The sequence below is a fragment of the Shewanella sp. POL2 genome, from assembly GCF_000282755.1.
Lineage (GTDB): Bacteria > Pseudomonadota > Gammaproteobacteria > Enterobacterales > Shewanellaceae > Shewanella > Shewanella xiamenensis.
The window spans coordinates 1-53611 of the sequence record NZ_AKZL01000032.1 but is presented as its reverse complement, the minus strand read 5'-3'; the positions used below and the strand labels follow the sequence as shown (position 1 = coordinate 53611).

49 protein-coding genes, 3 tRNA genes and 1 other RNA gene are annotated in these 53611 nt (G+C 45.0%); 36 read left to right on the top strand and 17 right to left on the bottom strand.

Going from position 1 to position 53611, the window contains the following annotated elements; genetic code table 11:
- Positions 1-40: 40 nt before the first annotated feature.
- The gene (gene folD / locus SHEWPOL2_RS10705; protein WP_037428154.1) at positions 41-895 is read right to left on the bottom strand and encodes a bifunctional methylenetetrahydrofolate dehydrogenase/methenyltetrahydrofolate cyclohydrolase FolD; all 855 of its coding nucleotides are present in this window, start codon (positions 893-895) and stop codon (positions 41-43) included.
- Positions 896-1246: 351 nt separating this feature from the next.
- On the opposite strand from folD, the gene SHEWPOL2_RS10700 reads away from it, so the two are divergent.
- The 9 genes from SHEWPOL2_RS10700 (at position 1247) to ppiD (ending at position 10340) form a co-directional block, all read left to right on the top strand.
- Positions 1247-1323, top strand: a tRNA-Pro gene (locus SHEWPOL2_RS10700).
- A 99-nt stretch (positions 1324-1422) separates the two neighbouring features.
- Positions 1423-1499: transfer RNA gene (locus SHEWPOL2_RS10695), tRNA-Arg, on the top strand.
- Between the two features lie 9 nt (positions 1500-1508).
- Positions 1509-1584 (top strand) — tRNA-His (locus tag SHEWPOL2_RS10690).
- A gap of 260 nt (positions 1585-1844) precedes the next feature.
- Complete coding sequence (gene tig, locus SHEWPOL2_RS10685) at positions 1845-3149, top strand: trigger factor (protein ID WP_037428152.1); 1305 nt, start codon at positions 1845-1847, stop codon at positions 3147-3149.
- Positions 3150-3238: 89 nt separating this feature from the next.
- Positions 3239-3847: an ATP-dependent Clp endopeptidase proteolytic subunit ClpP gene (clpP, locus tag SHEWPOL2_RS10680; protein ID WP_037417193.1), complete on the top strand. Its 609-nt coding sequence runs from the start codon at positions 3239-3241 to the stop codon at positions 3845-3847.
- A 99-nt stretch (positions 3848-3946) separates the two neighbouring features.
- A complete protein-coding gene (clpX, locus tag SHEWPOL2_RS10675) occupies positions 3947-5227 on the top strand; it encodes an ATP-dependent protease ATP-binding subunit ClpX (RefSeq protein WP_037417195.1) in 1281 nt (426 codons plus the stop codon).
- Between the two features lie 132 nt (positions 5228-5359).
- Complete coding sequence (gene lon, locus SHEWPOL2_RS10670) at positions 5360-7717, top strand: endopeptidase La (RefSeq protein WP_037428151.1); 2358 nt, start codon at positions 5360-5362, stop codon at positions 7715-7717.
- Between the two features lie 243 nt (positions 7718-7960).
- Positions 7961-8248, top strand: coding sequence for a nucleoid-associated protein HU-beta (gene hupB / locus SHEWPOL2_RS10665; protein WP_255211589.1), 288 nt, complete (start codon positions 7961-7963; stop codon positions 8246-8248).
- A gap of 226 nt (positions 8249-8474) precedes the next feature.
- On the top strand, positions 8475-10340 hold the full coding sequence (ppiD, locus tag SHEWPOL2_RS10660; protein ID WP_037428149.1) for a peptidylprolyl isomerase: 1866 nt from the start codon (positions 8475-8477) through the stop codon (positions 10338-10340).
- 151 nt (positions 10341-10491) lie between these two features.
- On the opposite strand, the gene SHEWPOL2_RS10655 is transcribed toward ppiD, so the two are convergent.
- From SHEWPOL2_RS10655 to pspF, 8 genes are all read right to left on the bottom strand, one after another.
- Positions 10492-10704, bottom strand: a complete 213-nt coding sequence (locus SHEWPOL2_RS10655; RefSeq protein ID WP_037428147.1) for a molybdopterin-binding protein — start codon at positions 10702-10704, stop codon at positions 10492-10494.
- 117 nt (positions 10705-10821) lie between these two features.
- On the bottom strand, positions 10822-12024 hold the full coding sequence (fabV, locus tag SHEWPOL2_RS10650) for an enoyl-ACP reductase FabV (protein WP_037428157.1): 1203 nt from the start codon (positions 12022-12024) through the stop codon (positions 10822-10824).
- 105 nt (positions 12025-12129) lie between these two features.
- Complete coding sequence (locus SHEWPOL2_RS10645; RefSeq protein ID WP_037417209.1) at positions 12130-12915, bottom strand: ATP-binding cassette domain-containing protein; 786 nt, start codon at positions 12913-12915, stop codon at positions 12130-12132.
- On the bottom strand, positions 12896-13903 hold the full coding sequence (locus SHEWPOL2_RS10640; protein ID WP_037417214.1) for an oligopeptide/dipeptide ABC transporter ATP-binding protein: 1008 nt from the start codon (positions 13901-13903) through the stop codon (positions 12896-12898). Before SHEWPOL2_RS10640 ends, SHEWPOL2_RS10645 begins: the two co-directional genes overlap by 20 nt.
- Positions 13904-13906: 3 nt before the next feature.
- A complete protein-coding gene (locus SHEWPOL2_RS10635) occupies positions 13907-14797 on the bottom strand; it encodes an ABC transporter permease subunit (RefSeq protein WP_037417217.1) in 891 nt (296 codons plus the stop codon).
- Positions 14784-15815: an ABC transporter permease subunit gene (locus SHEWPOL2_RS10630; RefSeq protein WP_037417220.1), complete on the bottom strand. Its 1032-nt coding sequence runs from the start codon at positions 15813-15815 to the stop codon at positions 14784-14786. The genes SHEWPOL2_RS10635 and SHEWPOL2_RS10630 overlap by 14 nt, the downstream gene beginning before the upstream one ends.
- The gene (locus tag SHEWPOL2_RS10625) at positions 15815-17440 is read right to left on the bottom strand and encodes an ABC transporter substrate-binding protein (RefSeq protein WP_037417223.1); all 1626 of its coding nucleotides are present in this window, start codon (positions 17438-17440) and stop codon (positions 15815-15817) included. The genes SHEWPOL2_RS10630 and SHEWPOL2_RS10625 overlap by 1 nt, the downstream gene beginning before the upstream one ends.
- A gap of 69 nt (positions 17441-17509) precedes the next feature.
- Positions 17510-18601 carry a phage shock protein operon transcriptional activator gene (gene pspF / locus SHEWPOL2_RS10620; protein WP_037428146.1) on the bottom strand — a complete coding sequence of 364 codons (1092 nt, stop codon included), beginning with the start codon at positions 18599-18601 and terminating at the stop codon, positions 17510-17512.
- A gap of 177 nt (positions 18602-18778) precedes the next feature.
- On the opposite strand from pspF, the gene pspA reads away from it, so the two are divergent.
- From pspA to ffs, 8 genes are all read left to right on the top strand, one after another.
- Positions 18779-19462, top strand: coding sequence for a phage shock protein PspA (pspA, locus tag SHEWPOL2_RS10615; RefSeq protein ID WP_011071928.1), 684 nt, complete (start codon positions 18779-18781; stop codon positions 19460-19462).
- 17 nt (positions 19463-19479) lie between these two features.
- Positions 19480-19719, top strand: a complete 240-nt coding sequence (gene pspB / locus SHEWPOL2_RS10610; RefSeq protein WP_086024023.1) for an envelope stress response membrane protein PspB — start codon at positions 19480-19482, stop codon at positions 19717-19719.
- Positions 19706-20092 carry an envelope stress response membrane protein PspC gene (pspC, locus tag SHEWPOL2_RS10605; RefSeq protein WP_037428145.1) on the top strand — a complete coding sequence of 129 codons (387 nt, stop codon included), beginning with the start codon at positions 19706-19708 and terminating at the stop codon, positions 20090-20092. Before pspB ends, pspC begins: the two co-directional genes overlap by 14 nt.
- 115 nt (positions 20093-20207) lie before the next feature.
- A complete protein-coding gene (locus tag SHEWPOL2_RS10600; protein ID WP_037428144.1) occupies positions 20208-21665 on the top strand; it encodes a YcjX family protein in 1458 nt (485 codons plus the stop codon).
- Positions 21662-22858 carry a TIGR01620 family protein gene (locus tag SHEWPOL2_RS10595; RefSeq protein ID WP_037428143.1) on the top strand — a complete coding sequence of 399 codons (1197 nt, stop codon included), beginning with the start codon at positions 21662-21664 and terminating at the stop codon, positions 22856-22858. The genes SHEWPOL2_RS10600 and SHEWPOL2_RS10595 overlap by 4 nt, the downstream gene beginning before the upstream one ends.
- Before the next feature lie 314 nt (positions 22859-23172).
- Positions 23173-24366, top strand: a complete 1194-nt coding sequence (gene megL / locus SHEWPOL2_RS10590) for a methionine gamma-lyase (RefSeq protein WP_037428142.1) — start codon at positions 23173-23175, stop codon at positions 24364-24366.
- A gap of 214 nt (positions 24367-24580) precedes the next feature.
- Positions 24581-24946, top strand: a complete 366-nt coding sequence (locus SHEWPOL2_RS10585) for a helix-hairpin-helix domain-containing protein (RefSeq protein ID WP_037428141.1) — start codon at positions 24581-24583, stop codon at positions 24944-24946.
- A 234-nt stretch (positions 24947-25180) separates the two neighbouring features.
- An RNA gene (ffs, locus tag SHEWPOL2_RS22480) (signal recognition particle sRNA small type) lies at positions 25181-25278 on the top strand.
- 151 nt (positions 25279-25429) lie between these two features.
- On the opposite strand, the gene SHEWPOL2_RS10580 is transcribed toward ffs, so the two are convergent.
- Genes SHEWPOL2_RS10580 through dinG form a run of 6 tightly spaced genes read right to left on the bottom strand, consistent with a single transcriptional unit; the run spans position 25430 to position 30875 of the window.
- Positions 25430-25717 carry a late competence development ComFB family protein gene (locus SHEWPOL2_RS10580; protein WP_037417243.1) on the bottom strand — a complete coding sequence of 96 codons (288 nt, stop codon included), beginning with the start codon at positions 25715-25717 and terminating at the stop codon, positions 25430-25432.
- 33 nt (positions 25718-25750) lie between these two features.
- A complete protein-coding gene (locus SHEWPOL2_RS10575; RefSeq protein WP_086024022.1) occupies positions 25751-26653 on the bottom strand; it encodes a histone deacetylase in 903 nt (300 codons plus the stop codon).
- A 5-nt stretch (positions 26654-26658) separates the two neighbouring features.
- Complete coding sequence (locus tag SHEWPOL2_RS10570; protein WP_037428139.1) at positions 26659-27351, bottom strand: DUF2057 domain-containing protein; 693 nt, start codon at positions 27349-27351, stop codon at positions 26659-26661.
- Positions 27352-27360: 9 nt separating this feature from the next.
- Entirely contained in the window at positions 27361-28029 is a 669-nt protein-coding gene (locus SHEWPOL2_RS10565) for a primosomal replication protein (protein ID WP_170919380.1), read from the bottom strand.
- Positions 28020-28793, bottom strand: coding sequence for a TSUP family transporter (locus SHEWPOL2_RS10560; protein WP_037428138.1), 774 nt, complete (start codon positions 28791-28793; stop codon positions 28020-28022). Before SHEWPOL2_RS10560 ends, SHEWPOL2_RS10565 begins: the two co-directional genes overlap by 10 nt.
- Positions 28794-28802: 9 nt before the next feature.
- On the bottom strand, positions 28803-30875 hold the full coding sequence (gene dinG / locus SHEWPOL2_RS10555) for an ATP-dependent DNA helicase DinG (protein ID WP_037428137.1): 2073 nt from the start codon (positions 30873-30875) through the stop codon (positions 28803-28805).
- 140 nt (positions 30876-31015) lie between these two features.
- Between dinG and SHEWPOL2_RS10550 the strand changes: the two genes are divergently transcribed.
- The 9 genes from SHEWPOL2_RS10550 to SHEWPOL2_RS10510 all read left to right on the top strand — a co-directional run bounded on the left by SHEWPOL2_RS10550 (position 31016) and on the right by SHEWPOL2_RS10510 (position 43457).
- Positions 31016-33445 (top strand): DNA polymerase II, encoded by a 2430-nt coding sequence (locus SHEWPOL2_RS10550; RefSeq protein ID WP_050991350.1) that lies wholly within the window; start codon positions 31016-31018, stop codon positions 33443-33445.
- Positions 33446-33666: 221 nt separating this feature from the next.
- Positions 33667-34875 carry a porin gene (locus tag SHEWPOL2_RS10545; RefSeq protein WP_037428136.1) on the top strand — a complete coding sequence of 403 codons (1209 nt, stop codon included), beginning with the start codon at positions 33667-33669 and terminating at the stop codon, positions 34873-34875.
- A 280-nt stretch (positions 34876-35155) separates the two neighbouring features.
- On the top strand, positions 35156-37987 hold the full coding sequence (locus tag SHEWPOL2_RS10540) for a TonB-dependent receptor (protein WP_037428134.1): 2832 nt from the start codon (positions 35156-35158) through the stop codon (positions 37985-37987).
- Between the two features lie 512 nt (positions 37988-38499).
- Positions 38500-39282, top strand: coding sequence for a DUF3450 domain-containing protein (locus SHEWPOL2_RS10535; protein ID WP_037417266.1), 783 nt, complete (start codon positions 38500-38502; stop codon positions 39280-39282).
- Entirely contained in the window at positions 39282-40637 is a 1356-nt protein-coding gene (locus SHEWPOL2_RS10530) for a MotA/TolQ/ExbB proton channel family protein (protein ID WP_037428132.1), read from the top strand. Before SHEWPOL2_RS10535 ends, SHEWPOL2_RS10530 begins: the two co-directional genes overlap by 1 nt.
- A complete protein-coding gene (locus tag SHEWPOL2_RS10525; protein ID WP_080612365.1) occupies positions 40637-41164 on the top strand; it encodes a MotA/TolQ/ExbB proton channel family protein in 528 nt (175 codons plus the stop codon). The genes SHEWPOL2_RS10530 and SHEWPOL2_RS10525 overlap by 1 nt, the downstream gene beginning before the upstream one ends.
- 13 nt (positions 41165-41177) lie before the next feature.
- The gene (locus SHEWPOL2_RS10520; protein WP_037428129.1) at positions 41178-41582 is read left to right on the top strand and encodes a biopolymer transporter ExbD; all 405 of its coding nucleotides are present in this window, start codon (positions 41178-41180) and stop codon (positions 41580-41582) included.
- 1 nt (position 41583) lies between these two features.
- On the top strand, positions 41584-42207 hold the full coding sequence (locus SHEWPOL2_RS10515; RefSeq protein ID WP_037417276.1) for an energy transducer TonB: 624 nt from the start codon (positions 41584-41586) through the stop codon (positions 42205-42207).
- Positions 42208-42209: 2 nt separating this feature from the next.
- A complete protein-coding gene (locus SHEWPOL2_RS10510; protein ID WP_037428127.1) occupies positions 42210-43457 on the top strand; it encodes a tetratricopeptide repeat protein in 1248 nt (415 codons plus the stop codon).
- A 51-nt stretch (positions 43458-43508) separates the two neighbouring features.
- Here SHEWPOL2_RS10510 and SHEWPOL2_RS10505 read toward each other — a convergent pair whose 3' ends face one another.
- Positions 43509-44018, bottom strand: a complete 510-nt coding sequence (locus SHEWPOL2_RS10505; protein ID WP_037428125.1) for a diguanylate cyclase — start codon at positions 44016-44018, stop codon at positions 43509-43511.
- Positions 44019-44098: 80 nt separating this feature from the next.
- Here SHEWPOL2_RS10505 and SHEWPOL2_RS10500 point away from each other — a divergent pair, with 80 nt between their 5' ends.
- The 6 genes from SHEWPOL2_RS10500 (at position 44099) to SHEWPOL2_RS10475 (ending at position 48290) form a co-directional block, all read left to right on the top strand.
- On the top strand, positions 44099-45928 hold the full coding sequence (locus SHEWPOL2_RS10500) for a DUF885 domain-containing protein (protein ID WP_037428123.1): 1830 nt from the start codon (positions 44099-44101) through the stop codon (positions 45926-45928).
- A 180-nt stretch (positions 45929-46108) separates the two neighbouring features.
- Entirely contained in the window at positions 46109-46387 is a 279-nt protein-coding gene (locus tag SHEWPOL2_RS10495; RefSeq protein ID WP_011623210.1) for a peptidylprolyl isomerase, read from the top strand.
- A gap of 74 nt (positions 46388-46461) precedes the next feature.
- Entirely contained in the window at positions 46462-46998 is a 537-nt protein-coding gene (locus SHEWPOL2_RS10490; RefSeq protein WP_037428121.1) for a GNAT family protein, read from the top strand.
- 70 nt (positions 46999-47068) lie between these two features.
- The gene (locus tag SHEWPOL2_RS10485; protein WP_037417290.1) at positions 47069-47299 is read left to right on the top strand and encodes an RNA-binding S4 domain-containing protein; all 231 of its coding nucleotides are present in this window, start codon (positions 47069-47071) and stop codon (positions 47297-47299) included.
- A gap of 22 nt (positions 47300-47321) precedes the next feature.
- On the top strand, positions 47322-47708 hold the full coding sequence (locus SHEWPOL2_RS10480) for a ribonuclease E inhibitor RraB (protein WP_037417296.1): 387 nt from the start codon (positions 47322-47324) through the stop codon (positions 47706-47708).
- Between the two features lie 195 nt (positions 47709-47903).
- Positions 47904-48290 carry a hypothetical protein gene (locus SHEWPOL2_RS10475; protein WP_037428119.1) on the top strand — a complete coding sequence of 129 codons (387 nt, stop codon included), beginning with the start codon at positions 47904-47906 and terminating at the stop codon, positions 48288-48290.
- Positions 48291-48384: 94 nt separating this feature from the next.
- On the opposite strand, the gene SHEWPOL2_RS10470 is transcribed toward SHEWPOL2_RS10475, so the two are convergent.
- Positions 48385-49209, bottom strand: coding sequence for a transporter substrate-binding domain-containing protein (locus tag SHEWPOL2_RS10470; protein WP_037428116.1), 825 nt, complete (start codon positions 49207-49209; stop codon positions 48385-48387).
- A 132-nt stretch (positions 49210-49341) separates the two neighbouring features.
- Here SHEWPOL2_RS10470 and SHEWPOL2_RS10465 point away from each other — a divergent pair, with 132 nt between their 5' ends.
- The 4 genes from SHEWPOL2_RS10465 to SHEWPOL2_RS10450 all read left to right on the top strand — a co-directional run.
- Complete coding sequence (locus SHEWPOL2_RS10465) at positions 49342-50397, top strand: DUF2157 domain-containing protein (RefSeq protein ID WP_037428115.1); 1056 nt, start codon at positions 49342-49344, stop codon at positions 50395-50397.
- A complete protein-coding gene (locus SHEWPOL2_RS10460) occupies positions 50390-51514 on the top strand; it encodes a DUF4401 domain-containing protein (RefSeq protein WP_037428113.1) in 1125 nt (374 codons plus the stop codon). The genes SHEWPOL2_RS10465 and SHEWPOL2_RS10460 overlap by 8 nt, the downstream gene beginning before the upstream one ends.
- Positions 51514-52029 carry a GDYXXLXY domain-containing protein gene (locus tag SHEWPOL2_RS10455; protein WP_037417311.1) on the top strand — a complete coding sequence of 172 codons (516 nt, stop codon included), beginning with the start codon at positions 51514-51516 and terminating at the stop codon, positions 52027-52029. Before SHEWPOL2_RS10460 ends, SHEWPOL2_RS10455 begins: the two co-directional genes overlap by 1 nt.
- A 236-nt stretch (positions 52030-52265) precedes the next feature.
- Positions 52266-53611: lamin tail domain-containing protein (locus SHEWPOL2_RS10450; protein WP_037428111.1), on the top strand; the 1346-nt coding region annotated here is incomplete at its 3' end.

The window sequence follows — 53611 nt, the reverse complement described above, 5'->3', positions numbered from 1 at the left end:
TGCATTATGCAGGTTTTTTTATGCTTGCCGAACCTAGAACCTAGTCGTGATATTGCTCGGCGGCATACAAGGTGTTTTCTAAAAGACTGGCTATGGTCATTGGTCCCACACCGCCTGGTACAGGTGTGATAAAGCTAGCATTTTGCGCAGCAACATCATATTGTACGTCGCCCACTAAGGTGCCGTTTTCTAAGCGGTTAATACCCACATCGATAACGATAGCGCCGGGTTTGATCCATTCACCGGGGATAAAGCCAGGTTTACCCACGGCAACCACCACTAAATCGGCTTGGCGAATTTTTTGTTCGAGGTTTTTAGTAAAACGATGGCAAGTTGTGGTGGTGCAGCCTGCAAGCAGTAGCTCGAGTGTCATTGGTCGGCCGACAATGTTCGAGGCACCAACGACAACCGCATCTAAGCCATAGGTATCGACGCCAGTGGATTTAATGAGTGTCATAATGCCCATCGGCGTGCAAGAGCGTAATACGGGAATACGCTGTGCTAAACGGCCAACGTTATAGGGGTGGAAACCATCGACATCTTTATCGGGGCGAATGCGCTCGATCACTTTAGAGTCTTCGATATGGGCCGGTAATGGTAACTGCACTAATATCCCATCAATGTTAGGGTCATCGTTGAGTTGATCAATCAAGGCTAAGAGTTCAGCTTCGCTGCAGCTGGTATCGAGATCGTAGGAGCGAGAAATAAATCCCACTTCTTCACAGGCTTTACGTTTACTACCAACATAAACCTGAGAGGCGGGGTCTGCTCCCACGAGAATCACGGCTAAACCTGGTACGCGTTGTCCAGCCTCTTTACGGGCGGTAACTTTTTCGCGCAGTTGAGTGCGGATGGATTGAGCAATCGCCTTGCCGTCGATTATTTGGGCTGTCATGGGTGTAGGATATCCTTTATATTGGCGATGGTTAAAACGGTAGTTAACACAGAGATTGGCAATCGCGGCTATTTTAACAGGGCGTAGCGGGTGTGTCATGGCAAATGCCGTCGTGAAATGGATAAAAAAAAGCGTATTCGACTGATAATTCAGCATCTAGCATGAACGGTTAAAAAAATCGTTGACGGGTGCAAAGTGAGGGGCTAAGATGCGCTCCGTTCTCGAGCAGATGTGTTGATTTGCTTTGAAGACTTTTTTGGTGATTAGCACAGTACTGTAATAAATCCAGATTTTGGATGAGAGCAGAACAGAGGAAACCCTCTGAGTTAATGCCAAATATAGTAAGACCTTCGGTGATTAGCGCAGTCCGGTAGCGCATCTGGTTTGGGACCAGAGGGTCAGAGGTTCGAATCCTCTATCACCGACCACTTTAATTGTTATTTGCTCGCGTGTTTACATGAGCGAGTAGCATGGATAGCCAAATGCTATCCAACGCCGGTTAGGATGCAGAGTAATCTGTAGACCATGCGCCCGTAGCTCAGTTGGATAGAGCACCCGCCTTCTAAGCGGGTGGTCGCAGGTTCGAATCCTGCCGGGCGTACCAGTTTCAGTGGTGATTGTAGCTCAGTTGGTAGAGTCCCGGATTGTGATTCCGGTTGTCGTGGGTTCGAGCCCCATCAGTCACCCCATTTTTAGTACTTTGAGTACAAAATAAAAAAGCGACCTCTGGTCGCTTTTTTTATACCCTAGATTCGGCCGTTGAGGCTCGACTCTGCACAAAACGGTGGCTATAATGTCGCGTCTTGATAGATATCAACTAACAGCGACCTGTGCCAAAAGCCAGTAGTGGTGGGCATTGTAGTCAAATTTAATGATCAAGAAACGAATACCTGAATAGTTGAAGATTCGACTATTACAAAGGACGTTAGACAAATTTCGAGGTAAAACAATGCAAGTTTCTGTTGAAGCAACCCAAGGCCTAGAGCGTCGCCTGACCATTTCTGTTCCTGCTGAACAAATTGAAAAACTGGTTAAAGACAGTTTACAACGTGAAGCTAAGCGTGCTCGTATCCCAGGTTTCCGTCCTGGCAAAGTGCCTGTTACTGTAATCAACAAACGTTATGGCGCAGCTATTCGTCAAGACATCACTGGTGAAGTGATGCAACGTAACTTTATCGAAGCGATCATCGCTGAGAAATTAAACCCAGCAGGTGCACCAACTTTCGTTCCAGGTGCAACTGACGGTGAAAAATTCGAATTCGTAGCAACTTTCGAAATCTACCCAGAAGTTGAGCTGAAAGGTTTAGATGCAATTGAAGTAGAGCAACCAAAAGCCTCTGTAACCGATGCAGATGTAGACAGCATGATCGAAACTTTACGTAAGCAACACGCGACTTTCGCCGCTGTTGAGCGTGAAGCAGCTGACGGCGACAAAGTGAAAATGAACTTTGTGGGTTCAGTTGACGGTGTTGAATTCGAAGGTGGTAAAGCTGAAGATTTCGAACTGCAATTAGGTAGTAACCGTATGATCCCAGGTTTTGAAGCGGGTATCTTAGGTCACAAAGCCGGTGAAGAGTTCGTTATCGACGTGACTTTCCCTGAAGAATATCACGCTGAAAACTTAAAAGGTAAAGCAGCTAAGTTTGCTATCACCTTAACTGAAGTATTAGCGGCTAACTTACCTGAAGTAAACGATGAGTTTGCAGCATTATTCGGTATCAGCGAAGGTGGTTTAGAAGCCCTTAAAGCTGAAATCCGTAAGAACATGAACCGTGAGCTTGAGCAAGCGTTAAAAGCTAATGTGAAAGAGCAAGTGATCGCAGGTTTATTAGCTAACAACAACATCGAACTGCCAAAATCATTGATCGATGGCGAAGTTAACGTATTGCGTCAACAAGCGATGCAACGTTTCGGCGGTCAAACGGCGAACATGCCTGAACTGCCAGCTGAATTATTCACTGAGCAAGCAGCTCGTCGCGTGAAAATCGGTCTGTTATTAGGCGAAGTGATCAAAACTAACGAGCTGAAAGCGGAAGATGAGCGTGTACAAGGCTTAATCGCTTCTATGGCTTCTGCTTATGAAGATCCAAGTGAAGTGATTGCGTATTACAACAGCAATAAAGAGCTGATGCAAAACATGCGCAACGTTGCGCTTGAAGAGCAAGCTGTTGAAGCTCTGCTTAAAACAGCCAAAGTGACCGAAAAAGAAGTCGCTTTTGAAGAATTTATGAACAAGGCTACAGGTCGCGCATAAGCTAAGCTTGACTTGATTGGCAGTTCGCCATTTATAATGGCTCGTATGAGGCTCCTCATGCGAGCCATTTTTATTTAGGGAAATGAATAATGCATAATGCGTCAGACATACAAAGTGCTTTAGTGCCTATGGTGATCGAACAGACTGCTAAGGGTGAACGCTCATTCGACATTTATTCTCGTCTGTTAAAAGAGCGGATTATCTTTTTAGTGGGTCAAGTTGAAGAGCATATGGCGAATCTGATTGTGGCGCAGTTGCTATTCCTCGAATCAGAAAGCCCAGATAAAGATATCTTTTTATATATCAACTCACCCGGTGGATCAGTCACCGCGGGCATGGCGATTTACGATACCATGCAATTTATTAAGCCTAATGTGAGTACGGTGTGTATTGGTCAAGCGGCCAGTATGGGTGCGTTTTTATTAGCTGGCGGTGAAAAGGGCAAGCGTTTCTGCTTACCTAATTCTCGTGTGATGATCCACCAACCACTGGGTGGATTCCAAGGTCAGGCTTCTGATATCGCTATTCATGCCCAAGAAATCTTAGGCATCAAGCATAAACTGAACCTGATGCTGTCAGAGCATACGGGCCAGCCACTCGAAGTAATTGAGCGTGATACTGATCGTGATAACTTCATGAGCGCTACTCAAGCTGTGGAATATGGTTTAGTTGACGCAGTGATGACTAAACGCAGCTGATTTTTACTTTTGACTGGGCTATGCTCTGTAAAGCAACGCTGAGTTTAAAGTGAACAAGTTTAAGATAAGCAGTAGAGCAGACTGCAAATGAGGTAATTAATGGGCGACAACAAAAATAATGGTGACAGCGGTAAATTGCTGTACTGCTCTTTTTGCGGTAAGAGCCAGCATGAAGTCAGAAAACTGATTGCAGGCCCATCAGTATATGTATGCGACGAATGTGTCGAGTTATGTAATGACATTATTCGTGAAGAGATTAAAGAAATCTCCCCCAAGCGTGATAATGATAAATTACCCACGCCACATGAGTTGCGTGCACATTTAGATGATTATGTCATTGGGCAGGACAGAGCTAAAAAAGTCCTTTCTGTTGCGGTATACAATCACTATAAACGTCTGAGAAATTCATCCCCTAAAGATGGGGTGGAATTGGGCAAGAGTAACATTCTGCTGATTGGTCCAACGGGCAGCGGTAAAACACTGCTGGCCGAAACGCTCGCGCGCTCATTGAATGTCCCATTTACTATGGCAGACGCTACCACCTTAACTGAAGCCGGTTATGTGGGTGAAGACGTTGAAAACATCATTCAAAAGCTGCTGCAAAAGTGCGATTACGACGTTGAGAAAGCGCAGCGTGGTATCGTGTATATCGACGAAATCGACAAAATCAGCCGTAAATCGGATAACCCCTCGATTACCCGTGACGTATCGGGTGAAGGCGTGCAGCAAGCACTGCTGAAACTTATCGAAGGTACGGTTGCCGCGGTTCCGCCTCAAGGTGGACGTAAGCATCCACAGCAAGAGTTTTTACAGGTAGATACCTCTAAGATCCTCTTTATTTGTGGTGGTGCATTTGCGGGTCTTGAAAAGGTGATTGAACAACGTGCTCATGTTGGTTCGGGTATCGGTTTTGGTGCGCAAGTTAAAGGCGAAAAAGATAAAGCAACGATATCTGAAACCCTGTCTCAAGTTGAGCCAGGCGATTTAGTTAAATACGGCTTGATCCCCGAGTTTATCGGCCGTCTACCTGTCGTTGCTACACTAACTGAATTGGATGAAGATGCATTAGTGCAAATTCTGTCTGAGCCTAAAAATGCCTTAACTAAGCAGTACAACGCACTGTTTGAGATGGAAGGTGTCGAATTAGAGTTTCGCGAAGATGCACTTAAAGCGATTGCCCATAAAGCCATGTCACGTAAAACAGGTGCCCGTGGTTTACGCTCCATCGTAGAAGGTATCTTACTTGATACTATGTATGATATCCCATCGATAGAAGGTGTAGTGAAAGCGGTTGTCGATGAGTCAGTGGTTAATGGTGAGTCTGCACCGATTCTGATTTATGAGCGCAATGAAGCACAGGCGGCTTCTGGCGAACAATAATTGTACAGATAGCTAATAAACTGAAAATCAAGGAGTCCAATGGGCTCCTTTTTTCGTATTGACCATTGAAAGGGCCTAAACCGCCCCAATATACTCCTTAACAAATCCCTTTTATTTAAACGGAATCGAACTATGACCTTAGAGCGTGAAGCGCATATCGAACTCCCCGTGCTGCCACTGAGAGATGTGGTGGTCTATCCCCATATGGTAATTCCGTTGTTCGTTGGCCGAGAAAAATCGATTCGTTGTCTCGAAACGGCAATGGCCCAGGATAAGCAAATTATTTTAGTTGCTCAGCGTGATGCTGAGTTAGATGAGCCGACCAAGGACGATATCTTTGACGTTGGTACCGTGGCATCTATTCTGCAACTGCTGAAACTACCAGACGGTACAGTCAAGGTGCTGGTCGAAGGTGGTCGCCGCGCCCGTATTACGCGTTATACCCAAGAAGCAGATTTCTTTGTGGCTAAGGCTGAATATCTCGAATCTGAGCCTTTAGAAGACAAAGAAGAGGAAGTCTTGGTTCGTAGCGCGATTGGCCAATTTGAAGGCTATATCAAGCTCAACAAGAAGATCCCGCCAGAGGTTTTAACCTCGCTTTCAGGTATCGATGAAGCGGCACGCCTTGCAGACACGATGGCGGCTCACATGCCGCTTAAGCTTGAGGACAAACAATCTGTCCTTGAGATGACCAATATTGGCGAACGTCTTGAATATTTAATGGCGATGATGGAGTCGGAAATTGACCTGTTACAGGTTGAAAAACGCATCCGCACCCGCGTTAAAAAGCAGATGGAAAAGAGCCAACGTGAGTACTATCTGAACGAGCAAATGAAAGCCATCCAAAAAGAATTGGGTGACTTAGACGAAGGCCATGACGAATTTGAAGTCTTAAATCGTAAGATTGAAGAAGCCAATATGCCAAGCGATGCCAAAGAAAAGGCGGTCGCTGAACTGAACAAATTACGTATGATGTCGCCGATGTCTGCCGAAGCGACCGTGGTTCGTAGCTATGTGGATTGGATGACGTCTGTGCCTTGGAGTCAACGCTCTAAAATCAAACGTGATTTAGCGAAAGCCCAAGAGGTATTGGATACTGACCACTATGGTTTGGAAAAGGTCAAAGACCGTATTCTGGAATACTTGGCGGTGCAGAGCCGTGTGCGTCAACTGAAAGGGCCAATCCTGTGTTTAGTTGGACCACCAGGTGTGGGTAAAACCTCACTCGGTCAATCGATTGCCAAGGCGACGGGTCGTAAGTATGTGCGTGTTGCCTTAGGCGGCGTGCGTGATGAAGCGGAAATTCGCGGACATCGCCGCACCTACATTGGCTCTATGCCAGGTAAAATCATCCAAAAAATGGCCAAAGTGGGCGTGAAAAACCCCTTATTCCTGCTGGATGAAATCGACAAAATGAGTTCGGACATGCGTGGCGACCCAGCATCAGCACTATTAGAGGTGCTCGATCCTGAACAAAACGCGACTTTTAACGACCATTACCTCGAAGTCGACTACGACTTATCCGATGTAATGTTCGTGGCGACCTCGAATTCGATGAATATTCCGGGGCCACTTTTAGATCGTATGGAAGTGATCCGTCTGTCGGGTTATACCGAAGATGAAAAACTCAATATCGCTAAGCAGCATTTATTGACGAAACAAATCGAGCGTAACGGCCTTAAAGCGAATGAAATTCATATCGAAGACAGTGCGATAGTCGGCATCATCCGCTACTACACCCGTGAAGCGGGTGTGCGGGCGCTAGAACGTGAGTTGTCTAAGATTTGCCGTAAGGTCGTGAAAATGATCCTGCTGGATAAATCCATCAAGTCAGTTACAGTCACCGCGGATAATCTCAAGTCTTTCCTCGGTGTGCAGCGTTTTGACTATGGCAAGGCGGAATCGAACAACCAAATCGGTCAAGTCACAGGGTTGGCTTGGACTGAAGTGGGTGGTGATTTGCTCACCATTGAAGCGACTTCAGTGCCCGGCAAAGGCAAGTTGACTTACACAGGCTCACTTGGCGATGTGATGCAAGAGTCGATTCAAGCGGCGATGACAGTTGTTCGCGCCCGTGCGGAACAATTGGGTATCAATGGCGACTTTTATGAGAAGCGTGATATCCATGTGCACGTACCAGAAGGAGCAACGCCGAAGGATGGTCCATCCGCAGGTGCTGCAATGTGTACTGCGCTTGTTTCCAGCCTCACTGGAAACCCTGTGCGCGCCGATGTGGCCATGACGGGTGAAATTACCTTACGCGGTGAAGTGTTACCTATCGGTGGTTTAAAAGAAAAACTGCTGGCAGCACATCGCGGTGGCATTAAATTGGTGCTTATTCCAAAAGAAAATGAGCGCGATCTGGAAGAAATTCCTGCCAATGTCATTGCCGATTTAGAAATTCGCCCTGTGCGTTGGGTCGACGAAGTGTTAAAACTGGCGCTAGAAAGACCCGTTGAAGGCTTCGAAGTGGTTAAAAACTTGGCATAACGCAAGAAAATGCGCTATGACGTTAAAAAAAATGAAAAAAGGGGCTTAACAAAGCGCAGACCTGTGGTAGCCTAGGTCAGTGGAGAGCCAGCTGCTCCAAGCCCTTGGGGCAACTGGCTTTGAGCTGTATCTAGTTTTATTTCTTTGGTTTTCGAACTCAGCTTGAACTTTGAATTCAAGCTTGTTATAAAAGCCTCCGCAGACCGCTCTAGAGACGGATTTGGTTGCGGCGCAAAAAAATTCATTCAAGGGGATGACATGAACAAATCTGAACTAATCGAGAAAATCGCTTCTGGTGCTGACATTTCTAAAGCCGCTGCCGGCCGTGCACTGGATTCTTTTATCGCAGCTGTGACTGAAGGTTTGAAAGAAGGCGATAAAATTTCTCTTGTTGGTTTTGGTACTTTTGAAGTGCGTGAGCGCGCTGAACGCACTGGCCGCAACCCACAAACGGGTGAAGAAATCAAAATCGCAGCAGCAAAGATCCCAGCTTTTAAAGCGGGTAAAGCTCTGAAAGACGCTGTCAATTAATTTTTGATATCGCAGCCTTTGTAAGGCGTTCGTAATGATAAGCACTGTTTAAACAGTGCTTTTTACGAATTGAAAGTAATGGATTTTGAAGGTCAATTTCTACCATTACTCGGGGTTTTAGCACTTACCAGTGGTAGCGTCTGAATAATCCCTATTAATTACAGAAAGGCGCATCTCAAGCTGATGCGCCTTTTTATTTTGTTAATCGCAACGAGCGAGATATCTGATGTTAGAAAAGATCCGCGATGGTTCGCAAGGCGTGATTGCTAAAGGCATTCTCGTACTTGTGATTTTATCTTTTGCATTTGCAGGGGTGAGTAGCTATTTGGGCTCAACTTCCGATGTACCTGCCGCAGAAGTCAACGGTGACAAGATCACTAAAGCCGAGTTAGAACAAGCCTACCAGAGCGAACGCGCTCGTATGGAACAACAACTGGGCGAAATGTTTGCTGCCCTATCTGCGGACGAAAGATACCTAGAAAGCATTAAGCAGAGCGTTCTCGAGCGTCTAGTGGCAGACAAACTGATCGATCAAGCTGCCGCTGCGATGGGATTACGTGTTTCTGACGAACAAATTATTGCAGCGATTAAATCTGAACCCGCTTTCCAAACTGACGGTAAATTTGATAACGACCGTTATCAGGCTATTTTGCGTCAGTTAGGTTATCAGCCACAAACCTTTAGAAGCATGATGCGTGTCGATATGACTCGTCGTCAGTTAACAGCGGCGTTAGTGGGCACTGAATTTGTATTACCCGGTGAAGCTAAACAATTAGCTGAGCTGCAAGGCCAAACTCGCGACATTCGTTATTTAGTGGTGGACTCTGCGCCATACCTTGCCAATGCCTCTGTGACAGACGAGCAAGTAAAAAACTACTATGACGCCAACCAGGGCCAGTTTATGAGCCCAGAGAAGGTGAGTTTAGAATATGTTGAGTTAAACGCGGCTGATTTTGCCAAAGACAGCAAAGTGACCGAAGAAGAAGCTCAGGCTTACTACGATGAGCATAAGACGCAATATGTGTCTAACGAGAAACGTTTAGCCGCGCACATTCTGATTGCTCCAGGTAGCGATGAAGCCGCAGCGAAAGCCAAGGCTGAAGATTTAGCCAAGCAGTTAGATAACGGTGCTGATTTTGCTGAGTTAGCCAAAGCCAATTCTGAAGATACCTTAAGTGCAGAGCAGGGCGGTAAATTAGACTGGTTTGAGCCCGGTGTGATGGACCCCTCATTCGATGCTGCGCTTTTTGCTCTGCAAAAAGGTCAACACTCAGCAGTCGTCAAAACAGATTTTGGTTTCCACATCATCAAACTGTTAGACGTTCAGCCTGGTACCACAGTGCCCTTTGCCGACGTTAAAACTAAGATTATTGCTCAGTTACAAGAGAAAAAAGCGGTAGATCAATTCTATAGCTTGCAGAGCAAACTGGCTGATACCAGTTATGAAGTACCTGATACCTTAGCCGAAACCGCAAAAGTGGTGGGTGTTGAGATTAAGACAACGCCGCTATTTTCACGTGATGATGTGCCAGCGGCATTGAACAAGCCTGATGTAGTAAAAGCAGCATTTTCAGACTCAGTGATGCGCCAAGGGCTAAATAGTGAAGTGATTGAGCTTGAACCGAATCACGTAGTGGTTATTCGCATGAAAGAACATCACGATGCGGGCACTATGCCATTAGCCGAAGTGAAGGCCGACATCGCAGAGCGTTTAAAGCAAGATCAAGCGAACGCAGCAGCACGTGCTAAAGCAGAAGAGTTAATGGCGCAAGTGAAAGCGGGCGCTGCGGATGTGAGCTTAATCGCTAAGGCTAAATTGGGGCGTGGTGCACAGGATTTAGACGCGGCCATTGTGACAAAAACCTTCCAAATGCCAACGCCGAGTGCTGCACCTGTGGTTGATACTGTCGCTTTAGCAAATGGCTATGCTGTGATTGCACTGGACAAAGTGAACGCGGCTGAGTCTGTTAGTGATGAGTTAGTCAATGCACTAAAACAACGCCTGAATGCACAATACAGCGAAGCGGATTACCGCGGTCTGATCGAGTCACTGAAAGCGAATGCAAAAATTCATTACCCTGTAGAAGGTTAATGGTGATAAGGGATAACTCAGTCTATCCCTTATGTTCGCAAAGCAAATATAAAGTGTTTTGCTAATCAAATAGAAAAGGCCAAGTGTTTACTTGGCCTTTTTGTTTGTCTTGAACCGCGTTATCAAATGTTCTGGGCGCTATATTAGCCGCTTAATCATCCACGCCAATCATCACGCTGCTGGCTTTAATGAGTGCGTAAGCCGAATCACCCACCTTCAAGTTTAAACGCTCACAGGAGGCTTTCGTCACGACGGAGGTTAACACTACGCCCGGTGCCAGTTCGATAGTGACTTCGTTGTTTACAGAGCCAATTTCGATAGCGGTAATAGTGCCATTTAGGGTATTCCGTGCACTGATCTTCATTCTTTATCCTTATTTAGTGTTGAATGGTCATGCTAGTTTAGCCTATCGTACGGCATTTGAGGCAAATAAAAACGCCACCCGAGGGTGGCGTTTAAAAGCAAGCTGTAATCGTGACGATTACAGCTCGATCACATCGAACTCAACGTACGGATTCACATCAGCGTCGTAGTCGATGCCTTCAATACCAAAGCCGAAAAGTTTAATAAACTCGGCTTTATATTCTTGATAATCGGTCAGCTCTGATAGATTTTCAGTGGTCACTTGTGGCCACAGATCACGGCAATGCTGCTGGATATCTTCGCGCAGTTCCCAATCGTCTAAACGCAGACGGTTGTCGCTGTCGGTCTCAGGTTTTGCACCATCGGCACGGAACAGACGCTCACTGAACATTCGATAGATTTGCTCCATACAGCCTTCGTGCAGGCCTTCTTGGCGCATCTTCTTAAACACCATTGCAATATACAGTGGCATCACTGGGATGGCTGAGCTGGCTTGAGTGACAACGCTTTTGAGCACGGCAACGTTGGCGCTACCGCCTGTCACTGAGAGCTTATCGTTTAAGGCTTTTGCAGCACGGTCTAAATCCATTTTGGCTTTACCTAATGCGCCATGCCAGTAGATTGGCCAAGTTAACTCTGTACCGATATAGCTATAGGCAACGGTCTTGCAGTTGTCGCTCAATACGCCAGCCTCGGCGAGCGCGTTAATCCACAATTCCCAATCTTGGCCGCCCATCACTGTTACTGTATCGGCAATTTCTTGCTCTGTTGCGGGCTCAACTGTCGCTTCAATAATGCAGTCTTTATTTGTATCAACGGCTGTTGCAGTGTAAGTCTCACCAATTGGTTTGAGCGCTGAGCGCACCAGCTCACCAGAGTCAGGCAGTTTGCGCACAGGTGATGCTAATGAATACACCACCATATCCACTTGACCTAAATCTTGCTTGATTAGCTCAATGACTTTTTGTTTAGCTTCATGGCTAAAGGCATCGCAGTTGATGCTCTTAGAGTACAAACCTTCAGCTTTGGCAAACTTGTCGAAAGCGGCAGAGTTGTACCAGCCAGCAGTACCTGGCTTAGCTTCTGTACCTGGTTTTTCGAAGAACACACCAATAGTTGCTGCATCGCTACCAAAGGCGGCGGCAATGCGTGAAGACAGGCCATAACCACTTGATGAACCAACAACGAGGACTTTTTTAGGCCCGTTGGCGATTTTGCCCTTCGCTTTGGTTAAGGCAATTTGTTCTTGAACGTTAGCTTCGCAACCAACGGGATGAGTAGTGGTACAAATGAATCCACGAATTTTGGGTTTGATAATCATGTTTAAGCTTCTTCTATCAAAATGACCAATAGGATAAATACTTCGGCGATTAAATGGCATCTATTTTTAGCCAATTTGCCTGAATATTTAAGTGGTTGGAGCAGTTTAACGCTTATGAACAAACAGGCTCTGCTCCTGAATAAGCCTTTGGGTATATTCGTGCTGCGGTGAATTAAATATCTGTTCTGTGGGAGCTTTCTCAACCATAACGCCTTTATGAAGAACCATAATTTTATCGCTAACATGGCGAATAATATTGAGGTTATGGGACACAAAAATATATGACAATCCTAAGTCTTTTTGCAATTTCAGTAGCAAATTGAGGATTTGCGAGCGTACGGACAGATCTAAAGCGGTTAACGCTTCATCGGCGATAATGATTTTGGGGTTGAGCATTAGCGCCCGCGCCACGGCAACCCGCTGTTTTTGGCCTTCAGAAATCATATGCGGATAAAAGTCAGAATGTTCAGGTAATAAACCGACTTTCCTTAATGTCTCAATTACTTGAGAATTACGCTCTTTGGCAGATAGCTGAGTGTTAAAGCGCAATGGTTCATCGAGTAACTGACCAATGGTGAGCCTTGGGTTGAGCGAGGTATTAGGATCTTGAAAAATCATCCGAATAAGGCGGCAGCGTTGTTTGATATTGCGACTGTCTAAAGCTTCGCCTTCGAAGTAAATTTCACCGCCGCTGCGCGGTTCTGCGCCCACTAAAATACGCGCTAACGTACTCTTGCCTGAACCTGCCTCACCCACAATAGCTAAGGTTTCGCCGCGGTTTAATTCAAAGGAAACCGGGGCTAAGGCATCGTTATATTGGCGGGTAAAGCCTTTATAACCAGTATCATACCTTTTAAAGAGATCGTTAACTTTAAGCAGTGGAGTCGTCATTTGTCGTTTCACCGTGGTAAGGGAAATGGCAGGCAAAGTAGCGGTCTCTTGAATGACTCAAACTTGGCTGATTAACACATTTCTTTTGCGCCTCAGGACATCTTGGCCCTAAGCGACAACCAATGGGGAGATGTTGGAGTGCTGGCGCCGAGCCTGGCAGTGTTGGCATAATGGCCTTGTGCGCCTCTATCCCCGAATAATCCGGCATATTATCCAAGAGTGCCTTAGTGTAAGGATGATAGGGCTGATTAATCAATTCATCCGTCGGTCCTGACTCCATCACTTGGCCGCAATAGAGTACCGATAGGTGATCGCACCATTGTGCCAGCGTCTCAAGCTCATGACTGATGATTAAAATTGACACATTTTGCAGTTGGTTAAGCTGTGATAGTAGGCGAAATATCTGAGCCTGAGTACTCAGCTCCATCGAGTTTGTCGGCTCATCTGCAATTAATAATCTAGGCTGGTTGGCAATTGCCATGGCGATCATCACTTTTTGGCATTCGCCTTCGGATAATTCCCATGCATAGCTGGACATGACTTTTTGGGGATTTTTAATGCCAACTTTGTGTAGCCATTTCTGCGCCGTGAGTTTGGCATGTTTATGCTTTTGCCAAAAATAAGCTTTAGGATTCTTAGGCATGGCCTGCATCAGCTGGCTACCCACGGTTTGCGAAGGATCAAGGCTACCTGATGGGTCTTGGAAGATCATCGCCATATCTGAGCCCATCAGATTACGGCGCTCCTTCGAGGTCATGGCCATCAGATTATTACCATCCCACATCATGCGGTCGGCAGTAATGGTCCAGTTGGGGCCAGGGATCCCTAGAATGGCTCTGGCGAGTAGACTTCGGCCCGAGCCGGATTCACCCACTAGGCCGTGGATTTCACCCGCATTCAAGGTCAAGCTTACTTTCTCAAGAGCCCGCACTTTGCCGTGGGGCGTGTCGAGTTCAATAGTCAGGTTTCTAACGTCGAGTAATGGCATAGGTTAGTTTCTGATGGGCGCAAGCGCCGATCTCAAGCCATCGCCTACCAAGTTTATGGCAAGCACACTAAAGAGAATCGCCAGTCCTGGAATAGTTACAGTCCAAGGTGCGGTCAATAAATTATCCATGCCTTGCGCCACCATAGCGCCCCATTCTGGGCTAGGGGCTTGAGCACCAAGACTTAAAAAGCCGAGGGCAGCAATATCTAAAATCGCGGCAGAAATGGCTAAGGTCGTTTGAATAATCACCACTTCCCAGACGTTTGGCATGATTACATACCAAAAAATCTGCATTGAATTGGCTCCATCCAAACGGGCAGCGGTAACATATTCTTTTTGTAATTCTTCATGGACCGATTGATGAATAGAGCGGACAAACTGCGGCGTTAAGGCAATGCCTACGGCCCAAAACACGTTTTCAAGTCCCGGCCCCATAACGGCAACCACTAAAATCGCCATCAGAAGCGAAGGGATTGACAGCAATGCATCGAGCAAATGGCCCAAAATACTAGACTTTAATCCACGCATCATGCCGGAAAGTGAGCCGATGATAAATCCAGTAAACAGAGCTGTACCGACAATCATTAATGCCATGCCAAAGGTTAAATGCGCGCCATGTAGCAAGCGGCTAAAAATATCCCGGCCAAGATCGTCGGTGCCTAAAAAATGCGCCACAGTGCCGGAAGGATCCCAAGAGGGAGGTAACAATAGGGCGCGTGGATCTTGAGCCTCTGGTGCGAAAGGCGCAATCATTGGGCCAAAGAGGGTGAGCAGCAGCAGAAAAATAATGGTCCACAATCCCGCTAAGGCAAAAGGGTTTGCCGAAAAATTTTGCCAGACCCGCATCATTGGGGAAGCAATTTGATCTTCCTGATAAATTTTAACTGGAGGCATAAAGATCTTTTCTGCTTAATGGATTGAAGACGGTATGTAGCACTTCAATCAAAATACTTAAAAAGATGATCAGCAAGGCGACAGCCAATATTCCACCTTGAATAACCGTGTAATCCCGCTGATAAATTCCTGATACTAACCAAGAGCCTACACCTGGCCATGAAAATATCACTTCAACAACAATAGCATAGCTAGCAAAGGCACCTAGCATTAAACCTAAGTGCTTTAATACAGGGATAAGCGCGTTGGGTAAGGCATGACGTAAAATAATGGTATTGGTGTGCATACCTCTGGCTTCGGCTGCGCGGATAAAGGTTTGGTTCATCACATTCATCATTGCAGAACGTGTGCTACGTACTACCACAGTAAAAGGCAGCACTGCGAGCGTTGTCGCTGGCAGAATAATGTGTAGCAGTGCATCCTTAAACGCCGATATGCGATACTCCGAATCAGAAAGTAGGATATCGACCAGCATAAAACCAGTGACGGGTTTTATCTCATATAAAAGATTGAGTTGCCCCGATATTGGCAACCAACCGAGATCGACACCAAACCAAAGCGATAAATACAGTCCCAACCAAAAGACTGGAACAGAGTAACCCGTAAGAGTAATAGCCATAATGGTATTTTGGGTGAGTTTATGCTGACTTTGTGAAGCCAAAACGCCCAAAGGTACGCCTAAACCAATGGCGATTACCGCGGCCATGACGGCGAGCTCGAAGGAGGCTGGGAGTACGGTACTTAACTCCTCTGCAACGCTTTGATGGGAAGTCACTGAAACCCCTAAGTTACCACTCAGCCTTTGCTGTAAATAAGCAATAAACTGCAACGCCTTGTTGCTATCTAACTTATAGTCTTGTTCGATTTGGCTAAGCTGAGCTGCAGATGGTGAATGTATTCCTGTGAGGGCAAAGGTGCGTTCAATCGGGAACAAACCTGTTGCATAAAATAGGACACCAATCATGACGAGTGAAGTCGCTAGGAATAAATTGAGGCGCCGTAACAGGTATCTTAACATCAGTTAGTCTCCTGTGTGGTTTGGCTGGTTTTTGTAAAGGAAATGCCGCCAAAAGGCGTGAGTTGCATATTATGTACATTATTACGCGTTAAAGCGACCCGTTTGGCATGAGCCAAACTCAGCATTGGTACTTGCTCGGCGATGAATGCTTCGGCTTCTTGATAAATTTGCTTGCGCTCTGCTTGTGTTGAGACTTCTCTTGCTCTGTCTAGAATGGCATCAAACTGTTTATTGCACCAGCGAGAGCGGTTGTTGTTTGATTGCATTGACGCGCAGCTAAGCAGTGGCGTGAAAAAGTTATCGGGATCACTGTTATCGGCGTTCCAGCCGATGAGCACTGAATCGTATTCATCTCGACTTAATCTTTGGGTAAAAACACTCCAGTCGTAACTGATTATGTTGACTTTAACACCGATATTGGCCAAATCAGATTGAATTAACTCAGCTGTTTTCAGTGCATTAGGATTATAAGCTCTCGCAACAGGCATTGCCCAAATATCGATGCTGAGATTGTTAATACCTGCCTCTTTTAGCAGGTCTCTGGCTTTTTGGGGATTATAATCGAGTAGCTTCTTATTGCTGTCGTAGGCCCAAGAGGCTGGTGGAAGTACGCCTATCGCCTCTATTGCGGTGTTTTGATACACAGCACGTAAGATATTTTGTTTATCCACCGCATGGGCGAGCGCGCGGCGAACTCGAACATCATTTAATGGCGCTTTTTGAGTGTTAAATGCCCAAAATGCTACGTTAAGGCCGGGTTGTGATTCGATATTGAGCTGTTCATGTTGCTTAATAACGGGAAGTTCCCCTGCTTTGGGCAGGGCTGAAACACTGCAGTCACCCGCGATTAACTTTGCTAATCTCACGGTGCTTTTTGGGGTGATATCATAGACCAACATCTCGACATTGGCGGGTTCTCCCCAAAAATCTGGATTACGGCGATAGCGAATATATTCGTTTTTGGCGTAATGCACTAAAGTAAAAGGCCCTGTACCAATGGCAAAATGGTCAACATTTTCCGGGTGACCTAGTGCAAGTTGTTGTTCGGCGTACTCACTGGAGAGAATAACGGCAAAGTCAGTCGCTAAATTCGATAAAAATGAAGCATCCTTACGGGCTAAGCGAAAGATGACTTCATAGTCATTGATTTTTTCAACACTTTTAACTTGTTCAGAAAAACCAATACTTTGAAAAAAGGGATAACCAGTGCGTGACACACCATGGTAAGGGTGATGCTTATCGATAATTCGATTGAAGGAAAACAGTACGTCGTCGGCGTTAAATGAGCGACTTGGCGTAAAACGGGAAGAATGCTGAAACTTAACATCCTCCCTGAGCGTAAAACGATAACTAAGACCATCATCACTTTCAGCCCAACTGGTTGCCAAGGCCGGAACCAACTGACCAGAGAGCGCGTCATAGTCTACTAATCGGCTATAAATCAGGTGTGAAGTGGCGTCGATCGTAGTGCCTGAGGTCACCAACTGCGGATTAAAAGACTCGGGATTCCCTTCGGAACAATAGACCAAACCAGAAGGAAGCCGTTGGGGGCCACATGCAACCAACAACCCACTCATGCAGAATACCGCAGTTGCTAGGCACAGGCGTCTAATTAGCACACTCATTTATAAATCATTATTTTATCGACTATGAACGACTATTTTAGCAGTGCATCTCGCCCATGGGCAATCAGCTTATGCTTTATCGAGCAAATTGTATTTTTTCAGAATGCCGCGTAGCTGATGATAACTTAACCCCAAGATTTCAGCGGTCTTCTTTTGATTATATTGGCTCGCCGATAAGGCTTGCTGAATAAGCTCCATCTCATAACGCTCGGTTTGTTCTTTAAAGTCTAATGGAAAACTAAAGTCATTTAACGGCGCTTCACTAGGTGCAATGACATCAATATCGGTTTTTGCCGTAACGGTGGGAGGGCTTATGATGGTTGAGTGCGGTGTGGGCACCACCTGACGCTCAAGAGTGCGCACCCGAGTTGTCGGCCGGTACGGGGAGGCGAAAGGGTCGAGAATAATGTGCTCGATGGGACGATTTTCACCGCAATTACGGTAAACACTTCGCTCAACGACGTTTTTAAGTTCACGAATATTACCGGGCCAGTCATGACTCATGAGCTGCTCGATGGCATTTGCACTAAAGCCACTAAAGAGTTCGAGCTTGAGTTGCCGAGCCATTCCCACAGCAAAGTATTCGGCTAATGTCATGATATCTTCTGGACGACAACGTAGTGGCGGCAGGGTGATCACATCGAAGGCTAAACGATCGAGTAAGTCGGCCCGAAATTCACCGGCCTCGGCCAGTGAGGGTAAATCTTCGTTGGCGGCGCAGATAAGGCGCACATCTGCTTGAATGGTTTTACTGCCACCGACACGTTCAAATTCACCGTACTCGATAACACGCAGTAGTTTTTCTTGAATCAATCCAGAGGTATTGGCTAACTCGTCAAGAAACAGTGTTCCACCATCAGCCCGTTCAAAACGGCCTTCGTGTTTACCTTTGGCACCAGTAAAGGCCCCAGATTCGTGGCCAAACAATTCACTTTCAAGCAAGTTTTCGCTCAAAGATGAACAATTTAGCTTAATAAAATTTTGATCCCAGCGCTTAGACAGATAATGTAGGCGTTCGGCAATCAGCTCTTTACCTGTGCCTCGTTCACCAATGATCAGTACAGGCTTTGATAACGGAGCGATTTGTGAGACGTGCTCTAATACTTCAAGTAGGGCGTTTGATTGACCGATTAGATTGTCTTGCTGAAATTTATTATCCACGATATTTTTTAGTCTTTAACGCTAAATTTTGGTGAAAATCATAATAAGTGGCTTGCGCTGTAAAATAAAGGAAAAGTTAAGATTTTGTTTATCTAATTGAATTTAAATAATAAATAAAAGTTGGCACAGTTAGTGTATTACCTTAAGCGAGACCAACATCAATTTGAGGATAGCATTATGGGTATTTTCTCTCGTTTCGCCGATATCATTAACTCTAATATCAGCGCATTACTCGACAAAGCCGAAGACCCTGAAAAAATGGTTCGCCTGATCATCCAAGAAATGGAAGATACACTGGTAGAAGTGCGTTCAACCTCAGCTAAGGTATTGGCTGAAAAGAAAGAATTGCATCGCCGTATCAGCCGAGTCGAGGAGCAAGTTCAGGATTGGCAGGATAAAGCGGAACTGGCACTTTCAAAGGACCGCGAAGATTTAGCCAAAGCAGCTTTAGTTGAAAAACAAAAAGCGGCGGGTTTAGTGGATACTTTAAACCAAGAGTTGGCAGTGCTGGATGAGCATATCGCTCGTTTAAAAGACGAAGTGAGCCTGCTGCAGGAAAAACTGTTAGATGCAAAAGCGCGCCAAAAGACCATTATTTTGCGCACTCAAACTGCGTCATCACGTTTAGAAGTGAAAAAGCAGTTAGACTCAAGCAAAATTGATAATGCCATGCTTAAGTTTGAGCAATATGAGCGCCGTGTTGAAGGATTAGAAGCGCAGGTTGAATCCTACGATCTTGGCAGCAAAAAAACCTTAGCTGATGAGTTTGCGGCATTAGAAGCTGAAGATTCAGTCAATGCTGAGTTGGAAGCGCTCAAGGCAAAAGTGAAAGGCAAAGCTCCCACAAAGTCAAAAGAATAACATTTTAGAGGTGAGTTATGGATATGGACATACTAATGGCTCCGATTATCATCTTTATGATAGTGGTGGCGCCTATATGGTTAGTTCTTCATTATCGCAGTAAGCGACAAGTGAGCCAGGGACTCACTGAGGAAGAGTTTTCACAGCTGAATGACTTGATTGCGAAAGCCGATAAAATGGCTGCGCGTATCGAAACCTTAGAGGCGATTCTCGATTCTGAATCGCCTGAATGGAGGGGAAAACATGAGAGGATCTAATGGTCGAACTTTGTACCGTATTCCCCAGTCAGGTAAAATCGCCGGAGTGTGTGCAGGGATTGCTGAGTACTTTGCGATTGAAACTTGGTTAGTACGCGTACTTGCTGTTTCTATCTTTCTATTAGGTGGTTCGGGTGTTGTCTTTATCATCTATGTGGCGTTATGGGTGATACTCGATATCAAACCTCAAAATAGCTCTGTTAGGGATGACATTGAAGTGAAGAAGAAACCTTGGCAGTCGGGAGAGCCAGCTAAACAGGCGCTAAGCGATGTGAGTCGTCAGTTTAGGAGCCTAGAGGTGAGATTGCAAAACCTTGAGCGCCATGTGACGTCTGACAATTTTGATTTAAAAAGACAAATCAATAGCTTGTAATCCCTCTAAAGGGCGGCCATGTCCGCCCTTGTTGTTTAATCTTTGGTTGATTCCAGTGTTATCTCCCGTCGATTCCAGTATATAGTTATCTCATTCAACATTTAGGGAAATCCTTATGGGAATGCTTGATGTATCGCTCCACAAAATCACGCAAAAGAGCCAATCCCTCCTCCATCGAACGGCCGATAGGCATTTGCGACTTGCAGTAACAGGGTTATCGGGAGCGGGCAAAACGGCCTTTATTACAGGGTTAGTCAATCAATTACTTAATAGCGGCGCTGCATCATCTGCATCGCATTCTCGCCAACATGGTTTGCCTCTTTGGCAGGTGAGCCGTGAACAACGTTTGCTTGGGGTTAAGCGAGCGATGCAGCCGGATCTTGAAATCGCGAGTTTTGATTATCAGGGCGCTATGTTAGCGCTGACTTCGAATCCTCCTACTTGGCCTGAATCGACTCGCACCATTTCAGAGTTGCGTTTAGCTATTAAATATCGGCCGCAAAAGGGATTACTCGCCAAGTTTGCCGATACCGCAACGCTGTATCTAGATATTGTTGATTACCCCGGTGAGTGGCTTTTAGATTTACCTATGCTGCGCCAAAACTATATTGAGTGGTGTACTGCCCAGCAGCAACGGCTTGCGGTTTTAAAGAGTTCACCGTTATACGCTGGATTTGAAACGTCGTTAAATGCACTCAATTTAGCGGCGATGGCCGACGAATCGGAACTGAAACGGCTTGCCGATCAATATCAGCAGCTATTACAGGATTTAGTGCATGTGCAGGGGTATTACCAAGCGCAACCGGGGCGAATGTTATTACCCGGTGAGTGGCAAGGTGCGCCGCTGCTGGCGTTTTTTCCGCTGTTATCTGTGACTGATGCTCAGTGGAGCAACCTTAAACAAAGTGAGAAGCACAGTGCTTTTCATGTGCTGGAAAAGCGCTATCAAGAGTATGTCGCTAAGGTTGTTAAACCTTTTTATAAACAACATTTCGCAGGGTTTGATCGTCAGGTGGTGCTCGTTGATTGCTTCAGTGCGTTAAATCGTGGCAAATCACAATTTGAAGATATGGGCGCGGCGCTAAATGCCATTATGGAGAGTTTTCAATACGGACAATCCAGTTATTTACGCCGGCTTTTTGCGCCGCGGATTGACCGTTTGCTCTTTGCCGCCAGTAAGGTTGACCATGTCACGCGGGATCAACAAAGTCATGTGTTGTCGCTGTTAACGGATATGCTCAAGCACAGTCAGCACTTTGCTAGTTTTGATGGTTGTAAAGTCGAAACCATGGCCATTAGTGCAATTAAGGCTACGCGCCACGGTATGGTGACCACTCAAGATGGGGATGTGGAAGTCGTGCAGGGCACAGGATTGAATGGCCAAGCCCTGACACTGTTTCCCGGCGAAGTGCCCACTCGCTTACCTGAGTCCACTTTTTGGCGTGAGCAAGGCTTTAACTTTTTCGATTTTGCACCGCCGGATAACCGTAATCTTGATCCATCTTCGGTGCATTTTGACCATATCCGTCTTGATCACCTTCTGCAGTATCTTGTAGGGGATAAACTGGAATGAGAAAAGACCCGTTACCACATTCAACTGAGTCGCAAATAAATGAGTCGGAGCAGTCTGTCGCTCCGATTACAACTCAAGCGCTTAAAAAGCAGCAAGTATTTGATGCTGAAAAGGTCAAACTACAGTCTGTAACAGATGAGTTAAAAAGTGCGCAAATGTTTGCGCCACAAACCCCGATAAAGGCGATTGATGACGTTGTTGAAGAGACGCTAGCGGCCCAACCGCAGGTGTTAGATGTGACATCGATACGCCCTAAATTACATCAATCTCGCCGCTGGTCTTGGTTGGCACGCTTATCACTAATGGCATTAATACTACTCACGCTAGTGCAAACAGGCCTTGGTTTGCGGGATGCTTGGGTTGCCAGTCCTTGGCTATTTAGTTTTTATGGTGTGGTGCTTGGTTTAGTCGGGAGCTGGGCTATAGTCTGTGCCGTTAGCGAGTATCAAAAATTAAAACGCTTAAAACAGGTTGCCGATACCCAGGATACAGGTGCAAGGCTTGCCCTGAGTATGCAAATGGGGGAGGCCGATAGCTTTATCGATAATATTGTACGGCATTATCCCGATAGCCAAGGATTACAACGGCTGCGTCACTCGTTAAAAGATGAGCATAACGATGCCGAAAAAGTGCTGTTATTTGAGGACTTAGTCCTAACGGAGCGAGATGAACTCGCCAAAAAAGTCGTGCGTCGATATGCGGCTGAATCAGCAGTGTTATTGGCTGCTAGCCCGCTTGCGGCATTGGATATGGCGATCATTCTTTGGCGTAATCAGCGAATGCTGCGTGATGTCGCTGCCTGTTATGGGATAGAGTTAGGCTATTGGAGCCGGATTAAACTCATTCGCAGCATAGTGATTAACATTATTTATGCGGGCACCAGTGAGTTAGTCACGGACTTAGGAACTCAATTGCTGTCGGTCGAGATGACCGGTAAATTATCCGCGCGGCTTGCCCAAGGATTAGGGGGCGGTTTGTTAACGGCGCGCTTAGGATATCAGGCCATGGCACTGTGTCGGCCTATCGGTTTTAGGGAAGAGCAGCGCCCCAAATTATCGAAAGTTCATCAAGAGTTGTTGATTGAGCTTAAGCAGTTTGCTGGTAAGTTATTGACCAAAGATGGGCGTGATGCGCTTAAGAGCCAATTAGAGGCTGCTGAGCTAAAAAACAGCTCAACGGCAAAAGACAAATAACATAGCCGAATGCACAAAACCGCGAGTGCACTTTAGGCTAAATGCTAATGCGCTAATGACTCTGTCATTAGCGCATTTTTTATCGCCGATGTTCTGCCCCAAACGCCTGAATGTAACAACTTAGTTACAGTGCATCTGTTGCTATTTTCACCGTTGCACTGGTTTCAACTGTTCAGCAGGGTATGTTAGTGCTTATTCGATAGGGCTAATGTTTTATTAACTTATCTATATGGACTAAAAACACAAGCAAATCATCATTCCTCGAACAATCAATCAAGAATCGAATGATGTAATGGCATAACAAGGAGTAAGCAATGCAAGATGAATCGAGCAAGATGTGGAAAGCGGCGACCCAAGCCATTCATGCAGGACATGAGCGAGAGGCCTTCGGTTCGTTAGTCACACCACTTTATCAAACTGCAACTTTTGTATTTGAATCGGCGCAGCAAGGTGGCGAGCGTTTTGCGGGTAACGAGCCCGGTTATATTTATACCCGTCTTGGTAATCCAACTGTGGCCGAACTTGAGCGTAAAATGGCGATTTTAGAAGGGGCTGAAGCGGCGGCGGCAACGGCGTCAGGTATGGGGGCGGTGTCGGCGGCGCTGCTCGCTAATTTGCAGATGGGCGATCATTTAGTGGCTTCTAATGCGGTATATGGTTGCACTTTTGCACTTATGACCAGCCAATTTGCCCGTTTTGGCATCGAAGTCACCTTAGTCGACTTTACCGATTTAGCGGCAATTGAGCGGGCAATCAAACCGAACACTAGGGTGATTTTTTGTGAAACACCGGTCAATCCTCATCTGCAGGTGTTTGATCTTAGAGCTATCGCCGATATTGCGAAGCGGCATCAATTAGTTAGCATTGTCGATAATACTTTTATGACGCCGCTACTGCAGCAACCGATTGCACTAGGCATTGATTTAGTGGTTCACAGCGCGACTAAATACTTAAATGGTCACGGTGATGTGATTGCGGGCATCGTCTGTGGCAGCGAAGAGCAACTTCACAGAGTGAAGTATGAAATCCTAAAGGATATTGGTGCAGTGATCTCACCCCATGATGCTTGGCTTATCCTACGAGGCCTTAAAACCCTCGATGTGCGCTTACAGCGCCATTGCGAGAGTGCCCAGCGGGTTGCTGAGTTTTTAGAGCAACACCCTGCGGTGACGCGAGTGTACTATCCAGGGCTTAAATCCCATTCGGGTCATCAATTTATTGGTCAGCAGATGCAGCGAGCAGGAGGGGTGATCGCCTTTGAATTAGCTGCGGATTTTACTCAGGCTATGGCGTTTGTTGGCAAGCTTAAACTATTTTCAATTGCGGTTAGTTTGGGCGATGCGGAATCCCTTATTCAGCATCCGGCTTCAATGACCCACTCTCCTTATTCCCCAGAAGCGCGGGCAGCTGCGGGCATTGGGGATAATCTGCTGAGAATTTCTGTCGGTTTGGAGGATTGTGACGATATTATTACTGATTTAAGTCAGGCATTAGCAACGATTGTTTAGCTGGTTATGGATAATTTTTATAACAAGGATGCATTAACCGCATCCTTTTTCTTCATTGTTATCTGTAAATTCATTGCTCTAAAGTTACACATTTAAGCCAGAGGTAATATTTGTACTTTGGCGTTTGGAAATTCATAAAAGCTTCGTCTATGTTTGATTGGAGGCCACGGAAGTTGGACGAAAGGCCGAATATCAAGGAGAGAGAGGAAGCATTATGAAACTAAAACCTAGTTTACCTGCGATGGTATCTGCTATTGCATTTTCTGCCCTGTTAACCTTGCCAGTAATGGCAGCTGATCCGGTAAAAGAAGCGAGTAAGGTGCAAAACCAAGCGAAAACTGAGGCCAAAAATATGGCAAACGATGCTAAACAAGCATTGCCAGACGCGGCTCAAGTCAACATCAATACCGCTTCAACTGAACAATTACAACTGCTAAAGGGGATTGGTGCCGCTAAAGCGCAGGCCATCGTTGATTATCGCACTCAAAATGGGCAATTTAAGACTATTGATGAGTTAGCAAATGTCTCAGGGATCGGTGCTAAGCTGATTGAGCAAAATCGTCATATGATTAAGCTGTAACGCCTTGGCATTGTCTTGAGTCATTTGCGTTAGCTTGACGTCTTTTAGCGAATAAAAAGCCTGCTTTGCAGGCTTTTATCATTTTCAATACTTAGGTTTGCCTATAGATTGTCCAGTTAAACCGGATATTTATCAAACGGGCGGATTAGCACTTGATCCCATAGAGGCCATAGGGGATAATCCGCGTCGTTCGGTGATGATCCTTTTGGTGATCCACTTGAAGTTATGGTGACCCTAGGGTCCCCCCGCAATGATAACTTGTGAACTCGGCCAGGCCCGGAAGGGAGCAACCGCAGCAAGCGACTCGTGTGCCGGGGTGTAGGCTCTAGGGGAACCTCCAAATTTCCCCATCATTTTCCAATCTTCTTTATCTTTAACTCACTGATTAGCAATAACTGCTCAGCTTAGCATTTAGCAACACTGCAGAATTTACTCGTAAAACCTTGTTGCAAATCGATGTAGCGATGCCCTATACCGTATGACTTAGCTGTTGGCTTCTTCCTGCTGCATTCTTTTTTGTAAATTCTGTTTTAAAAAGGCTCGCGATTTTTCGAGTGCAGCCTGTATTTCGCGTTTAAGTTCCTGCAATTCATCATAATCTTCAAAGAAATAAGTGTCGACTAAATGGCGGATATAACGCACGGGCAGTTGATTGAGTGTCACACAGCAGAGATCGGCTAAATAATCCTCCGGCAATTCATCCATCAGGCCTTCATCGGATAACATTTCCATTAAGAGAACTTCGTAATAGTTGCGGATTTCGAGTTGCATCGCTGTGCTCCATGATGATTTTTATTGAGTTTGCTACCACAAATGGTTGGCTGCAATAAAAAGTTGGCTATGTCTTTGGCTTAATTGTAGTTCGTCTCGGCTGTAGCCGCCGCCAATTACCGCAGCAACAGGAATATTTGCCGCTTTTGCCATGGAGAGCACAGTAACATCACGTTGATAGAGCCCTTCTTGGCTGATCTGTAAATGGCCTAAATCATCGTCCTGATGAATATCAACACCAGCGTCATACAGGATTAAATCTGGTTGATGGAGCCGAATAAGCAGCTCGAGAGTCTGTTCGACGGTTTCCTGATAGGCACTATCATCAGCACCTTTCGTTAGTTCAATATCATAGTGTGACTGCTGTTTACGGCTGGGGAAATTCTCTTTGCAGTGGATGGAACAACTGATAATGCCTTGATGCCTATGGCTGAGGGTAGCAGTGCCGTCTCCTTGGTGCACGTCACAATCAAAAATCAATACCTTATGCAGTTGCTGCTCGGCGATAAGTTTGCGGGCGGCGATAATCAAGTCATTGAAAATACAGTAACCACTGCCAAAGTCATAATGAGCATGGTGATAGCCACCGGTTAAGTGAAGGGCGATACCCGTTTGTAGTGCCAAGCTTGCGGTTAAACTCGTCCCCGATACCGAGTGCAAGGTTCGCTCGACCAAGGCTTGACTCCATGGAAAGCCGATGCGTCTTAAGGCCGTGTTGGCTAAGGTACCTTGAATAAATTGTTCGACATAATCTTGCTGATGCACCTGCATTACATCTTCAGCCGTCATCGGCGAGGGAGTATGAAATTGATCCGCAACAGCCAGTTGATTATCGAGCAGATAGTGATAAAGACGCGCATATTTGGTTGTGGGAAAGCGGTGATGGGCGGGTAACGCCAGCTTGGAGTAGCTGGCGTGATAAACCAATGGGATCATCTGGATTAGAGTTGTGAAATAGCCCAGCTCATAAACTCTTTACGTGTTTTCTCATCGGCTTGTAACCACCAGTATTGCAACATCTGCTGTGGATTTGCGCCAGCCGCTTTAGAAGTATCAACCGGAGCGGTTAATGAGGTGGCCTTAACTGCTGCCTGCGCCGAAGTGGGGGCTGGCGCGGCAACCACCGCAGCTGTGCCTGCTGCTCCCGTTACTGCGGCTGCTGTGCCTGACACATCTACCGCTTGGTTACCGCTAAAGAGACGAGAGACAAAGCCTTCTTCTTCAATATCGGTGTTTGCCACTTGGTAATTAACCTGACCTTTGTCGGAGCGGGTTAACACGACTTGGGGATTTTGGGCAAACACTTTAGGCTTTTTAACGACTTTGCCTTCAGCGGCTTGTAAATAGTATTGATGATCGCCATCAACCTCTAAGGTCACAATAAAAGGAGATGACTTAACAAAGGTTTGGCTGTCACTAAAATCGTCTTCCACCATTTCGTGGTAGCGAATGGCGATTTTGTGGGTGCCGGGCGCCAATTCTAAACTGCTTTTATGGTTGAATACGCTGGACTCGACTTTTTTGCCATCGAGGGCAAGGTATTCGAAGGACATAGGGATATTCAGATCTGCGGCAAAGGCTGAGGCAGAGCCGAGTAGCATTAGCAGGCTGCTGATTGGCAAAAGTGATTTCATTGTTGCTCCTTAACGATTATGGCTCTGATGCGGACGTTCGAATGCTTGAATGCGATCTTCGATATAACTGATGGCTTGCCTGCATTTTCCCAAACGACGATGCATCAAAAGGATGTCATTTTGCAAACGGATTTTGTCAGCACTATGACAGTTTTCAAGTTTTGACTCCATTTCTGCAATTTTTTGTTCAAATTTTTTCGCCCAATTCAGATGCTTATTCAGTTCGGCATAAATTTCGTGGCTATTTTGTAACACATTGCTGGCGATCCAAGCAAACCCGCTGGCTTGATGCGATTGGTTTTGTTGCTGGGCGAAACGTGCGCGCTTACTGGCACGTTGTTGATTTTTAGACTTTATATCGATTGAGGTCGTCAGTAGCGCCCGTTTAACCGCAGTAAAACGGTCTTGAATACGTTCACAGCTTAAGGCGATGGTTTGCGGCGCGAGTTTTAGGGCGATTTGCTTCTCTAACTGACCGATACTACTTCGAATTTGTTCAATGCAGGGCATCAACTGGGCGCCATTTTGAATAAACAGCGATTGATTAAAGCGTTCAATATCTAGTAGGAGTTTGCGTTGGCTCGGCGCAAGATGACTGTCGTGTTGCAGTACTTCTTGCTCTAATGTTTTTAGCTGATTTTTCAACGTGCTGATTAGCTGCGAAGTGTTCAAAACCATGCGCTCCACGCCAGATTAGCGGCAATTGACAGGACAATTAATATAAACAAAGGCCGAATAAAAGGCATACCAAATTTTATCGCACAGCGAGCGCCGATAAAGGAGCCGAGCATCATACATAACCCCATCCACAGGCCAATTTGCCAATGGACTTGCCCAAGAAAGCCAAAGATCGCCAGTGCCGTCAAATTGCTGGTAAAAGTCATGGCTCTAGCGAGCGCGCAACTATGCAAAAGAGGTAATTTATATAATGAACCTGAACTCACTGTCCAAAAGGCGCCAATACCAGGGCCGGCAAAGCCATCGTATGCGCCAAGAAATAGACCTTGTAGGCTTTGTTTCAATTTGGATGGTGCTTGCATTGGCGCCTGGCAGTCGGTATCTGAGATGGCGTTGGTGCTGACTAAGCTGTATATCGCAATGCCGATAATAAGAAGCGGTAACGCTTTTTCAAGCCAGTGCGCGTTTAACAAATAAACTAATACACTGCCAAAAACCGCACCAATAAAGGTGGCGATAAACGCCATATACCAAAAACTGGGTTTCAGCAGATGCTGGCGATAATAGGTCCAAGCCGCCATGGACGAGCCAAAACTGGCGGCAAATTTATTGGTACCTAAGGCCGTATGTGGTGGGATCCCTAGGGTGAGCAGGGCAGGAATGGAGAGCAGGCCTCCACCACCGACTACGGCATCGATAAAACCTGCAATTAAGCCAATGACAGCCAACAGGGCCCAGTTACTGGGCTCGAGTAACAACTCCAAATCTTAATCCTACTCAATGACTCGTCTAAAGGGAGGTAGGGCGTCTAGCAAGGATTTGCCATAACGTTTGGTCACTAATCGTCTATCTAGGATAGTGACTCGGCCATAATCCTGCTCTTTACGCAGTAATCTACCACAACTTTGGATAAGCTTTCGCGATGCATCTGGAATGGTGAGTTGCAGAAACGGATTTCCACCCTTTATTTTCACATATTCAGCATGGGCTTGCTCAACGGGCGAGGTTGGCACAGCAAAGGGTAGCTTAGTGACGATGAGGTTGGTGAGGTAATCTCCGGGTAAGTCCAAGCCTTCAGAAAAACTGCCGGTGCCAAACAAGATGCTCGGTTCACCTTTATCACATTTGGCCTTATGGGTCTCAAGCAATTGTTGGCGTGGTGCATTACCTTGGATCAGAATTTCCTGCGTGAGCTTGCCCTCGAGCAATTCGGCCACTTTTTCCATTTGCCAGTAAGAGGCAAACAGCACTAAGGTAGCCATTTCACCTTCAATTAGCTCGATAATCTGTTCGGCAAGTTCAGCAGTATAGGCATCATCCGTTGGCTCGGTTTTCATCTTAGGTAAGTAGAGCGTGGCATTATTCGGATAATCGAAAGGGGATTGCAGAGCGAGATAACGACTGCCGTCCTTTAATGATAACCCTACCTGATGGGCAAAATGGTCAAAGTTATTCAGCGCCCGCAGCGTAGCGCTACATAGCACGACGCCAGCAGCCTTTTGCCACAGCATAGATTCGAGCATAAAACCGACTTCAATTGGCGAGGCGCTAAACAGATAATCGACCTGTTTGCCTGTAATTAACTCGATCCAACGGGCCATTGGGGCACCTTTAGTGGAATCTTCCTTGGCCATCATTTTCCAGAGCTTTTGCAGGTTTTCGAGTCGCTGCAACATAAAGCCCATTTCGGCCTGTAGCGCTTCAGCCTGGTGCTTAGGAATATCGCCATCTTTTATCGCTTCTGCGAGCAATAATTGCATCTTATTAAATTGCTTGAGAGCAAGATTGGAAGTGGTTGCGAGATTCTCGGCAGGGATTTTTAACGCATCGGGTAATTTGCCGTGTTCGAACCGATAGCGACTCTCTGGATTGGCAAACTGCTTGGTCTGGGTATCACAATAGTGGGCGACTTGATTGAGCTGAGCGATTAAGTCGCCAATATGATCCTGCATCGCCTGCGCTGGGGCGATGATATTGTTGCTCTTTATCTGATTTTGTAACTTGGCGCTGGTCTTACCGACTTTTTCAAGCCAGTCGGCGGCGCCTCTAAGCGTTGCCTGTGCACTAGAAAAGTCCCGTGCGACAATTGGTAAGTGGTGGGCTTCGTCAATGACGTAAAATACGTCTTCGGGATCGGGCAAAATCACCCCGCCGCCTAGCTCTAAGTCGGCGAACAGCAAACTATGGTTGGCGATCAGTACATCCCAAGTATCCACATCCTCACGGGCCTTGTGAAACGGGCAATTACGATGGCTGGCGAGTTGCCGATGACAACTGTGTTTATCGCAGGCGATTTGCTGCCAGAGATGGTCCGGTATCGGTGTCGATAGCGTATCGATTTCACCGTTCCAGCGGCCTTCATTAAAGTCGCTGAGCAGCTCCTGCAACATGGCTATTTGGCTGTTATCAGGCTTTGTTTGCCACATGGCCATTTGGGTACTGTTATCATCGCCGATTAACATTGCAAGCTTGGATAAACAGACATAGCGCTGACGCCCTTTGACCAGACCAAAGCGAAAGTTTAGCCCTGATTGTTCGAGAAAAAACGGTAAGTCTTTGTGCAGCAACTGCTCCTGCAGCGCCACGGTTGCCGTAGCGATACAGACCTTTTTCTTACTCGCAAGCGCAAGCGGAATCGTGCCTAAAATGTAAGACAATGATTTACCAATCCCCGTACCCGCTTCGACCACTATGATGCGTCTATCTTTGTCATAGTCGCCGGCCAGGGTCTTAGAGATTTCTGCTACCATAAAGTTTTGCTCGCGGCGCGGCCTAAAATTAGGCAAAGCGGCGGCAATATCTTTATAGATAGCGCGGATCTGGTTTTTTACGTTGTCAGGTAACATGCGGCACTACTTTATCGAATTAATGCTGTACATAATAACAGTGATTGCATAGCCTAAGAAACTTTTCTGCCATTTTATGGCAATTTTATTCTGTATCCCGAGAATCAATAAGCAGCGAGAGCCTTAGAGTGAAACCGCAGTTGAATCCCCCCGAGAGTCTGACACATGACACGGCTGCGCCCGTGAGTGTACAGGGACGCGTCCTGACGCGCCATGCTATTACACGCGGTTCAACGCTCGTGTTGCAGTATTATCTCGCCACCGTTTCAGGCCCTGTGCTGGTGGAGTTACCTGGTTCTGAGTACATTTGTTTTTGCCATCAAAGCGATATGGCTGCATTACAGTTACAAACGCCGGGGCTGGCGCTACGCTTTGTGCCGCTTATGCTTAAAAGTTTTAAAAGACAATCCGTGGCGGCGATTTATGCCCAGTCGAGCAGTGTGTTTCGTCACTTGCAGCGGATAGCGACAGATGCGGGTATTCCCTTATTTGAGTCGGATATTCGTCCCGAGCAGCGTTTTTTAATCGAACGTTTTGTGGCACTCGATGTGGCATTTTTAGGGTATCAAGTAAGCAATGTGAGTTTACAAGACCGCTTGCCCGTATTTAGCGCCATACGGGCCAAAGCAGTTGCGCCGCAGCCGGAAATAAAATTGCGTTCAATCTCGCTTGATTTTGAATGCAGCTTTGACGGATTACTCTATTCTGTGGCCCTTTATGGACGCGATGCGCAATCTCAGCTCTATGAAAAAGTTATCATGGTGGGTGAGCCGCAGCCTGATGCTGCAATTTACATTGAATGGGTGAACGACGAGGCGGCGCTTATCCATCGTCTCATCGCTTGGTTTACTGAGTTTGATCCCGATGTGATCATTGGTTGGTCGGTGGTGACCTTTGATTTGGCCCTGTTATATCGGCGTGCTTTACTGCACCGGATCCCGCTGCGTATCGGTCGAGGTGGCGCGCTCCTTGAGTGGAAGGTGGAGAATAAATTTCGGCCAGAAACCTTAAGTTTGCCTGGGCGAGTGGTGCTCGATGGTATCGATTGGTTAAAGGCGGCCTTTTATCAATTCGAGCGCTTCTCCTTGGAGTTTGTCGCCCAAGCGTTGCTGGGCGAAGGCAAAGCGATTCATGATGTAGAAAATCGAGCGCAAGAGATTGATGCGCTATTTGCCGAAAATAAACAAGGTCTTGCACATTATAATCTGACCGATAGTCGCTTAGTGTGGGATATTTTTGAGCATACTCAGTTGTGGGATTTTGCCCTCGCTCGCGCCGAGTTAACGGGATTAGAACTAGGGCGGGTAGGCGCCTCGGTCGCCGCATTCAACCATTTGTATCTACCGCATTTACATAGAACGGGTTTCGTCGCGCCCGCAGAGCCTGCAAGTCAAGGGATTGAAAGCCCTGGCGGTTATGTAATGGATTCAGTCCCTGGTTTTTATCAACATATTTTAGTGTTTGACTTTAAAAGTCTTTATCCATCGATAATTCGTACTTTTTTGATCGATCCGAAAGGGCTCATTGAAGGTCTGGATAACGAGGAACATATTTTGGGCGAGTCTGAAATCGTTCCCGGTTTTTTAGGGGCTCGTTTTAGTCGGCATCAACCGATCCTGCCAAAACTCATCCAAAATCTCTCAGAACAACGCGAAAAAGCCAAGCGGGAGGCAAATGCGCCTTTATCGCAAGCAATTAAAATCATTATGAATTCGCTCTATGGGGTTTTAGGCTCTCAAGGCTGCGTGTTCCATGATGCGAAACTGGCAAGCTCCATCACCATGCGCGGTCATCAGATTATGAAACAGACTCGCGCTTGGATAGAGGAAATGGGTTATCAAGTTATTTATGGGGACACGGATTCCACCTTTGTTTATTTGGGCTCTGATCCTGATCTCGGTGATATTAATGCCTTAGGTAAGCAGATTGCCGCGCGAATTAATCAGCAATGGCAGAGTAAAATCGTAAAGGAGTTTCAGCTAGAAAGCTTCCTTGAGCTACAGTTTGAGCGCCATTACGAACAGTTTTTTATGCCGACCTTGAGGGGATCGGAGGAGGGTAGTAAGAAGCGTTATGTTGGTGCTTGGCGCAATAGGAATGGAGGGCTGGAAATCACTTTTAAGGGGATGGAGCAGGTGCGAAGTGATTGGAGCCCCTTAGCGCGTAAGGTTCAAGCTGAACTTTATGAGCGAATGTTCAATCAGCGAGATATCAGCGGTTATCTCGCTGGTGTCATAAGCGAACTGCAGACAGGAAAGCGGGATGCTGAATTAGTGTTTAGTAAACGAATGCGCCGAAATCTTGAAGAGTACACCGCAAAATCTTCCCCCCATGTCAAAGTCGCACGTCAGCTATGTGAGTTAACAGGAAAGGTATCCTATGGCAAGAGAGGAGCTCAGATTGATTATGTCATCACTGTAAATGGTCCTGAACCTGTTTCACATAGATCGTCTATAATTGATTATCAATACTACGTTGATAAGCAAATTTGTCCCATTGCAGAGCCTATTTTTTCAATAATGAAATTGAATTACACAGACATTGTCTCTAAACAGTTGCTATTAATTTAATGTTTATGTTGTTTTATTTGTGTTTTCTTAACGGGTATTTATAGTGTTTTAACCTGTTTTACAGCGGTTAATCAGTCAGTTTTTGTGATATTTATCTACAGAATGCTTAGGTTTCCCTTGGAGTGTTTATTGAAAATTTGCTACTCTCAGTGGGAAATTGTAAGGAAATATAACAACGGAATGACGTTGATAAAACATAAACGAAAAAGGTTAAGCACCAAATGAACAAAACGATAGTCGCCACTGCGTTAGCAGCACTCTTTCTTGCGCCAACTGTATCTGCAATCGAAATCTACAAAGATGACAAAAATGCAGTCGAGATAGGGGGGTTTATTGATGCGCGTGTAATCAACACTCAAGGTGAAACTGAGGTTGTAAATGGTGCTTCTCGAATTAATTTTGGTTTCAGCCGTGAGTTAACCCATGGCTGGAATGCGTTTGCTAAGTTGGAATGGGGCGTTAACCCCGTTGGCAACAGTGATATTGTCTATAACAACCGCTTTGAATCCGTTCAGGATGAGTTTTTTTACAATCGGTTAGGTTACGCTGGTATCAGTCACGATAAATACGGCACGATCACTATTGGTAAACAATGGGGTGCTTGGTATGACGTGGTTTATAACACCAACTACGGTTTTGTATGGGACGGAAACGCTGCCGGTGTGTACACCTTTAATAAAGACGATGGCGCAGTAAATGGCGTAGGTCGTGGCGATAAAACGGTACAATACCGCAACTCATTAGGTGACTTCAGTTTTGCGGTACAATCTCAGTTAAAAAACAATAGCTTTTACACCTGTGATATTGAAAATATCACAGAAGAAGCCTGTGAAGCAGAATGGAATGCAGGTAAAAAAGAAGCACAACAGGTTACCTATGATTACACCTATGGTGGTTCTGTCACTTACAAAGCCACAGATAAACTTAGTCTGATGGCGGGTGTAAACCGCGGTGAGTTTGATATTGCCTACGGTAATGGTGATCAAAAAACGGCTGTTGATTTAATCTATGGCGTGGGCGCTACTTGGGGTGACTTCGACAAAAATGGTTTATATGTTGCCGCCAACGTTCACAAAGAAGAGAACCATGATACCGATAACATTGGTCGCTTGATTAAAGATGCCTATGGCGTTGAAACTTTAGTTTCATATAAGTTTGACAATGGTTTACGCCCATTCGTTTCCTATAACATTCTGGACGCTGGTAAAGACTATGTTATCCAACCAAACTTTAACGCCGATCCTAACGATGTGTTTAAGCGCCAGTTTGTAGTTGTAGGCTTACACTTTGTTTGGGACCCAAGCACAGTTCTTTATGTTGAAGCACGTAAAGACTACAGCGACTTCACCAGCGCAGATCAAGCCCAAGAAGCCAGAATGTCATTGTCAGAAGATGATGGCATCGCTATTGGTATTCGCTACACTCTTTAAAATCATAACATCGCCTTAAACGGCTTTAGTTTAACAAAAACGCCAGTCAGTAATGACTGGCGTTTTTTGCTTTTAGATTTCAAAGCATACGAATCTCGCTTTCAAAATGAGCATATTGTCATCAGCTGGTTTTATTTGTTTTTTTTTGTTGATTAAAGGTTTTATATGTGATTTTATTGTTTCTGCCGAGTGCGACGTGTTTTCGACGTACTTTTGTTTGAAACCGCTTATTAAATAAGCGGATTATAATAAAGACATAATATGTCCAGGGAGATAGACAATGCATAAGAATAACTTATTAGCCAAATCTGTGCGTTTTGCATTGATTGGTGGTGTGGCAGCAACCGCGCTAAACGTGCCATTAGTAATGGCTGCTGATGAAGCTGGTGCTGATAAAAAAGTAGAACGTATTGAAGTTACTGGTTCACGTATCAAGCGTACTGATATGGAAGCGGCAAGTCCTGTTCTTGTGATGAATAGAGATGAGCTTGAAGCTACTGGGATGATCAGTATTGGTGATATCCTGCAAACGATTCCAGCTGCTGGTTCAGCATTAAACACCGCTTTTAACAACGGTGGTGATGGTTCTACTAACATGGACCTGCGTAACCTTGGCGCACAACGTCTCTTAGTATTAGTTAATGGTAAGCGCTGGATATCTTCTTTAGGTTCAACCGTAGACTTAAATACCATTCCTACATCATCAATTGAGCGTATTGAAGTATTAAAAGATGGTGCTTCAGCCGTTTACGGTTCAGATGCTATTGCTGGTGTAGTTAACATCATTACTCGCAAAAACTTTGAAGGTGTTGAAGTTTCTGTCTATGGTGGACAAAACGCTAAATATGACGATGGTCGCCAATACACCGCTGACTTTACAGCAGGTTCAGTTTCTGAAAAAGGCGGGCTATTGTTCAATATGAGTCATGTGACTCAGCAACCGATTTGGGCTGGAGACCGTGATATTTCGGATACTGGTTACAGTTCTACTGCCGATAATACGCGTCTGCAAATCGTAGGTTCGCAACTAAATCAAGCAAACCAAGATGCATTAGCCGCACTTGCAACACCAAATCCTGACACTGGTATTTACAATCTTATGGTGAAGGAAGGGACAGGAACTAATGTTGGACCGGACCAATTCCGTCCTCGTACTGGTGCTGATGTGTATAACTATGCACCTGATAACTATTTGTCTACACCACAGAACCGTAATTCTTTCTATGTGCAAGGTTTTTATGATATTTCGGACAATTTAAGAGTTGTTTCTGACTTTATGATGACCAACCGTAAGTCATCGCAAGAATTAGCCCCTATGCCAGTGACATTAGGTGCCTCATGGGGAGAGGCTGCGAGTCGTGTGGATATTGGTGCCAATAACATCTATAACCCATTCGGTGAAACACTCTACGGAAGTAGTGCTCGCGCTGTTGCTAATGGTAAACCTTTGGGGTACGTACCTTATTCTTTACAACGTCGTATGATTGAGGCGGGTTCTCGCCAATATAATCAAAACGATACTACGTACCGTGCGATGCTTGGTTTAGAAGGTAATATTGATGATAACTGGACATGGAGTGCAAGCTACATCTACGGTCAAAATAACCAAGATGTATTAACCACTGGTCTACTTAATTTAACTCGTATTAATCAAGCATTAGGCGATAACTGTAATGCAAGCAATGGCTGCGTAGCACTAAACCTGTTTGGTGGACCAGGTACTATAACCCAGGATATGGTTGATTATATTACTTTCGACAGTGTTAGCCGTTCAGGTTTAACGATGAAAGATTATACCTTTAACATCTCTGGTGATCTATTTGATTTACCAGCTGGTGCTGTTGGTTTAGCTTTAGGTCTTGAGCGCCGAGAAGAATCTGGTTTTGATACGCCAGATCCATTAACTGTAACTGGTGAGTCTTCAGGTAACCAACGCGATGCAACTTCAGGTGGCTTCCGTTTGGATGAAGCTTATGTTGAGTTAGCGATTCCTGTATTAGAAAGTCTGTTAATTACTCCAGCTGTGCGGGTTTCTGACCACGATGCTTATGGTAACAATACCACCGGCAAAGTAGGTGCAGAATTCCGCCCAATGGATGATCTGTTGCTACGTGGTACCTGGGCTCAAGGCTACCGTGCTCCTTCTATCTCTGATTTGTATGCGGGTAATGCAGATTCATTCCCAACTTGGACAGATCCTTGTAATACAAGAGATGCTAAAGGTAACGTGCTTAATATTTCTACATTGCCCGGATGTGCTGGTGTGCCTGATGGTTATCGACAATCCAATACTCAAATTCGTATTTCGCAAGTTTCATCGCCCGATCTTAAACCAGAAACTTCTGAGTCGTTCACATATGGTGCGGTTTATAACCCATCTTGGTTAGAAGGCGCTGAAGTTACTTTAGACTACTATAAAATCAAAGTTGAAGATGCAATTGCCCGTTATGGTCATGTTGATATTGCTAGAGAGTGCGCAAGGGGCACTAAACCTGAATCTTGTAACTATATCGATCGTGATAGCTTAGGCAATATCGTTGACTTACGTAATTTCCTACAGAATTCTGGTGAATACAATGTAGAAGGTATTGACTTCTTTACAGCGTATCGTTTCCCTGAAACGTCGTTTGGCTCATTTAAAGCATCTTTAGATGTAGCATATGTAATGAAAAACGAATTTGATGGAACTGACCGCGTCGGTGTTCAGACTGGTGATGGTGGGTTCCCTGAGTTCAAGTCAAACTTAATGGTTGATTGGGCAATGGGTGATTGGGATGCACATTGGAAAGTACGTTTTGTAGGTCCATTAAATAACGATTATTACACTGATTTAACCGATTCTCCAGAAGATAAGGAATATTATCAAGGTCTTAAGGATGCTGGTTATAGAGAAACAATGGAAGCCTATATGGTTCATAACGTCTCTGTCGGTTATAACATTGATGCTTACAATACTAAGGTGTCTCTAGGTATTAACAACTTGTTTGCTAAGAAGCCACAAGCTGAAGGCCCAACTAATAACGAAGCCATTTCTACAAACAACTTCTCTGTTACAGAGTATGATGTGAATATGGATCGCTTTATTTATTTACGTGCGACCACCAAGTTCTAATCATAAATCAACTTAGTTGTATCAGAGCCGAACACTGCAAAGTGTTCGGCTTTTTTATTACGAAAGATCCTTTGCAGTTGCTAGTTGAATATGTACAGCTTTTTCCGTTATCTATGATTCTCACTCTGACAATCAATGTGTTGAAATTTAGCTTGAATAGGTTGGGCGGCTTCTGACACATCTTATTGCATTAACAGATGTTAATGACGAATTCACGGCTCTCTTATCAACCAAATTTTTGTCTTTGCTCAAAAAAACATCTTCCGTAAAAAAATTCATAACTAAGACTTCTTTACACTCGTTTTTACATGTTCTGAATGTTGACACAGGTCAACATTTTGTGAAATGATGCCAGCGGGTCTATGCCTGCAAGGGCATAGGAAAGGGAAGCAAAAACTAAGAATCACAAGAGAAAGATGAGCTTACGGTAAGCATTTCCTAAAGTAAGTCTTGCTTAAAGTGATGTTGCTGGTAAGTTAACTTTTTTATTCACTTCAAATTGGTTGGGAACTATGTCCAAGGTAAGCAATAGAACAAAAATCGCTACTGCACTTGTTGGCGTGCTGGCATTAGCTAGCAGCAACTTAGTAGTTGCAGATCCTCTTACCGACGTGCAGAAAGCGGATAGTATGATCCATGCTGATGCTGCTGCGTCGCAAAAGAACGTTGATAAGTATTTCGATCAAGCACAAGACATGCTTTTTGAGTATGGTTCAGTTGCTGATGAGCGTGAGTCACTGAAGTCCTATAACGATTACGTTGCCAGCTTGGTTGCTGATCAACAAAAAACAATGGACGCAGTTCAAAATGACATTAATGGCGTAGATAAACTACGTCAGGGCGTTGTGCCTTTAATGTTTAAAATGGTTGAGTCTTTAGAACAATTCGTTCAATTAGACTTGCCATTCAACTCTGAAGTCCGTGCTAACCGTGTTAAAGAGTTAAAAACACTTTTAAACACAGCAGAAGTGACTTTAGCTGAAAAATACCGTTTGATCCTGGATGCGTACAGCATCGAGCGTGAGTATGGTAGTGCTGTTGCAGTTAACCAAGGTAAATTGACCTTAGACGGTAAAGAAGTGTTAGTAGACTTCTTTAACTTGGGTCGTGTTGCTCTGTATGCACAAAGCTTAGATCAAAAGACTGGCTGGATGTACAACCCAGAAACTAAGGGTTGGGATAAGTTAGATGACAGCTATCTGCGTGAACTGACTAAAGGTATCCGCATTGCCCGTAAACAAGGCGCTCTAGATCTATTTGCATTACCAATTCCTGCTGCGGAGACTGCACAATAATGAAGAAGTTAATTACTACAGCTGTATTAGCTGCAAGTTTTTCTTTAACTGCTGGTATGGCTAGCGCTGCTGATGCACCTAAGACCATCGACCAATTATTGCAGCAAGTTAAAGTTGATCGCGCTGCTGAAGGCAAAGTTAACAGCAAGCGTGAGCAAGAGTTCCAAGCTGAGCGTGGCGATAAAGCGGCTTTATTGAAGCGTGAAAAAGACGCTTTGGCGGCTGAAAAACAACGCGGTAAAGATTTAAACCAAGCCTTCTTAGATAATGAGCGCAAAATCGCCCAGTTAGAAGAAGATCTGAAAACTGCTCAAGGTGACTTGGGTGAGATGTTCGGTGTGGTTAAAGGTGAAGCAGGCGATTTCGCTGGTAAATTAGCGAGTTCAAACGTCAGTGCTCAATTTCCTAATCGTGACAAATTTGTTGCTGATTTAGGTGCGCGTAAGCAATTACCAAAAATTGAAGAGTTAGAGCAATTCTGGCAAGAACAGTTATTCGAAATGGTGCAATCTGGTAAGGTTGTTAAATTTAATGCGTCTGTTACTGCGATTGATGGTAGTGTAAAAAATACCACTATTCACCGTATTGGTACTTATAACCTAACTGCTGATGGCAAATATGTTGTTTACAATCCTGAATTAGGTTTAGTTCAAGAGTTATCACAACAGCCAGAAGGTTATCAAGTCAGTGCTGTTGGTAAATGGGAACAAACTACTTCAGGTACTGCACCATTCTACATTGACCCCGCTCGTGGTGTTTTGTTAAATATCTTTACAAACAAAGCGAGTATGGAAGATCGTTTAGAGTCTGGTGGCACAATTGGTTATATCATTCTGGTATTACTTGCACTTGGCTTATTAATTGCTGCAGAGCGTTTTATTGTTCTGGCTGCTATTGGTGCAAAAGTTAAAAATCAAGCGAAGAATGTTGATAAACCAGGTAATAACGCTCTTGGCCGTATCTTGAAGGTTTACCATGAAAACAAAGACGTTGATGTTGAAACGTTGGAGTTGAAATTGGATGAAGCCATTCTGAAAGAAACCCCAGCATTAGAAGCGCGTATTCCAATTCTAAAAGTGATTGCTGCTATCGGTCCTATGTTAGGTCTGCTAGGTACAGTAACCGGTATGATTGCAACTTTCCAAAGTATTCAATTGTTCGGTACTGGCGATCCAAAACTGATGGCTGGCGGTATCTCAATGGCGCTGGTAACAACGGTTCAAGGTCTGGTTGCGGCTCTACCTCTGATGTTATTGCATGCACTTTTAGTTGCACGTAGTAAATCAATCACCCAAATTTTGGAAGAGCAAAGTGCGGGTATCATCGCAGCACATGCTGAGAAGAGGGCTAACTAATGATGATTCACCTGATGGACATATGGGATTCCGTCAGGGGCTTCATGGCCTCCGGAGGCAACGTCCTCTGGTTAGTTGCGTTTGTGCTGTTCTTAATGTGGGTATTGATGCTTGAACGTTACTGGTATCTAAATTGGATATCACCAAAGCAACATAAAGCAATCATAGCTGCATGGGATGCTAGAGAGGAAACTACCTCTTGGTATGCACACCGTATCCGTGAAGCTTGGCTGTCCCAAGCGAAGCAAGATTTGAATGCACGTATGCTGATGATTAAAACCTTAGTAGCGATTTGTCCTATGATAGGTTTATTAGGTACCGTTACCGGTATGATTTCAGTGTTCGATGTGATGGCAGTTCAGGGGACGAGTAATGCTCGTTTAATGGCGGCTGGTATTTCAATGGCAACCATGCCCACTATGGCGGGAATGGTTGCGGCACTATCGGGAGTATTCTTCAGTACTCGCCTTGATGTGAAAATGAAAATCAGCTTAGAAAAGCTAAAAGACAGCATGCCGCACCACTAGAGAGAGATTGAACATGGCACGTAAAAAGCATTCCAGTGTAGACGAGGAAGCGCAAATTGATATGACACCGATGCTCGACATCGTGTTCATCATGCTGATCTTCTTCATTGTAACAACGTCATTCGTGAAGCCATCTGGTTTGGATTATAACAAACCAAAAGCATCACAAGCGACTTCAAAGCCTTCGGCTAACATCTTCATTGGCGTCAGCAAAACTGGCGTTATCATGATGGAAAACCGTCAGGTTGATATCGAACGTGTAACAGCAAACGTTGAGCGTATGTTAGCTGAAGCGCCTGAAGCAGCAGTGCTTATTCAGGCTGATAAAGACGCAATGCACGGCTTAGTTGTTAAAGTTCTAGACCAAGTCAAAGCGGCTGGTATAGATAAGATTTCGGTATCTGCGGGGAACGATTAATATGCTAAGAGCACTAGTATCAATCATTATTGGTGCTGCTGTGACTTTTGGTCTGTTCGCTTTTATGGCGTTCTTGGTCGGTGGTGGGGCGCAGCGCGCTGAAACATCGGCCGAGACCCCTGTAATTGAAATCACCATGGATAGACAGGATGCAAAAGCACAGAATAAGCCAAGGGTAGTGCCTAAACCGCCACCACCACCAGCACAGCCTGAGAAACCTCAAACTGCGCCACCAGATACTTCATCAAATATTGATACGTCTATGTCGTTCAATATGGGAGGCGTTGAAGCTGGTGGTCACAGTGCCGGTGGTTTTAAATTGGGTAATATGATGACTCGTGACGGCGATGCAACACCTATCGTACGTATTGAGCCACAATATCCAATCGCAGCCGCTCGTGATGGTAAAGAAGGTTGGGTGCAATTACGCTTTACAATTAATGAGTTAGGTGGTGTTGATGACGTTGAAGTTATTCAAGCAGAACCTAAACGTTTATTTGATAAAGAAGCAATACGAGCACTGAAAAAGTGGAAGTACAAACCAAAGATTGTTGATGGTAAGCCACTTAAACAACCTGGTATGACAGTACAACTTGACTTCACTTTAGACAAAGGAGGCAATTAATAATGCGTAATGCTAATAAAATCGCAGTTGCGTTATTACTTTCCCTTTGTGGTGGTGCGTTATCAGTTTCTTCTGCTATTGCAGCTGAAAAGTGTGAAGTTGATAAACGTCAATCTAAAGCGGTAGGTGAGAGTGCTGCGAAAAAGGTGCAGAAGTCCTTTGAAGCTTATACGAATGGTCAAGTTGACGAAGCGATTGCCATTCTGTTAGAAGCAAACCCAAAGAATGATTTCGATAAAGCCTATGTCGCGCGTATGCTCGGTAACTTCTATGCCGAAAAAGGCAAGATGGATACTGCGATCAAGTACCTAAAACAAGCTGTTGAAGCTGATATTTTAGGTGGTACCGATCATGCTGCAACATTGCGCCTTTATGCTGATTTGTTGTTACAAGAGAAAAAGTTTAAGGAAGCGATTCCATACTATTACAAATGGATGGATTTCACCTGTAAGACTGATTCTCAGATGTACCGTCGCATTGGTATTGCATATACAGAACTTAAGCAGTGGGATAAAGTAATTGAAGTGGCTGATAAAGGCCTTTCACTTGCTGAGTCACCTGATAAAGGTCTGTATCAGATGAAGTTAACGTCTTACTTTAACCAGAAGCAATATAAGAAAGCCGTTGGTGTGTTAGAAGTCATGGTACCGTTATTTCCGGATGACGGCAGATTATGGGTTCAGCTCGCACAATTTTATCTAATGGTTGAAGACTATGATAAAGCGCTAGCGACTTATGACTTGGCATATCGTAATGGTTTCTTAGAAACTGGAGCTAACATTACTCGTTTAGCTCAGCTGATGGCTCAGAAGGGTGCGCCATACCAAGCAGCGAAAGTTTTTGAGAAGCATATGAAGTCGGGCTTAATCACACAAGATGCTAAATCTTATGAGATTTTGGCTGGTTTTTACCAAAATGCGAAAGAGTTTAAAGAAGCCGCTGACTTTTATGGTAAAGCTGCTGCAATCAGCAATGATGGTAAGCTATATCTGAAGCAAGGTCGTTTACTGAGCTTGGGTGAGAAATATAATGAAGCGATTCCAGTGCTTGAAAAAGCAATCTCTTTAGGTATTGAACATCCCGGTGAAGCAAACTTCGAGCTGGCTTTAGCTCATCTTAGTTTGAAACAGTATAAGTCTGCTTATAATCGCGCTGTATTAGCTGCGAAAGATAAGAAGACAGAGAAGAGTGCAAACAGCTATATCTCTTACATCAAAGAGAAAGCTCGTATGCATAACGTCGAACTGTAATTCATCTAATTTGCTAGGTAGATCTAAAAAGCCCCGAAAGGGGCTTTTTGTTTATTGAAGCTTTACTAATGCCTGGGATTGCTGTTGTTTACGTTCAAGCTCTTGTGAAAGTTTGGAAACATTATTGAATATAGATTCAATTTTTTGTTCTTGAGTCGGTAAGCAAAGGCAAGCTGCGAGTTTGTAGTCAATTTTTAGCTTATGAGTTTTGCCAAACTCTTGATTAAATTCTTGAATATGATCTGCTATGCGATTAAGAACAACTTCGGTACCTGCTTCATCAATATTGAATAATCCTAAGGCAAAATGATTGTGGTCTAATCTAGCAATTAAATCTGTTGCTCTTAGTAGTGCTTCTTGTACTTGTTTAGTAAAAAATTCGAGTAAATGCGGTTGTTTAACGGTTTCATGAATGTGAGGGCACAGATACAATAGCGCCAAGCTTTGCTGTTCTCGTATATGCCTATGCCATTCTCGGTTAAAGACTTCCATGAAATAAGTTTGGTTGTAAACCCCTGTTTCTGGATCTCTAAAACCTGAGTTACGAAATGAGTAGATCATAGAATAATCCCGTAAGTAGACTTTTCAGTAAGTATAGGAAGAGTCTGGCTATCTCGGACGTAAAAGGAGAAATATAAAAAATGAAATTAAATGTAGTTGCGGGAACGATAGCCTTAGTGCTAACCCTACAGGGATGCTCAAAGCCTGAAACAACAGTTGTTACACAGGAAGGGGCAACGCAGACCCCAGCGACTCAAGCAGAAAACCAAACGGCTGAGTCGCGTTATGTTGCACTCGTCGATGGCTATTTTAAAGACTACTTGAAGCTCGAGCCTATTTACGCCACTTTTGTGGGTGTTAACGACTACAATGCGCAGTTTGGTGGTGATTTAACTGAAGAGTATCTTAAGGCTCGACACGATCTAAATACCCGCTATCTAGCACAAGTTAAGGCTATTGATGTTGAGCTATTACCAGCAGATCTGCAATTAAGTTATTCGTTGTTTGTTTATGATCGTGAAATAGCGTTAGTCGATGAAACCTACCCGTCACGCTTTATGCCTATCAGCCAGTTTTACAGTACTGTTATAACTATGGTGCAGCTAGGAAGTGGTGAAAGTGCTCAGCCTTTTAATACCGTTCAAGATTACCGCAATTGGGAACAGCGTGTGAATGGTTTTATTCAGTGGATCCAGCTTGCTCAACAGCGTATGGATGAGGGGATTGCAAGTAAGGTTGTACTTCCTCGAGTGCTGGTTGAGCGTATTATTCCACAGCTAGATGCTATGCTGACGACCGATGCCAGCCAAAGTATTTTCTATTCACCGATTAATCACTTCCCAGAAGGTTTTTCAGATCAAGACAAAGCTGAGCTAACAGCAAGTTATCAGGCGATGATTAATGAGCGTTTAGTGCCTGCATTAGCAGGGCTGCGCGATTACTTTAAGCAGACTTATTTGCCTAAGTCCCGTGCAACGGATGGTTGGTCTGGTCTACCAAATGGTAAAGCTTGGTATCAGCATTTAGCCAATTCTCATACCACCACAACCATGCCAGTGGATGAAATTCATCAAATTGGTCTGAATGAGGTCGCACGAATCCTTTCTGAGATGGACAAAGTCCGTGAGCAAGTGGGTTTTAAAGGTGACTTAAAAGCCTTTTTTGCCTCTTTATCGTCTGAGCCACAATACTTCTATGGCGATCGCCAAGGCTTAATCGATGGTTATATGGTGTTGAAAGATAAGATTAACCAAGTATTGCCACAGTATTTTAATGTAATGCCAAAGGCCGACTATGTGGTTAAACCGGTTGAAAGCTTTAGAGAGCAATCGGCTGCGGGCGCATCCTATGAATCACCAGCTGTAGATGGGAGCCGTCCAGGGGTGTTTTATATCAACACCTACAACTTGAAAGCTCAGCCGAAATGGGGCATGACGACACTGTCACTGCATGAAGCGGCGCCTGGTCACCATTTCCAAATCGCTATTAAGCAAGAGTTAACGGGTGTACCTGAGTTTCAACGCTTCAGCGGTTATACCGCGTTTGAAGAGGGCTGGGCGCTGTATGCTGAATACTTAGGCATCGAAATGGGGCTCTTTAGCGACCCTTATCAGTACTTTGGTAAGCTTTCAGACGAAATGCTGCGTGCGATGCGTTTGGTGGTGGATACGGGATTACATGCCAAAGGCTGGAGTCGCGAACAAGCGATTCAATACATGAAGGACAATTCGCCCATGGCCGAGTCGGATATTATTGCCGAGGTTGAACGTTATATGGCAATTCCTGGCCAAGCATTGTCTTATAAAGTGGGTCAACTAAAAATTCTTGCCCTACGTGAGCGTGCTGAAAAAGCCCTAGGTGATAAGTTTGATCTTAAGGCTTTCCATGATCAGATTCTGACTTCTGGCTCACTACCTATGGCGGTGATGGAACAGAAAATTGATCGCTGGATAGCGGCGACTAAGGCTTAACACGGAGTCGATTTATGCAGCACCGTTATCGATAACAAAATTGATAACGGTGCGGTTTAAGGCTTTTTAATTAAACATAATGTTTTTATACTCAACATTCACATCTCGTTTTCAGTCATAAAAACGGGAACCATATGATATTTGGGGCAAATGTCTCAGCATTATTCAGGGAGTTTTATCATGGTTCAGGCTACAGCAAGACATTTGTTAGTCAGCAGTGAAGAGCAGTGCCAAGCACTTAAACAACAGATCCTCGACGGTGCTGATTTTGCGCAAATCGCGCGCGCTCATTCTTCATGCCCATCGGGCGCTCAAGGTGGTGAATTAGGTTCATTCGGCCCAGGCATGATGGTGCGTGAGTTTGATGAAGTGGTATTTAGTGCGCCATTAAACGTGGTTCAAGGTCCAGTTAAAACCCAGTTTGGTTACCACTTACTCGAAGTCACCAGCCGCGGTTAATCGTCTTCTTGCCGAGGCAATGGCAGCGTTTAGCTGCCATTTTTTTTAGTTCGTCCATCCATTGGGGAGCCGCTATGCTTGAACTCTATACCGACAGATTAATACTTCGCTGTTTACAAGAGCAGGATTGGCCACACTTCTTGGCATTACACCAAGATCCTGACATCAATCGCTATGTGCGTATTCCTGAGGCTCCCGAGGTTATCCGGCAAAAGTTTGAGCGGCGTGAGGTCATTTGGGATTATACCTCTGGCGATTGGCTTACGCTGACGATCGAAACTCTGGATACCAGTGAGTTTATCGGTTTAACCGGTCTTCATTGCCAAAGTGTGGAGGAACAACGTGCTGAGGTCGGTTATTTGCTGGCGCACGCGGGACAAGGCAAAGGCTATGCCACTGAGAGTTTGCAAGCTGTCATCGATTGGGCCTGTTTGAGCTTATCAATACATAAATTCGTCGGATACTGCGCCAAAGACAATATAGGTTCGGCACGAGTGATGGAAAAATGTGGTTTTCAACTCGAAGGCGTATTTAGGCAGCATTTTAAGATAGGCGATGAGTGGCTAGATGAATGCGCCTATGGCCTGCTCGCCGATGAAAGGCAAAGATAAGTTAAATTATCTGCATCGCAATGGACATGCTGCTATAATGCCGCAGGTTTATTTTTTGAGGCGTATTTAAGTGACGCAAATTAATCAGTTAGTTTTGCATCCCGGCGAAGATTTTATTGAATTGTACAAAGTATTAAAGGTACAAGGTATGTCGAATGCCGGTGGCGAAGCGAAGCATGTTATTGATGAAGGTTTGGTTACCGTCAATGGCGAAGTAGAAACCCGCAAACGTAAAAAAGTCGTTGCGGGTGATATTGTCAGTTTTAACGGTGAATCGGTTCAAATCATTGCGGCTGAATAAGCCTGATACTGTGGAGTAGGATATGCAATTTCCAGACGACGATAATGGCAAAATGCTGGCCGCAATGGCTGAAGCCGGAATTGACCTTACTAAAGCCCTCGATGTTGATTTCTTTTTAGTTTTTGATGATCAGCGTGATGCTGAAACTGCACTTGAAGAATTAGCCAATTCGGATCTCGAAGGTGAAGTTGAGCTGAATTTGAATGATGAGCTAGGCAAGTGGGAAATCATCGTATGCATCAACATGGTGCCAGACTACGATGACTTGGTTGAGCAAGAAACCATTCTCAATGATTTTGCGGCCGAGTTTGGCGGCATGACCGATGGTTGGGGTGTGATGCAACACCAAGACGGCGATGATGAGTTTATGGACGATGATCACGTTCATGATGAACATTGTCATCACTGATTTATGCCATATTATCAATGATAAAGGAGCCATAAGGCTCCTTTATTTTTGTCTCTCAATAATATTCCTGCGACTCGATTTAAATCCATCTCATACCCATTACGAAATGTAACTAGGCTTAAGCTGGTCTTACAGTTAATGCAATCAGATGCACTATTCTCAATTCTTGAAGAGCATCAGAGGAGGGGAAATATTATGCAGTTAACTATATTGGTGGCGGCGTTATTGAGCTTGATGATTTGTATTTATTACCTATCGCAAGGAAGATTACAGATTATAGCCATGCTTCAGGGAGCTAATATTGCTCAATTAAATAAGCAAGTGTTACTTAGTTTATTCTATTGCCAGATGGGCTTTTTCATCACAACGAGCCTCAGCTTATTTGCTTGCGCGCTAGGTGTCGTTCCTCGTATCTATGCCTACAGTTTATTACTATTTATCGGTTTAAATTACGGTATTTTTGCTATTTGGCATTGTCATATCGCCAAACTTGGTCAACCCGACAAGAGGTTTAGTTTATATATCATGGCATTGAGCCTGTTGTTGGTATCATTATTTGCGTTGTTGGGAGCATTGCACTAATCCGTTTTATCAATATCGAGTTCGCACTGAGGGTTTGAGATTTAATATTGTCTTTTAGGCACCATAGTGCTCACTAAATTGCTGTCAATACATCTTAGTGTGTGATTTGTCCTGCGCTATTGTGTTCGCTGGCGAGCTCTAATCCATATTGGCGCACGAGCTCTGTGAGTTTGCCATTTTGCTGCAATTGCTGTAACCAAAGGTTGAGTTTATCTGGGTGTAGTTTCGAATGTGGATTGATTAACACGCCATGATAATAATGTTGATCCCATTGATTTGATACATAGAGTTGTTGATCTTGCGGATTTGAAGCGAGGTAAAAATTGAGGTAGGAAATTGTCACTGGGGCAATTTCTGCGCGCTTTCGAAGCACGGTTTCAATGGATGCTTTATTGCTGTTTACAAAAACGACCTTGTAGTTTTTTTCAAGTACTGCAGGATCGGTTTCGAAGTTGGCAAAGCGATAGTGGTAGCCTTTAACTAATGCTAGCGTTCGCTCTTTGAACAGAGCAAAAAACTGAGGATCTTTTACTTTTTCTTTCAAGGCGATAAAGACTTCGCCATCATGGATATGTAGGGGGATAAATGCTGTATTAAGTTTTTCCCACCCCCAGCGTGGATTTTCAAACATGATCATATCGAATCTTCCAGCTGCATAGGCTTTATATCTATGCTCTATGCTGGTGGAGACAAACTCAAAGCTGATTTCTTGCTGAATTTGGTTGAGGGCGTTGATGAGATCAAGCGTTAAGCCTGTATAACGGCCATCGCTCTGTAAATTGACATAGGGAGCAAATTGATAGCCCCCAACACGAATAACGGGTTTTGTCTGAGCGGGAGAAAGGGGACCTGCAGTTGCAACACTGAATAAATTCAACACTAGGCCTAATAGTAAATTCAGTAATACAGCTAGTCGCATAAGTTATCCTGTTTATCGTGAAGTCTTAAGCTTATCTTTAACAGAGACAAGTTAATACAATTAATTATTGCACTTAAGTTGGTTAAATGCGTATTTTGTGTGAGTCAGTATCAAAAATAAGGAAGTTTCATATTGCGCAATCTTACTTCTCAAGTTTATGAGTGGCTGGAGCAAGGACATATTACTCGGGCGCAGGCAAATGAGTTGTTTCGCAGCGTTTTGGTGTCGCCCAACTCTCTCAGTTGGCAGCGCTTATTATCCCTTTTGCTTCAGTGGGCGGGGGCGTTAAGCCTAGTGACGGGGATTATTTTCTTTTTTGCTTACAATTGGCAGTCCCTAGACAGAATAAGCAAATTTGCCCTGATTGAAGCCGCGCTATTGATTAGCCTTGTGTGCTTTGTTTGGCTGTATTACCGCAGCATATTGAGGCAAGTTGATGCCCATCATCTTTTTGGTGCCACGCTTGCAAACGTGGCACTGTTAGTGGTGAGTATGTTAATTGGTGGACTTTTAGCCTTGGTGGGCCAGACCTATCAAACGGGAGCGGATCCTTGGCAGCTATTTGCGTTGTGGGCATTAGCCATTATCCCCTTAGCTTGGGTGGCAGGTTTTGATGGCTTATGGTTGTTATTACTCGGGTTAGTTAATTTAAGCCTTGGACTCTTTGCTGATACCGCATCCTACCTTTTGGATGAACAGATTTGGTTATTTGTCTTTGCGGCTATTAATCTGACTATCTATTATGTTTTTGTTTTTATGGGAAAAAGCCAGAGCAATCGCTGGCATGCACCACTTATGCAGTATGCGAGTTCACTTATGGCCATGGGCTGTTTTACCTTATTGCTCTGTTGGATGATTTTTGAACCCAGTGATTCTAAGCCACTACTTGTAGGTGTGTGGGCTGGTTACTTTATTCATTTGTTATTGGGATTCTGGTGGTTCAGGCACAGATTATTACAGATTTATCCGTTGGCTTTGGGCGGTTTTAGTTTGATTGCTGTGGGTGCTGCGCTATTAACCGAACTGCTGTTTAAGAATAGCGATCCTATAGGCGGCTTTTTATTGATTGGGCTTTATATTATTTTGGCAAGTACCGGCTTGAGTACTGTGTTAATACGATTACAACGGCAATTTAGCGCCGAAATGACGCCAATATCCCTCGTAGGAGAGGAGCTGAGTCATGAATAACCCCCTCACTGATTCGACTCAAGATCCTGGTGCTTCAGCGGCGCAAACGCTTTGGAATAGTTTGTATGCAAAGGGCGAAGTGAACGCACCAGAACTGCCCCAATCCCATGAAATACCTTGGTATATTGCGTTGATGCAAGCCTTTGCAGCTTGGATTGCCGCCTGGTTTTTATTGGGCTTTATGGCGTCACTTTTCGATAGTGTGTGGGGGCGATTCGAAGGGGAAGCCGCTCTGTTTATCGGTTGTATCTATTTAGGCTTAGGACTCGCCGTGTATTGGGGCGGGCGCCAACAGCACTTTTTACAGCAATTTGCCTTTGCCTCATGTTTAAGCGGTACGCTTGCCCTTGCTTGGGGACTGTTTGATTTGCTCGGCGATACCTTTAATCTTGCTTGGTATCTGAGTATGGCCGCTTTGTTTCTGTTGCTTTGGGGCATGATAAAACACAAGATTGCTCAATGGGTATTTGCATTCTGTTTATTAGCCTGTTTGACGGGGCTGTTGGCTGAGTGGCATTTACTCAACTTAACACCGACTTTGCTGGTGTCGTTACTGAGTGTGGTGCTATTAAATATCCATCGCACAGGATATCACTATCAGAGGGCGAGGATGTTGGTCTATGGTGCTGCTTCACTTTTGCTCTCCATTCAACTAATACATGTCTTCAGTATGGATAGGATCTTCGAGGCGTTATTTATATCCGGTTGGCAGTCGGGAATGGCAGTTAGTCATTTACTCGTAGTATTTACTCTTTGTGGTTTCCTACTCGTTAGTCTGTTTAACCAATGGCAAATCTCACTCACCGCCCCCAGTGGGTTGTTTGCGTTTTTAGGCCTAGTGCTGATTACTGCACTGTCTTTACCCATGCAGGGTTTATCGACAGCTGTGTGGCTCATCTTGTTGGGGCACTATGCAAATGAGTCTTGGTTGAAGGGAATGGGTATTGTTTCAGGGTTGGTTTTTGCTGGTGGTTATTATTATTCATTAGAGACAACGCTGATGCTTAAGTCGCTGTATTTGATGGGATTAGGATTGTTACTGCTTGCCGCGAGATTAGTGATGTGGCGTTACTTTCCTATCTCAGACACACAAGCAGAGTTAGAGGAGCATGTGTAATGGGGACGGCGATGTTGTATTTAGCGAACAGCCACCGAAGAGTCCTATTATTGGTTGTTGTTACTGTGGTGGCCTTGCTGACGATGGTGAATTGGCGAATCGCCCAGTTTGAGCAGTTATTGCAAGATGGCAAAGTGGTGCGTTTTGCCTTAGCGCCAGTGGATCCTCGCTCGATTATGCAGGGGGATTATATGGCCTTGGAATATGCCATTGCACAGGAGGTACGCGCCGCGTTGCCTGAGGGGATGACGCAGGGGCAACTACTGTTGACTCTCGATTCGCAAAAAGTGGCGCACTTTGTCGGTATTTACCGTGACCAGCCCAAAGCCGCCGATCAACTCACCGTAGATTTTCGCCTGCGCAATCATAGGGTAAAGCTGGCCTCAAATAGTTTTTTCTTTGAAGAGGGCCAAGCTGACCACTTCAGCCAAGCCAAATACGGCGAGTTCAGAGTCAGCGAACGGGGAGAGTTGTTGTTGGTGACGCTGCTTGATGAGCAGCTGCAACCGCTATAACGGGAAACCGTAATGGATGTTAACAAGATGGTGAGTTAGGCTCGCCATCTTCGCTATTTTTCCTAGTACAATCCGCTAAATCGTCGCCTAAATATCCATCTTAAGTTGCAACTTAAGTGCAACTAATTTGTAACCTTGATTCCCTATAGTATCGTCAGTTTTCGAAGCTGAATGCTTCGTAAAATGGTCAATCATAAACTCAAATATCAATATAAAAGATACTTTTAGGGGTCATTATGTTTAATAACAAAACGCTGTTGGCGTTAGCCATCAGTAGCATCTGTGGCGTTGCTCATGCTGCCGATAATCTAATTATTTCTGAATATGTTGAAGGCAGCGGCAATAACAAAGCCATTGAGCTGTACAACCCAACCGCCAACAGCATCGACTTAAGCCAGTATCAATTGCGCTTCTATTTTAATGGCAGCACAAATGTGGGCACGACTATCACCCTGAATGGCACCTTAGCGGCAGGGGCAACTTATGTTGTCGCTGATAACGACGCATCGGCCGATATTCTGGCGGTGACGAATCAACAAAGCAGCGCGAGTTTTTTCAATGGTGACGATGCCATTGTGTTGACCTATCAAGACCAAGTGATTGATAGCTTAGGCCAAGTGGGCGTCGATCCTGGCAGTGAGTGGGGCAGTGGCGATTTATCGACCCAGGACAACACGCTACGCCGCAATCCCGATCAGTTAATCGCCGATCCTATTATTGATGATGCTGTCACCTTTAATACATGGTTAGGTTTTGCCAAAGACGATATCTCGGATTTGGGTAAGTTCAGTGCAGGCACACCTACCGATCCTGTTGAGCCGCCACCGAGTTCATTAGCCTGTGGTGAAGCCTCAACGCCTATTCATGCTCTGCAAGGTTCGACCAATGTCAGTCCGTTAAACGGACAAACCTTAGTGGTTGAAGCCATAGTGGTGAGTAATCAAGAAGCTGGCCTAAAGGGCATCTTCGTGCAAATGGCCGACAACGAAGCCGATAACGATCCACAAACCTCGGAAGGGGTGTTTGTTTATACCGGTAATGCGCCTACGGGTTACGTGGCGGGCGACCGTGTACGCTTAAAGGCTAAAGTCACTGAATATCAAGGCTTAACGGAACTGACTACCGTTGCCGATCATAAACTTTGTGCAGCAGGACAAACCTTACCGACAGCCGCCGTGGTGACCTTGCCTGTGAATTCGAGCGATGACTTTGAACCCTTTGAAGGCATGCGCGTACGCTTTAGCCAAGATTTGGTCGTGAACGAAGTCTACAATTTGGGCCGCTATGGTGAAATTTCACTCGGTAGCAGCCGTCACTTTATTGGGACACAAGTCGCTGCGCCAGGTGCCGATGCTTTAGCCGTCACGGCGGCCAATCTCAAAGACAGTATTTTACTCGACGATGGCTTAACGGCGCAGAACCCTGATCCGGTGATTTTCCCTGCGCCAGGTTTAAGCGCATCGAACACTGTGCGTGTGGGTGATAAAGCCACGAGCCTTACTGGTGTTATGCACTATGGCTTTAATCTTTATCGCATTATGCCGACTGAGCCCGTTAATTTTGTAGCGGAAAATCCTCGCCC

Bases quoted from the DNA above. Each gene is read 5' to 3' on its own strand.
- SHEWPOL2_RS10625 (WP_037417223.1), bottom strand. From the start codon at position 17,440: ATGAGTGTGCTAATTAGACGCCTGTGCCTAGCAACTGCGGTATTCTGC.
- SHEWPOL2_RS10475 (WP_037428119.1), top strand. From the start codon at position 47,904: ATGCAGTTAACTATATTGGTGGCGGCGTTATTGAGCTTGATGATTTGT.
- SHEWPOL2_RS10525 (WP_080612365.1), top strand. From the start codon at position 40,637: ATGATGATTCACCTGATGGACATATGGGATTCCGTCAGGGGCTTCATG.
- SHEWPOL2_RS10585 (WP_037428141.1), top strand. From the start codon at position 24,581: ATGAAACTAAAACCTAGTTTACCTGCGATGGTATCTGCTATTGCATTT.
- SHEWPOL2_RS10600 (WP_037428144.1), top strand. From the start codon at position 20,208: ATGGGAATGCTTGATGTATCGCTCCACAAAATCACGCAAAAGAGCCAA.
- clpP (WP_037417193.1), top strand. From the start codon at position 3,239: ATGCATAATGCGTCAGACATACAAAGTGCTTTAGTGCCTATGGTGATC.
- SHEWPOL2_RS10540 (WP_037428134.1), top strand. From the start codon at position 35,156: ATGCATAAGAATAACTTATTAGCCAAATCTGTGCGTTTTGCATTGATT.
- pspA (WP_011071928.1), top strand. From the start codon at position 18,779: ATGGGTATTTTCTCTCGTTTCGCCGATATCATTAACTCTAATATCAGC.
- fabV (WP_037428157.1), bottom strand. From the start codon at position 12,024: ATGATTATCAAACCCAAAATTCGTGGATTCATTTGTACCACTACTCAT.
- SHEWPOL2_RS10515 (WP_037417276.1), top strand. From the start codon at position 41,584: ATGCTAAGAGCACTAGTATCAATCATTATTGGTGCTGCTGTGACTTTT.
- SHEWPOL2_RS10460 (WP_037428113.1), top strand. From the start codon at position 50,390: ATGAATAACCCCCTCACTGATTCGACTCAAGATCCTGGTGCTTCAGCG.
- SHEWPOL2_RS10580 (WP_037417243.1), bottom strand. From the start codon at position 25,717: ATGCAACTCGAAATCCGCAACTATTACGAAGTTCTCTTAATGGAAATG.
- SHEWPOL2_RS10630 (WP_037417220.1), bottom strand. From the start codon at position 15,815: ATGTTAAGATACCTGTTACGGCGCCTCAATTTATTCCTAGCGACTTCA.
- SHEWPOL2_RS10655 (WP_037428147.1), bottom strand. From the start codon at position 10,704: ATGAAGATCAGTGCACGGAATACCCTAAATGGCACTATTACCGCTATC.
- SHEWPOL2_RS10545 (WP_037428136.1), top strand. From the start codon at position 33,667: ATGAACAAAACGATAGTCGCCACTGCGTTAGCAGCACTCTTTCTTGCG.
- ppiD (WP_037428149.1), top strand. From the start codon at position 8,475: ATGTTAGAAAAGATCCGCGATGGTTCGCAAGGCGTGATTGCTAAAGGC.
- SHEWPOL2_RS10565 (WP_170919380.1), bottom strand. From the start codon at position 28,029: ATGGTTTTGAACACTTCGCAGCTAATCAGCACGTTGAAAAATCAGCTA.
- SHEWPOL2_RS10575 (WP_086024022.1), bottom strand. From the start codon at position 26,653: ATGATCCCATTGGTTTATCACGCCAGCTACTCCAAGCTGGCGTTACCC.
- SHEWPOL2_RS10470 (WP_037428116.1), bottom strand. From the start codon at position 49,209: ATGCGACTAGCTGTATTACTGAATTTACTATTAGGCCTAGTGTTGAAT.
- SHEWPOL2_RS10455 (WP_037417311.1), top strand. From the start codon at position 51,514: ATGGGGACGGCGATGTTGTATTTAGCGAACAGCCACCGAAGAGTCCTA.
- SHEWPOL2_RS10535 (WP_037417266.1), top strand. From the start codon at position 38,500: ATGTCCAAGGTAAGCAATAGAACAAAAATCGCTACTGCACTTGTTGGC.
- SHEWPOL2_RS10495 (WP_011623210.1), top strand. From the start codon at position 46,109: ATGGTTCAGGCTACAGCAAGACATTTGTTAGTCAGCAGTGAAGAGCAG.
- megL (WP_037428142.1), top strand. From the start codon at position 23,173: ATGCAAGATGAATCGAGCAAGATGTGGAAAGCGGCGACCCAAGCCATT.
- SHEWPOL2_RS10635 (WP_037417217.1), bottom strand. From the start codon at position 14,797: ATGCCTCCAGTTAAAATTTATCAGGAAGATCAAATTGCTTCCCCAATG.
- folD (WP_037428154.1), bottom strand. From the start codon at position 895: ATGACAGCCCAAATAATCGACGGCAAGGCGATTGCTCAATCCATCCGC.
- SHEWPOL2_RS10520 (WP_037428129.1), top strand. From the start codon at position 41,178: ATGGCACGTAAAAAGCATTCCAGTGTAGACGAGGAAGCGCAAATTGAT.
- SHEWPOL2_RS10530 (WP_037428132.1), top strand. From the start codon at position 39,282: ATGAAGAAGTTAATTACTACAGCTGTATTAGCTGCAAGTTTTTCTTTA.
- clpX (WP_037417195.1), top strand. From the start codon at position 3,947: ATGGGCGACAACAAAAATAATGGTGACAGCGGTAAATTGCTGTACTGC.
- SHEWPOL2_RS10570 (WP_037428139.1), bottom strand. From the start codon at position 27,351: ATGAAATCACTTTTGCCAATCAGCAGCCTGCTAATGCTACTCGGCTCT.
- dinG (WP_037428137.1), bottom strand. From the start codon at position 30,875: ATGTTACCTGACAACGTAAAAAACCAGATCCGCGCTATCTATAAAGAT.
- SHEWPOL2_RS10490 (WP_037428121.1), top strand. From the start codon at position 46,462: ATGCTTGAACTCTATACCGACAGATTAATACTTCGCTGTTTACAAGAG.
- SHEWPOL2_RS10505 (WP_037428125.1), bottom strand. From the start codon at position 44,018: ATGATCTACTCATTTCGTAACTCAGGTTTTAGAGATCCAGAAACAGGG.
- SHEWPOL2_RS10510 (WP_037428127.1), top strand. From the start codon at position 42,210: ATGCGTAATGCTAATAAAATCGCAGTTGCGTTATTACTTTCCCTTTGT.
- pspB (WP_086024023.1), top strand. From the start codon at position 19,480: ATGGATATGGACATACTAATGGCTCCGATTATCATCTTTATGATAGTG.
- SHEWPOL2_RS10640 (WP_037417214.1), bottom strand. From the start codon at position 13,903: ATGCCATTACTCGACGTTAGAAACCTGACTATTGAACTCGACACGCCC.
- pspC (WP_037428145.1), top strand. From the start codon at position 19,706: ATGAGAGGATCTAATGGTCGAACTTTGTACCGTATTCCCCAGTCAGGT.
- SHEWPOL2_RS10500 (WP_037428123.1), top strand. From the start codon at position 44,099: ATGAAATTAAATGTAGTTGCGGGAACGATAGCCTTAGTGCTAACCCTA.
- tig (WP_037428152.1), top strand. From the start codon at position 1,845: ATGCAAGTTTCTGTTGAAGCAACCCAAGGCCTAGAGCGTCGCCTGACC.
- SHEWPOL2_RS10595 (WP_037428143.1), top strand. From the start codon at position 21,662: ATGAGAAAAGACCCGTTACCACATTCAACTGAGTCGCAAATAAATGAG.
- SHEWPOL2_RS10645 (WP_037417209.1), bottom strand. From the start codon at position 12,915: ATGACGACTCCACTGCTTAAAGTTAACGATCTCTTTAAAAGGTATGAT.
- lon (WP_037428151.1), top strand. From the start codon at position 5,360: ATGACCTTAGAGCGTGAAGCGCATATCGAACTCCCCGTGCTGCCACTG.
- SHEWPOL2_RS10480 (WP_037417296.1), top strand. From the start codon at position 47,322: ATGCAATTTCCAGACGACGATAATGGCAAAATGCTGGCCGCAATGGCT.